The organism is Limosilactobacillus galli (assembly GCF_947381495.1).
Classification (GTDB): Bacteria; Bacillota; Bacilli; order Lactobacillales; family Lactobacillaceae; genus Limosilactobacillus; species Limosilactobacillus galli.
Map to the genome: position 1 here is coordinate 1 of NZ_CANCWK010000007.1, position 54,916 is coordinate 54,916.

Annotated in this window: 54 protein-coding genes, 1 pseudogene and 1 riboswitch; of the genes and pseudogenes, 8 read left to right on the forward strand and 47 right to left on the reverse strand. The window is 53.9% G+C overall.

The genetic code is table 11. The annotated features are described in order from the left end of the window. Nucleotides 1-78: 78 nt before the first annotated feature. The 10 genes from QOS10_RS02710 to lysA form a co-directional block, all read right to left on the reverse strand. A complete protein-coding gene (locus QOS10_RS02710; RefSeq protein WP_283593541.1) occupies nucleotides 79-285 on the reverse strand; it encodes a hypothetical protein in 207 nt (68 codons plus the stop codon). Nucleotides 286-425: 140 nt separating this feature from the next. After that, complete coding sequence (locus QOS10_RS02715) at nucleotides 426-1,952, reverse strand: LysM peptidoglycan-binding domain-containing protein (RefSeq protein ID WP_283593542.1); 1,527 nt, start codon at nucleotides 1,950-1,952, stop codon at nucleotides 426-428. A 149-nt stretch (nucleotides 1,953-2,101) separates the two neighbouring features. Continuing rightward, entirely contained in the window at nucleotides 2,102-3,424 is a 1,323-nt protein-coding gene (gene gtfB, locus QOS10_RS02720) for an accessory Sec system glycosylation chaperone GtfB (RefSeq protein ID WP_283593544.1), read from the reverse strand. Nucleotides 3,425-3,575: 151 nt separating this feature from the next. Continuing rightward, nucleotides 3,576-5,036, reverse strand: coding sequence for a glycosyltransferase (locus tag QOS10_RS02725; protein WP_283593545.1), 1,461 nt, complete (start codon nucleotides 5,034-5,036; stop codon nucleotides 3,576-3,578). A gap of 120 nt (nucleotides 5,037-5,156) precedes the next feature. Continuing rightward, complete coding sequence (locus QOS10_RS02730; protein WP_283593546.1) at nucleotides 5,157-6,215, reverse strand: aspartate-semialdehyde dehydrogenase; 1,059 nt, start codon at nucleotides 6,213-6,215, stop codon at nucleotides 5,157-5,159. Nucleotides 6,216-6,240: 25 nt separating this feature from the next. Further along, the gene (gene dapB, locus QOS10_RS02735; RefSeq protein ID WP_283593547.1) at nucleotides 6,241-7,020 is read right to left on the reverse strand and encodes a 4-hydroxy-tetrahydrodipicolinate reductase; all 780 of its coding nucleotides are present in this window, start codon (nucleotides 7,018-7,020) and stop codon (nucleotides 6,241-6,243) included. 16 nt (nucleotides 7,021-7,036) lie between these two features. After that, nucleotides 7,037-7,954, reverse strand: a complete 918-nt coding sequence (gene dapA, locus QOS10_RS02740; protein WP_283593548.1) for a 4-hydroxy-tetrahydrodipicolinate synthase — start codon at nucleotides 7,952-7,954, stop codon at nucleotides 7,037-7,039. A 16-nt stretch (nucleotides 7,955-7,970) separates the two neighbouring features. Next, nucleotides 7,971-9,119, reverse strand: a complete 1,149-nt coding sequence (locus QOS10_RS02745; protein ID WP_283593550.1) for an N-acetyldiaminopimelate deacetylase — start codon at nucleotides 9,117-9,119, stop codon at nucleotides 7,971-7,973. A gap of 9 nt (nucleotides 9,120-9,128) precedes the next feature. Further along, nucleotides 9,129-9,839: a 2,3,4,5-tetrahydropyridine-2,6-dicarboxylate N-acetyltransferase gene (gene dapD / locus QOS10_RS02750; protein ID WP_283593552.1), complete on the reverse strand. Its 711-nt coding sequence runs from the start codon at nucleotides 9,837-9,839 to the stop codon at nucleotides 9,129-9,131. Nucleotides 9,840-9,880: 41 nt separating this feature from the next. Then, entirely contained in the window at nucleotides 9,881-11,194 is a 1,314-nt protein-coding gene (gene lysA / locus QOS10_RS02755) for a diaminopimelate decarboxylase (RefSeq protein WP_283593554.1), read from the reverse strand. A gap of 99 nt (nucleotides 11,195-11,293) precedes the next feature. Continuing rightward, a riboswitch (Lysine riboswitch) is annotated at nucleotides 11,294-11,475 on the reverse strand. 210 nt (nucleotides 11,476-11,685) lie between these two features. Between lysA and QOS10_RS02760 the strand changes: the two genes are divergently transcribed. The 4 genes and pseudogenes from QOS10_RS02760 to QOS10_RS02775 form a co-directional block, all read left to right on the forward strand. After that, nucleotides 11,686-13,044, forward strand: a complete 1,359-nt coding sequence (locus QOS10_RS02760; RefSeq protein WP_283593555.1) for an aspartate kinase — start codon at nucleotides 11,686-11,688, stop codon at nucleotides 13,042-13,044. Between the two features lie 13 nt (nucleotides 13,045-13,057). Beyond that, the gene (gene dapF / locus QOS10_RS02765; protein ID WP_283593556.1) at nucleotides 13,058-14,059 is read left to right on the forward strand and encodes a diaminopimelate epimerase; all 1,002 of its coding nucleotides are present in this window, start codon (nucleotides 13,058-13,060) and stop codon (nucleotides 14,057-14,059) included. Nucleotides 14,060-14,247: 188 nt separating this feature from the next. After that, nucleotides 14,248-14,538 carry a type II toxin-antitoxin system RelB/DinJ family antitoxin gene (locus tag QOS10_RS02770; RefSeq protein ID WP_283593557.1) on the forward strand — a complete coding sequence of 97 codons (291 nt, stop codon included), beginning with the start codon at nucleotides 14,248-14,250 and terminating at the stop codon, nucleotides 14,536-14,538. Between the two features lie 17 nt (nucleotides 14,539-14,555). Next, nucleotides 14,556-14,795 (forward strand): annotated as a pseudogene (locus QOS10_RS02775) (type II toxin-antitoxin system YafQ family toxin); the annotation flags it as partial. A 93-nt stretch (nucleotides 14,796-14,888) separates the two neighbouring features. Here the strand turns inward: QOS10_RS02775 and QOS10_RS02780 are convergent. The 27 genes from QOS10_RS02780 to QOS10_RS02910 all read right to left on the reverse strand — a co-directional run bounded on the left by QOS10_RS02780 (nucleotide 14,889) and on the right by QOS10_RS02910 (nucleotide 41,711). Further along, a complete protein-coding gene (locus QOS10_RS02780; protein WP_283593558.1) occupies nucleotides 14,889-15,866 on the reverse strand; it encodes a ribose-phosphate diphosphokinase in 978 nt (325 codons plus the stop codon). An 86-nt stretch (nucleotides 15,867-15,952) separates the two neighbouring features. Beyond that, on the reverse strand, nucleotides 15,953-18,451 hold the full coding sequence (recD2, locus tag QOS10_RS02785; RefSeq protein ID WP_283593559.1) for an SF1B family DNA helicase RecD2: 2,499 nt from the start codon (nucleotides 18,449-18,451) through the stop codon (nucleotides 15,953-15,955). 24 nt (nucleotides 18,452-18,475) lie between these two features. Then, nucleotides 18,476-19,162, reverse strand: a complete 687-nt coding sequence (locus tag QOS10_RS02790) for a tetratricopeptide repeat protein (RefSeq protein ID WP_408621530.1) — start codon at nucleotides 19,160-19,162, stop codon at nucleotides 18,476-18,478. Nucleotides 19,163-19,171: 9 nt separating this feature from the next. Further along, on the reverse strand, nucleotides 19,172-19,828 hold the full coding sequence (locus QOS10_RS02795; RefSeq protein WP_283593561.1) for a histidine phosphatase family protein: 657 nt from the start codon (nucleotides 19,826-19,828) through the stop codon (nucleotides 19,172-19,174). A 113-nt stretch (nucleotides 19,829-19,941) separates the two neighbouring features. Next, nucleotides 19,942-21,075: a tRNA 2-thiouridine(34) synthase MnmA gene (gene mnmA, locus QOS10_RS02800; protein WP_283593562.1), complete on the reverse strand. Its 1,134-nt coding sequence runs from the start codon at nucleotides 21,073-21,075 to the stop codon at nucleotides 19,942-19,944. A gap of 107 nt (nucleotides 21,076-21,182) precedes the next feature. Then, nucleotides 21,183-21,524, reverse strand: coding sequence for a DUF1831 domain-containing protein (locus tag QOS10_RS02805; RefSeq protein ID WP_283593563.1), 342 nt, complete (start codon nucleotides 21,522-21,524; stop codon nucleotides 21,183-21,185). Continuing rightward, nucleotides 21,524-22,696 (reverse strand): cysteine desulfurase family protein, encoded by a 1,173-nt coding sequence (locus tag QOS10_RS02810; RefSeq protein WP_283593564.1) that lies wholly within the window; start codon nucleotides 22,694-22,696, stop codon nucleotides 21,524-21,526. Before QOS10_RS02810 ends, QOS10_RS02805 begins: the two co-directional genes overlap by 1 nt. 21 nt (nucleotides 22,697-22,717) lie before the next feature. Continuing rightward, on the reverse strand, nucleotides 22,718-23,413 hold the full coding sequence (locus QOS10_RS02815; RefSeq protein ID WP_283593565.1) for a 5'-methylthioadenosine/adenosylhomocysteine nucleosidase: 696 nt from the start codon (nucleotides 23,411-23,413) through the stop codon (nucleotides 22,718-22,720). Between the two features lie 17 nt (nucleotides 23,414-23,430). Next, nucleotides 23,431-23,748 carry a hypothetical protein gene (locus QOS10_RS02820; RefSeq protein WP_283593566.1) on the reverse strand — a complete coding sequence of 106 codons (318 nt, stop codon included), beginning with the start codon at nucleotides 23,746-23,748 and terminating at the stop codon, nucleotides 23,431-23,433. Beyond that, on the reverse strand, nucleotides 23,741-24,292 hold the full coding sequence (locus tag QOS10_RS02825; RefSeq protein WP_283593567.1) for an NUDIX hydrolase: 552 nt from the start codon (nucleotides 24,290-24,292) through the stop codon (nucleotides 23,741-23,743). The genes QOS10_RS02820 and QOS10_RS02825 overlap by 8 nt, the downstream gene beginning before the upstream one ends. Continuing rightward, nucleotides 24,292-24,507: a cold-shock protein gene (locus QOS10_RS02830; protein WP_283593570.1), complete on the reverse strand. Its 216-nt coding sequence runs from the start codon at nucleotides 24,505-24,507 to the stop codon at nucleotides 24,292-24,294. The genes QOS10_RS02825 and QOS10_RS02830 overlap by 1 nt, the downstream gene beginning before the upstream one ends. 247 nt (nucleotides 24,508-24,754) lie before the next feature. Then, nucleotides 24,755-27,550, reverse strand: a complete 2,796-nt coding sequence (ileS, locus tag QOS10_RS02835) for an isoleucine--tRNA ligase (protein WP_283593571.1) — start codon at nucleotides 27,548-27,550, stop codon at nucleotides 24,755-24,757. A gap of 297 nt (nucleotides 27,551-27,847) precedes the next feature. Then, complete coding sequence (locus QOS10_RS02840) at nucleotides 27,848-28,579, reverse strand: DivIVA domain-containing protein (protein ID WP_283593572.1); 732 nt, start codon at nucleotides 28,577-28,579, stop codon at nucleotides 27,848-27,850. 21 nt (nucleotides 28,580-28,600) lie between these two features. Further along, complete coding sequence (locus QOS10_RS02845; RefSeq protein WP_283593574.1) at nucleotides 28,601-29,386, reverse strand: YlmH family RNA-binding protein; 786 nt, start codon at nucleotides 29,384-29,386, stop codon at nucleotides 28,601-28,603. 15 nt (nucleotides 29,387-29,401) lie between these two features. Beyond that, complete coding sequence (locus QOS10_RS02850; RefSeq protein WP_283593576.1) at nucleotides 29,402-29,662, reverse strand: YggT family protein; 261 nt, start codon at nucleotides 29,660-29,662, stop codon at nucleotides 29,402-29,404. 10 nt (nucleotides 29,663-29,672) lie between these two features. Then, nucleotides 29,673-30,101, reverse strand: coding sequence for a cell division protein SepF (locus tag QOS10_RS02855; protein WP_283593577.1), 429 nt, complete (start codon nucleotides 30,099-30,101; stop codon nucleotides 29,673-29,675). 65 nt (nucleotides 30,102-30,166) lie between these two features. Beyond that, a complete protein-coding gene (gene ftsZ, locus QOS10_RS02860; protein ID WP_283593578.1) occupies nucleotides 30,167-31,435 on the reverse strand; it encodes a cell division protein FtsZ in 1,269 nt (422 codons plus the stop codon). Nucleotides 31,436-31,456: 21 nt separating this feature from the next. Next, the gene (ftsA, locus tag QOS10_RS02865; protein ID WP_283593579.1) at nucleotides 31,457-32,827 is read right to left on the reverse strand and encodes a cell division protein FtsA; all 1,371 of its coding nucleotides are present in this window, start codon (nucleotides 32,825-32,827) and stop codon (nucleotides 31,457-31,459) included. Nucleotides 32,828-32,951: 124 nt separating this feature from the next. Further along, nucleotides 32,952-33,797, reverse strand: a complete 846-nt coding sequence (locus tag QOS10_RS02870; RefSeq protein ID WP_283593580.1) for a cell division protein FtsQ/DivIB — start codon at nucleotides 33,795-33,797, stop codon at nucleotides 32,952-32,954. A 22-nt stretch (nucleotides 33,798-33,819) separates the two neighbouring features. After that, a complete protein-coding gene (gene murG / locus QOS10_RS02875) occupies nucleotides 33,820-34,923 on the reverse strand; it encodes an undecaprenyldiphospho-muramoylpentapeptide beta-N-acetylglucosaminyltransferase (protein WP_283593582.1) in 1,104 nt (367 codons plus the stop codon). Nucleotides 34,924-34,927: 4 nt separating this feature from the next. Then, nucleotides 34,928-36,301, reverse strand: a complete 1,374-nt coding sequence (murD, locus tag QOS10_RS02880; RefSeq protein ID WP_283593585.1) for a UDP-N-acetylmuramoyl-L-alanine--D-glutamate ligase — start codon at nucleotides 36,299-36,301, stop codon at nucleotides 34,928-34,930. Nucleotides 36,302-36,328: 27 nt separating this feature from the next. Beyond that, nucleotides 36,329-37,300, reverse strand: a complete 972-nt coding sequence (mraY, locus tag QOS10_RS02885; RefSeq protein WP_283593588.1) for a phospho-N-acetylmuramoyl-pentapeptide-transferase — start codon at nucleotides 37,298-37,300, stop codon at nucleotides 36,329-36,331. A 12-nt stretch (nucleotides 37,301-37,312) separates the two neighbouring features. Beyond that, entirely contained in the window at nucleotides 37,313-39,466 is a 2,154-nt protein-coding gene (locus QOS10_RS02890) for a penicillin-binding transpeptidase domain-containing protein (protein ID WP_283593590.1), read from the reverse strand. Beyond that, on the reverse strand, nucleotides 39,466-39,834 hold the full coding sequence (locus QOS10_RS02895; RefSeq protein ID WP_283593591.1) for a cell division protein FtsL: 369 nt from the start codon (nucleotides 39,832-39,834) through the stop codon (nucleotides 39,466-39,468). The genes QOS10_RS02890 and QOS10_RS02895 overlap by 1 nt, the downstream gene beginning before the upstream one ends. Nucleotides 39,835-39,842: 8 nt before the next feature. Continuing rightward, the gene (rsmH, locus tag QOS10_RS02900) at nucleotides 39,843-40,790 is read right to left on the reverse strand and encodes a 16S rRNA (cytosine(1402)-N(4))-methyltransferase RsmH (RefSeq protein ID WP_283593592.1); all 948 of its coding nucleotides are present in this window, start codon (nucleotides 40,788-40,790) and stop codon (nucleotides 39,843-39,845) included. A gap of 15 nt (nucleotides 40,791-40,805) precedes the next feature. Next, nucleotides 40,806-41,234: a division/cell wall cluster transcriptional repressor MraZ gene (mraZ, locus tag QOS10_RS02905; protein ID WP_283593593.1), complete on the reverse strand. Its 429-nt coding sequence runs from the start codon at nucleotides 41,232-41,234 to the stop codon at nucleotides 40,806-40,808. Between the two features lie 150 nt (nucleotides 41,235-41,384). Beyond that, the gene (locus tag QOS10_RS02910) at nucleotides 41,385-41,711 is read right to left on the reverse strand and encodes a hypothetical protein (RefSeq protein WP_283593594.1); all 327 of its coding nucleotides are present in this window, start codon (nucleotides 41,709-41,711) and stop codon (nucleotides 41,385-41,387) included. 149 nt (nucleotides 41,712-41,860) lie between these two features. Here QOS10_RS02910 and QOS10_RS02915 point away from each other — a divergent pair, with 149 nt between their 5' ends. Further along, on the forward strand, nucleotides 41,861-41,980 hold the full coding sequence (locus QOS10_RS02915; protein ID WP_083479927.1) for a DUF4044 domain-containing protein: 120 nt from the start codon (nucleotides 41,861-41,863) through the stop codon (nucleotides 41,978-41,980). 48 nt (nucleotides 41,981-42,028) lie between these two features. Here QOS10_RS02915 and QOS10_RS02920 read toward each other — a convergent pair whose 3' ends face one another. The 3 genes from QOS10_RS02920 to QOS10_RS02930 all read right to left on the reverse strand — a co-directional run bounded on the left by QOS10_RS02920 (nucleotide 42,029) and on the right by QOS10_RS02930 (nucleotide 45,915). Beyond that, the gene (locus tag QOS10_RS02920) at nucleotides 42,029-44,362 is read right to left on the reverse strand and encodes an FtsK/SpoIIIE family DNA translocase (protein ID WP_283593596.1); all 2,334 of its coding nucleotides are present in this window, start codon (nucleotides 44,360-44,362) and stop codon (nucleotides 42,029-42,031) included. A gap of 14 nt (nucleotides 44,363-44,376) precedes the next feature. Next, nucleotides 44,377-44,886: a tRNA (uridine(34)/cytosine(34)/5-carboxymethylaminomethyluridine(34)-2'-O)-methyltransferase TrmL gene (trmL, locus tag QOS10_RS02925; RefSeq protein ID WP_283593598.1), complete on the reverse strand. Its 510-nt coding sequence runs from the start codon at nucleotides 44,884-44,886 to the stop codon at nucleotides 44,377-44,379. A 174-nt stretch (nucleotides 44,887-45,060) separates the two neighbouring features. After that, nucleotides 45,061-45,915 carry a methyltransferase domain-containing protein gene (locus QOS10_RS02930; RefSeq protein ID WP_283593599.1) on the reverse strand — a complete coding sequence of 285 codons (855 nt, stop codon included), beginning with the start codon at nucleotides 45,913-45,915 and terminating at the stop codon, nucleotides 45,061-45,063. 98 nt (nucleotides 45,916-46,013) lie between these two features. On the opposite strand from QOS10_RS02930, the gene QOS10_RS02935 reads away from it, so the two are divergent. Then, nucleotides 46,014-47,042 carry a lactonase family protein gene (locus QOS10_RS02935; protein WP_283593601.1) on the forward strand — a complete coding sequence of 343 codons (1,029 nt, stop codon included), beginning with the start codon at nucleotides 46,014-46,016 and terminating at the stop codon, nucleotides 47,040-47,042. Between the two features lie 98 nt (nucleotides 47,043-47,140). Here QOS10_RS02935 and QOS10_RS02940 read toward each other — a convergent pair whose 3' ends face one another. The 3 genes from QOS10_RS02940 to QOS10_RS02950 are packed head-to-tail and all read right to left on the reverse strand — an operon-like array spanning nucleotide 47,141 to nucleotide 49,525. After that, nucleotides 47,141-48,043, reverse strand: a complete 903-nt coding sequence (locus tag QOS10_RS02940) for an RluA family pseudouridine synthase (RefSeq protein ID WP_283593604.1) — start codon at nucleotides 48,041-48,043, stop codon at nucleotides 47,141-47,143. Further along, the gene (locus tag QOS10_RS02945; RefSeq protein WP_283593606.1) at nucleotides 48,043-48,858 is read right to left on the reverse strand and encodes an NAD kinase; all 816 of its coding nucleotides are present in this window, start codon (nucleotides 48,856-48,858) and stop codon (nucleotides 48,043-48,045) included. Before QOS10_RS02945 ends, QOS10_RS02940 begins: the two co-directional genes overlap by 1 nt. After that, nucleotides 48,839-49,525, reverse strand: coding sequence for a GTP pyrophosphokinase (locus tag QOS10_RS02950; protein WP_283593608.1), 687 nt, complete (start codon nucleotides 49,523-49,525; stop codon nucleotides 48,839-48,841). Before QOS10_RS02950 ends, QOS10_RS02945 begins: the two co-directional genes overlap by 20 nt. 155 nt (nucleotides 49,526-49,680) lie before the next feature. Here QOS10_RS02950 and QOS10_RS02955 point away from each other — a divergent pair, with 155 nt between their 5' ends. Then, nucleotides 49,681-50,313 (forward strand): DsbA family protein, encoded by a 633-nt coding sequence (locus QOS10_RS02955; RefSeq protein WP_283593609.1) that lies wholly within the window; start codon nucleotides 49,681-49,683, stop codon nucleotides 50,311-50,313. Nucleotides 50,314-50,355: 42 nt separating this feature from the next. Here QOS10_RS02955 and QOS10_RS02960 read toward each other — a convergent pair whose 3' ends face one another. The 4 genes from QOS10_RS02960 to spxA form a co-directional block, all read right to left on the reverse strand. Continuing rightward, complete coding sequence (locus QOS10_RS02960; RefSeq protein ID WP_408621527.1) at nucleotides 50,356-51,732, reverse strand: C69 family dipeptidase; 1,377 nt, start codon at nucleotides 51,730-51,732, stop codon at nucleotides 50,356-50,358. Between the two features lie 39 nt (nucleotides 51,733-51,771). After that, a complete protein-coding gene (locus QOS10_RS02965) occupies nucleotides 51,772-52,827 on the reverse strand; it encodes a competence protein CoiA (protein WP_283593612.1) in 1,056 nt (351 codons plus the stop codon). 66 nt (nucleotides 52,828-52,893) lie between these two features. Then, on the reverse strand, nucleotides 52,894-53,583 hold the full coding sequence (locus QOS10_RS02970) for an adaptor protein MecA (protein WP_283593614.1): 690 nt from the start codon (nucleotides 53,581-53,583) through the stop codon (nucleotides 52,894-52,896). Between the two features lie 110 nt (nucleotides 53,584-53,693). Further along, entirely contained in the window at nucleotides 53,694-54,095 is a 402-nt protein-coding gene (gene spxA, locus QOS10_RS02975; RefSeq protein ID WP_283593615.1) for a transcriptional regulator SpxA, read from the reverse strand. 216 nt (nucleotides 54,096-54,311) lie between these two features. Here spxA and QOS10_RS02980 point away from each other — a divergent pair, with 216 nt between their 5' ends. Continuing rightward, nucleotides 54,312-54,806 carry a hypothetical protein gene (locus tag QOS10_RS02980; protein WP_283593616.1) on the forward strand — a complete coding sequence of 165 codons (495 nt, stop codon included), beginning with the start codon at nucleotides 54,312-54,314 and terminating at the stop codon, nucleotides 54,804-54,806. Nucleotides 54,807-54,916 lie beyond the last annotated feature (110 nt).

Genomic DNA, 54,916 nt, shown 5'->3' on the forward strand with positions numbered 1-54,916 from the left:
GAAGAACCATTCAGAATTTCTTTGGAAATTCCGAATGGTTCTTTTATTTCAAGGGACTTTTGTCACAGCCCCTTTTTATTAGTCTTCAGAAGCTTCCATCGCTTCAAGGATGATCTCCAGGTAGCTGCATTCCTCACGCAAGGACTGCATCTCATCACCGCAGGTCGGCTGAACAGTCACCGTCTGCCCGTTGTGATCATCGGCCGTTGCCTCATTCTGGCAGAGGGCATCCAACCGGGCCTGGGCTTGATTTAATTCTTCTTCGATCTCATGTTTATTACTCACTTTAAACACTCCAAAATCAACTTAGTAAATATTTAAAGCAATTAACAAATTGCAATACAAATACGGTATCATGCTTTATCGAAAAAGTTAACCCTTAAAACGTTACACTTCTGTTACTTTCTGGTGATAATTCTTTAATTTTACTTAACCGTCCCGGCAAAGCTTGGTTCGAAGTACGGGCTGATCGTGTAGGAAGCCACGTTGGTTCCCGGGTGAGCAGCAGCAACGAACTGGTTGTTACCGGTGTAGATTGCACAGTGGTAGGTTGAACCGTGCTGACCCCAGAAGAGGATGTCACCAGGCTGAGCCTCGCTAACCGCGTGCTGGTTGACCTGGCTCTCCAGTGCAACCGTGTTATGCGGCAACTGCTTGCCTTCAGCGTTGGCGTAAACGTAGTCAACCAGACCGGAGCAGTCCATCCCGCTCAGTGAAGAACCGCCCCAAACGTAAGGAACACTGTTGGTGTTGGCAATCTTCACTGCCAGGCTGACAACGGAGCCGGATTGAAGGTCCTGGCTGGCGCTGCTTTGCGGCTGAGCAGGCGCTGGAGTTGCCGCCTGACTAGACTGGGCTGGAGCTTGGCTAGTTGCCTGAGCTTGGGAAGCCGGCGTCTGGGTAGCACTTGAGACAGCCTGAGAAGCAACCGGTTGTGGAGTTGCGGAAGCTGTAGCAGATGCAGGTGTCGTCGGTGCTGGAGCAACAGAAGCCGAAGCAGCAGGTGCTACTGATGATACCGGCGTGGCTAAAGCAACCGGTGCGGTGGTATCTGCTGTTGACGTCCTTGATGCTGAGGAAGTTGATTCTGACGTTGCAAATGCAGCGGCATCTGAGGCGACGGTTGAAGCTGAAACCGTATTTGCCTGACTGGCTGCAGGTGCGTCTGAGGCAACCGCACTAGCACTGTTAGTGGCAGCAGCTTCCGTCATTTGGGTAGCAACAGAGGCACTGGCTGGCGGTGCAGAAACAGCACTGGTGTTAGTGGTATCTACGGTGCTGCTTACGGTATTACCGTTGGCGCTGGCGGTGTCGGTTGCGTCAGATTGTTGGTCCGCATTAGCTGATTGAACGGCACCAGCAGGTTGAACCGGCGTCTGCGTTGCGGCAGCATCCGTCGTCATTTGCTGAGCGTCCTCTGGTGCGGCACTAACTGCTGGCGCAACGCTAGCAGCAGAAGCAGCATTGACCGCTGGAACTGGTGAGCTGACAACCGGTGCAGCTGGGGCAACCACGGCACCTTGACCATTAACAATCAATTGCTGGCCGATGTAAAGCTGGTCACTGGTCAGACCGTTCCATGCCATCAACGTAGCAACAGAAACATGGAAGTTTTGCGCGATTTTGCTTAAGGTATCACCGGGCTTGACGGTGTAGCGGCCATTCTCGTCCGCCTGCATCGTCGTATCGTTGCCTGGAAGTGTCAGCTGTTGGCCAGCGTAGATCAGGTCGACACTATCGCTGACCTTCTTGATAGTGTTAGCATTAGCATTTTCTAAATCGGAGACGGTGGCGTGATGCTCTTGGGCGATCTTCCAGACAGTATCCCCCGCCTTAACAATAACGTGGTTGGCACTAGCAACCTGGGTTGATACCGCAAGTGCTCCTAAGGTACCAATTGTCCCTGCCAACACGTGACGAACAGCTGAACGATGGTGTGCTCGTTTTACCATAAGCAAAACTTCCTTCCTAAGAATCATTTTATACAAAAATTAATAAATTAGTTAATCATACAGTATTAACTGTAGCATCATTTGGATCAATAGTATAGCGAACATCTGGTCAAATTTTGAAACTAGCTGGACAGATTCACTGATAACGGCTATTTTGTCAGGAGTTCAAATACACGGCGATAGTCATCCGGTGTCACCATTCCCGCTTCAAGGCGCTGTTTTTGAACCATCTCATTGATGACCGCTGGATCAGTCAGGGCCTGCTGAATCCGGTGGACCAGCGACTGGCCAGCCCCCTTGGAGAAGGTATTCTGCAGGGCAACGTACTGGTCCTGATGGATGGTCGAGTCAAACCCCAGAATCAGCATATCCTGTTCAAAGGCCCGCCGCACCGTGTCCAGCACCTCGTCACCATAGTTGATGTCGAGCAGGATGTCGTCGTCACCGAAGAGTGCCTCGAGACGGGACAGGCTGATATTAGGATAGATCGTCACGTTGTCGTGCTCCCCGAACGCCAGCAGCTTAGCCGACATGGCCATCAGGACGGCGATATCGAAATGGACCTTTGGCAGGACCGTCACAATCGTCTGGAGCTGCTCAAGCTGGTCCGAATTGGTGACAATCAGGGCCCGTGCCCGCCCCAGATTCTGCCGCCGCTCTGGGTAGATCATTCCCAGGTAGTGAAAATCAACATTGTCGCTGGATAGCTGTACCGCCCGCTGGTGCCAATCCCGGTAGTGCTGAAAGACGATGTGCTTAGTGCGGGTCGCTGCTGTCATTAAATACCGCATGTTCCCCGGCACCTCACCAGTCAGCGGTTCGTGCCAGAACAGGGTATCCGCCCCTGCCCCGGCCAGGCTCAATGATACCTGGTAAGACTGGTTCAGAGTATTGTACAGTACCCGATCCAGGTCGTAGCGCTGCCGCTCCAGGTAGAAGCGCCAGAAATCCGTTGCCGTACTAAAGCAGTAGCACTGGTCACGGTCATCCAGAATCAGGAAGCCGTTGAGCAGGTTGCGGAAGGCATACTGGTGCCCATCGCCTGCAAAGTACTTCCGGAGCACCGCCTGCCCATGGTCATAGATGGTCTGGGCAAAGCGGTAGCCCCAATGATTGTAGTGGTCGACCCACTGGTAGCCCCCAGCTGTGTCCAACCACTGGACCGCCTTGACGATCCGCCGGTTATCCTGATGCCAATACTCAATGTTGGCCTGCTTCCTGCTCTGGTGATAAACGCCGGCCTGGTACTGATCACCGATAACGCGCCAGTACCGCGGAACCGGCAGGTGGTCGAAATACAGTCCCGGCCGGCCCTCGTCAAAGTGGCCCAACGTCCGCCACGGTGAATCAATATCGGCAGGCAGGAAGCCATCATCGGCCCTCACCACGGCAGGAAGCTCGATTCCAGCCCGTCGTTGAGACGCCAGCAGGTCCGCGGACGCCTGGTCAAACTTTTCAAATAAATTAATCATTACTCAGCCCCCTTAGGAACTGCTGCCACTGCTTGCCAACATTGCTGTCCAGGTAGGATTCCGCCAGCTGGTAGGAGTGTTGCCGGAACGGCGCCAGCGACTCCTGGCTGAAGAGGCGGATGATCCCCTGGGCCAGCTGGTGTACCTTTTACTAATCGGTCCAGCCACCCTTGTAGTCCAGGAGGTAGCCATTACGACCATCGTCGATCATGGTTTGGTTGCCATATGGCACGTCGAAGCCCACCAGCGGTAAGCCCGCACCGATCGCCTCCAGAAGGCTCAGCCCAAAGCCCTCCCCCGTCGAGGCCGAGGCGTAGGCCGCGTACTGCGGATAGATCGTGGTCAGGTCCTGCTGTCCCTTCAGGTGAATATAATCTGCGGCGTGCGCGTCCGCAATGATCTTCTGCAGCTTCGCGTAGTCCACCCCCTGACCATAGATGTCCAGGGTCAACTCCGGCAGCGTCTGCCGCGCCTCAATCACCGCCCGGACAAGCCAATCGAGGTGCTTCTCCGGGGCCAGGCGGGAGGCCGTGATCAGCGAGAATGGCCGCCGCGGCTCGGCCGGATGGCGCAGCTGCTTAGGGCTGCCCACCGGGATCACCGCACTCTGCGGCCGGCAGTGATTAAACGCCACCTGCTGCTGCACAAACAGGTCGCGCTGCTTAGCCGTCGAAAACAGGAAGCAATCGATATCCTCCGCGTGGCTAAACTGATACTCGTAGTACTCGTTCCACAGGACATTATTCCCGCTGGTCGGAACATAGTGGTCGGCGTGGATCGGCACGACCAGCTTGGCCGGGCCGTGATTCTCCATGATCAGCTCCCCGTTCGCCAGTTGCTTGTCCTCATCCAGGCGGTCCATCATGATGACGTCGCCCGGCTTAAAGTCCAGTCGCCGCAACATCTCCCGGTAGAGGGCATCCTTGGACGGCAGAATCCGGTGATCAGCAAATTCAAATGTCTCCTGACCATTATTGAAGTGTTGCGTGTAGGCCAGACTGCCATCCTCATTGTAGAAGTCCCGGGCCACGATGAGATTCTGCTCAGAACGACCATAGTAGTAGGTGCTGGCATAGCGAACGTAGGAGTAGGAGTCATCCTGGATCAGGTGACCCTGGTGGAAATAGAGTACCCGGTCAATCGTCTGCTGCTTGGGGTTCACCACTCGGGCCTCAGCCATCACTTCCCCACAGGCGTACTGGACCCGCTGGCCGCCATCCAGAACCTTTTTGGTAAAGCCTGGGGCCAGTTGTTGCTCAAATTCCTGCAGGCGGTAGGTTGTCGGGGCGATCTTGACGTCGGTGAAGAAATTGTACAGCCAGATGATCTGGTCGTCATCCAGACCCAGGTTGCTCGCCAGGGCCTCAAGGTTATTAGCAGGGAGAATATTAGAAAAGATAAATTTGGCTGGAATCCCCAGACGTTTGAGGATCTTGGTGCGGTAGGCTTGGGCAATCGGCTGATTATTTTGTGTTAAACCAATCGATACATTCGTTGCTACATTACTTTGCGAATTATTCTTGACTGCTGAAGAAGCTGGTGATGAGACAGCCAAACTAGCCGCAGCTTGATCAGCAAGGGGTCCCGTTTGGCCCTCTATTGCCTTATACAATCAATAAGAAAAAATAATTTTGTTTAACATATGATTATTTCATCATTTGTGTATTCGAAAGTGCTTCCATTACGAAAAAATCGCCACTCTCTGTTAAGAAAGTGACGATTTTTTATGCATTTAGATGAGATTATCCTTAACCAGGCATTCAGCATTTTCAACCGTGTTCCAGGCGGCCCCCTTCAGGAGGTTATCAGCCACGACCCACATGTTGAAGGAGCCGGGGTTCTCCTCGTCAGCCCGCAGACGACCGACGAAGGTGTCGCGCTTGCCAACGGCGTTCAGTGGTTGCGGGTAGACCTGGTGAGCAGGGTTATCCTGCAGAACCACACCCGGAGCCCCCTTCAAAGCTTCCCGCAGCTGGTCCACGGTCACGCTTGGGTCATCGACCGTGAAGTAGACCGTTTCCCCATGGGCAATCGGCACAGGAACCCGGACACAGGTAGCGGTGACCTTGATGTCCTTGGCGTTCATATCGCCCAGCATGATCTTCTTGGTCTCGTGGATCATCTTCCATTCCTCATGGGTGTAGCCGTTGTCCTCAAAGACATCGATCTGCGGCAGGAGGTTGAAGGCCAGCGGATAGTGCTTCTTGTCCCCCTTGGTTGGCAGGATCTCGGCATCGTCTTGGATGTCCTTGCCGTCCAGGTAGTCCTGGGCTTCCTGCTTCAGTTCATTCAGGGCCGATTGACCGGCACCGGAAGCAGCCTGGTAGGTCGAGACGATGACCTGCTTGAGGCCGAACGCCTTGCGGATTGGTTCCAGGGCCACGACCATCTGAATGGTTGAGCAGTTCGGGTTGGCCACGATTCCGTGATGGTTCTTCAATGCCGCTTCGTTAACCTCAGGGACGACCAGCGGCACATCCGGTTCCATCCGGAAGGCACTGGTGTTATCGACACAGACGGCGCCGCGCTTGACCGCTTCCGGCAGCAGCTTCTTCGAGACGCTCCCACCAGCAGATGACAGGACCAGGTCGATCCCCGCAAAGGAATCCGGAGTGGCCTCCTCGACCGTGATCGGTTGGCCCTTGAACTGGAGCTGCTTACCGGCAGACCGGCTGGAGGCCAGAAGCTTCAGGCTCTTGACCGGGATGGTTGATTGTTCCAGCTGCTGAATCATGCGGGTACCAACCGCACCGGTGGCCCCTAAAATTGCGACATTATATTCCTTACTCATATGACAATTCTTCTTTCTCTCTGTGCTAAAGGATATTCTCCAGGCCAATCACCAGGTGGTCCAATTGGTCAATCTTCTCTAATGCAACCTTGACCCCGCTCATGAAGGACTGACGGTCAAAGGAGTCCTGCCGGATGGTCAGCGCCTCGCCGGCACCCCCGAAGAGGACTTGCTCATGGGCGATGTAGCCCGGCAGGCGGACGGCGTGGATCTTGATGCCGTGGTAGTCACCGCCGCGGGACCCTGGCAAGCTCTCCTGCTCATCGGGACTGGTCTCGTGTTCTTCACGCACCTGGTCGATCAGCTTGGCCGTGCTCAGGGCCGTCCCGGATGGGGCATCCTTCTTGTCGGCGTGGTGCATTTCAATAATCTCAACGTCCGGGAAGTAGACCGCGGCCTCCTTGGCAAACTTCATCAAGAGAACCGCGGACATCCCGAAGTTCGAGGCGATCAGGCCGCCCAGGTGCTGCTGGTCGCTGAGCTGGACCAGTTCCTCTTCCTGATCGTCAGTCAGCCCGGTCGTGCCGACGATCGGCCGCATCCCGTGCTGGATGGCAAACTTGACGTTTTCGTAGACGGCATCCGGCAGGGTAAAGTCGATCCAGACATCCGCAACGCCGTTTTCAATGTCAGCCAGCTGGTGGTAGACCTTCACCGTGGCGTCCAGGTGATACTGAGCAGCCTGGTCCGCGACCAGGTAGGGTGCCAGGACGGCCGTCAGTTGGACATCGGGCAGGGAGTTGACCAGCTCCACGGCCTTCTGTCCCATCGCACCGGCGGCACCGGCAATCAAAACTTTCTTCATGCTTATCACCGTCCTTTTACAAGTCCTGTGGCAGGTCTTGGGTGCTCAGGGAGCCGGCTGGCAGATCCAGGGCGCTTTCCAGGGCGTGCTTCTCCTCGTTATTTAAGGAGAGGATTGGTAGCCGGCAGCCGCCAACGTTGAAGCCTTGGGCGTTCAGTACGGCCTTGACCGGTGATGGTGATGGGTACATGAAGAGAGCGGCCATCTTCGGGGTCAGGAGACGTTGCAGTTGACCGGCCTTCTGGTAGTTGCCGACGTACAGCTGGTCGTACATCTGCCGCATTTCCTTGGTGTAGCAGTGGGAAGCCACGGAGATAACCCCGTTGGCCCCGAGGACACGAGCCGTCAATGCCTGGGCGTCCTCACCGGAGAAGATTGCGAAGTTATCAGCAGCGTGTTCAATGATGTATTCCATCTCTTCGAGGGAGGCACACTGCTTGACCCCGGCGATGTTCGGGTGCTGAGACAGTTCCACGACGGTTTCGGCGTCCATCTTGACCCCAGTCCGGCCCGGAATGTTGTAGATAATAATTGGAATCTTGACTTGGTCAGCCACGGCGGTGAAGTGGGCGATCATCCCCCGCTGGTTCGGCTTATTGTACGGCGGCACAACGACCAGGGCGTAATCGATGCCACCAATAGCGGCAACCTCGTTCGTGAAGTCGATCGTCTCCTGGGTGTTGTTGGAACCCGTCCCCGCAATGACCGGAACGCGGCCGTCGACAATCTTGCCGAAGCCTTGGTAGAGCTGGATCTTCTCATCATGAGAGAGGGTTGGGGTTTCACCCGTGGTCCCCCCGATGACGAAGCCGTTGCTGCCGGATTCGATCAGGTGGTTGGTCAAATTCTTCAGGCTGTCAAAGTTGATATGGTTGTCGCCGTCAAATGGCGTTACGATTGCGGTCAGTAAATCTGCGTCTTGTAAAGTTGTCATAATTATTATCCTCCAATTAATTCTCTTGCATCCGGTAGTTCAGAAAACCGGTAATCGCATCGACACCCTTCTGGATGGCGTCCTCGTTAGGCGTCAGGGTTGCCGAGTGGAGTTGTGAATCATCCTCGACCCCAAGCCAGAACATCGTCCCGGGGAACTGGGCCAGCAGATAGCCGAAGTCCTCACCGGTCATCGCCGGCGCAGTCTCGATGAAGTTAACGTCCGGAGCCTGCTGCATGTAGTCGATGAAGCGACGGGTCAGTTCGGGATTATTTTCAACCGGCCAGTAGCCGCCCTGGTTGAGCCCCAGCTTGACTTCCAGTCCAAAGCTGGCGGCGACCCCGTCACAGACGGCCTGCAGGCGGTGGTCGATGTGCTCGATCATCTTCTGGGTCAGGCCGCGGATCGTCCCCTCAATGCGGGTGTGGCCCGCAATGACGTTTCGGATCGTGCCCCCGCGGACCTTGCCCAGGGTGATCACCCCGCTGGCGATCGGGTCGATATTCCGGGAGATGATCGTCTGGACCTGCATGATCAGGCTGGCCGCGGCGACCACGGTGTCGTTGGCATCCTGCGGGTAGGCGGCGTGACCGCCCTTCCCGTTGATGTCGACGTTGACCTCGGTGGTCCCGGCAAACAGGGTCCCCATCCGGCAGCCGATCGCACCGGCGGGCAGGTCGGGGTTATCGTGCAGGCCATAGAATTCATCGGGCCGCCACTTGCCGGCGAAGACTCCGGCCTCGTAGGCCCGCTTGCCGCCATAGTCACTCTCTTCCGCCGGTTGGAAGAAGAAGAGCAGGTTGTCCTTGGGCTGGTGGTCGCTGAAGTAGCTCAGCACCCCCAGAGCCACGGTCATGTGAATATCATGCCCGCAGGCGTGCATGACGCCGGGATGGTGGGAGGCATACGGCAGGCCCGTCTGCTCCGTCACCGGCAGGGCGTCGATATCGGTTCGATAACCGATCGTCCGCTGCGGGGCGCTCCCGTGAACCAGGACCAGGATCGCGGTCGGCAGTTCTTCCGGCACTCGGATCTCTAGGTTATCCTGGTTGAATTCTTTGATTACCTTTAATAGGTAGTCATGCGTTTGCGTTTCGTGCAACGCCAGCTCTGGAATCTCGTGGAGGTGGCGCCGCACTTGAATCAGTTGTTCTTCCGTTAACATCTGCTCATCCTACAGCTTTCTGAGGTCGTCTTCGAGCGCCGTCTTGCTCTCGGTCTGCTGGTCAACGTTCTTGATGAACTTGGCAGGAACCCCAGCTACCATGGTGTGCGGGGCAACGTCATGGGTGACGATGGCCCCGGCGGCAACCACGGCCCCTTCGCCGACGTGGACCCCTTCAATCACCACGGCGTTGGCGCCAATCAGGACGTTGTCATCGATCCGGACCGGCTGAGCAGAAGCAGGTTCGACCACCCCGGCCAGGACGGTGCCAGCACCGATGTGGCAGTGCTTGCCGACGATGGCCCGGCCACCGAGGATAGCCCCCATGTCGATCATGGAGTCGGCGCCGATCTCCGCCCCGATGTTGATCGTGGCCCCCATCATGATGACGGCATTGTCACCGATCAGGACCTTGTCACGGATGATGGCCCCCGGTTCGATCCGGGCGTTGATCCCCTTCAGGTCCAGCAACGGAACGGCGGAGTTGCGGGCGTCGTTTTCAATGTGGTAATCTGCGATCTTGTCTTTGGCCTGGCCAAGGAAAGGCTTGACAACGGACCAATCACCGAAGATTACCCCGCTGTGGCCCTCGGTGAAGTGCTGAACCCCAGCCGGGAACTCCAACCCCGCCAGGTCCCCGCGTAGGTAAACCTTAACGGGTGTTTTCTTGGGAGCGTTGCCGATGTAGTTAATAATTGCTTGTGCGTCTAATTCTGCCATGTGGATAACCTCTTTCTACATATTAAATAAGGAATAAATAATTACTGTTGTTGGTATGGCCGGTCCAGACGAACCAGATCGGCGTAGCTCTCACGCTCAATTACCAGCTGATCGTGCCCGTTCTCGACAAAGACCACTGCCGGCCGCGGGTTGCGGTTGTAATTGGAGGCCATTGAGTAGCCATAAGCCCCGGTGTCCAGCATTGCCAGGACGTCGCCCGGCTTGGTAGCCGGCAGCCCCTGGTCCTGACTCAGAATGTCACCGGACTCGCAATACTTGCCGGCCAGGCGAACGTGTTCCTTGATTGGGGTCTGGGGATCGTTAGCCAGGACCGTTTCATATTTAGCCTGGTAGAGGGCTGGCCGGATGTTGTCGCCCATCCCCCCGTCAACGGTCACGTACGGTTTCAGTCCCGGAACGTCCTTGCGGGAACCAACCGTGTAGAGGTTGTAACCCGCGGGACCAACGATCGACCGGCCCGGCTCAATCCAAATCGCCGGCATTGCCAGGTTCGTCTTGGCAATCGTCTGCTTGATCGCCTTGATAATCGCGTCCACAAAGTCTTCCGGCATGAGTGGGTGGTCGGCGCTGACGTAGCGGATCCCAAAGCCCCCGCCCACGTTGATGACCAGGGCCTGGTAGCCGTACTTGGTCTGCCAGTGAGCGGCTACCTCAACCAGCTTATCGGCAACCCCTTCAAAGCCGGCCAGTTCAAAGATCTGCGAACCGATGTGGGCATGCAACCCGAGCATTTCTATCCGCGGGTTGGCCAGCACCTTCTCCAGTGCTTCATCCGCCTGACCGGACTGCAGGTCAAAGCCAAACTTGCTATCAACCTGACCGGTCTGGATGTACTTATTGGTGTGGGCCGAGATCCCCGGGGTGATCCGAAGCATGACCTTGATCTGGGCATCGTTTTCTTCCAACAGGTCGGCCAAGAGGTCAATCTCGTGGAAGTTGTCCAGGATGATCACGCCGACGTGATGACGGATAGCCATCTCGAGCTCTTCGCGTGACTTGTTGTTGCCGTGGAAGCTGACCCGGTCCATCGGAAAGCCGGCCTTGATCGCCGTGTAGAGTTCCCCGTCGGAGACCACGTCGGTGTGCGCGCCCTCCGCTGCGGCCACCTGGTACATGGCGATTGCTGCGAAGGCCTTGCTGGCGTAGCTGACCGCGTAGTCGACGTGGTTGGCGGCGAAGACCTTCTCAAATCGGCGGATCTGGTCGCGGATCTTGCTGACGTCATAAACGACCAGCGGGGTTCCGTACTTGTGGGCCAGTTCGACGGCATCGCAGCCGCCAATTGTCAGGTGCCCAGCAGCGTTAATCTGGTTCTCAGTTAATTGCTCATTCATCTGTCATTCCTCCTAATGCTTTTGCGGCGGGGAATCGACTTATTAAAAAAATCCACTGTTTGCGCGAACAAACAGTGGATCCCATTTATTATCCATTTAATCTGTCGATAGCGCAACGCAGGCTCTTATTGTCCTGCGACAGTCCGTAGCTTATTCAACCACGCCCCAGCAAACTCAGCCGTGCCTGACTGAGCGCTTCGGCAACCGCCCTGTTCACTAACCATCCATACTTGGCATCGCTCCAGTTAGCTACTAGTGTTGGCTGCGCCTCTTCGATTTATGATTCTAGCTTATACCAAATTATGAGAAAGTCAATAGACTAAATTAATTTTTATGGGTTTTATTTAATTTATTAGATGTAGTAAAACGTTAATATTAAAAGGTCGCTGGATAATTACACTTGCTTATTTTAAGTTCCATGTTAGAATTCGATTAAAATACGTTCGCAATAATGTGATTTATTAATTATTGCTCAAAGGAGTTTTGAGAAGATGAAAGTAGTTAAGTTCGGTGGCAGTTCCCTAGCTGATGGCGAGGGATTTGCCCAAGCAATCAAGATTATTACGGCCGATCCCGAGCGTCGGGTGATCGTCACCTCCGCGCCCGGCAAGCGGAATCCCGACGATATTAAGGTGACCGATCTGCTGATCGAATATGCCCAGCGGGTGATCGAACAGAAGCCGTATGACGACGTGCTCCACCAGATCGTGGTCCGTTACCAGGCAATTGCCAACCACTTCAATCTGCCCGATGACCAATTGGAGCCGATTATCGACCGTCTGCGCAACCTGCCCAATGGCAAGTACCCTAACGATAATTACCTCCTGGCTGCTTTCAAGGCCCACGGGGAACGTTCCAACGCTCAATTGATGTCCCTGGTCCTCAAGCACCTGGGCTACGAGGTCCGCTTCGTCACCCCGACGATGGCCGGAATTCGGGTCACCGGGACGCCTAACAACGCCACGGTGATCCCCGAAACCTACAGCCTCCTCGACCAGTTCACGGCCAAGCAGAGCGAGCTCCTGGTCTTTCCTGGTTTCTACGGCATCACCCTGGCCGGCCACATTGCGACCTTCTCCCGCGGGGGTTCCGACATCACCGGGGCGATCCTGGCCCGGGGCCTGCACGCCGACCTGTACGAGAACTTCACCGACGTCGACGCGATCTATGCGGCTAACCCGAACGTTGTCGACAACCCGCAGCCGATCAGCCGGATGACCTACCGGGAGATGCGGGAACTCTCCTACGCCGGCTTCTCGGTCTTCCATGACGAGGCCCTGATCCCCGCGATCGAAGGCAACGTCCCGATCAACGTCAAGAACACCCAGCACCCGGAGAAACCCGGCACCCTGATCGTTCCCGATAAGGGCTTCCAGCCGAGCGACATTGTCACCGGGATTGTCAGCGGCAAGCACTTCGCGGCCCTCTACCTCCACAAGTACCTGCTGAACAAGCAGACCGGGTTTACCCTTCGCATCCTGCAGATCCTTGCTGAACACAACATCCCCTATGAACACATGCCATCCGGGATCGATGACATCACCATCATCCTCGACCGCAACCTGGTTAACGACCAGCTGATCGATACCATCTCCAATGAAATCCAGGAAGCCGTCAACCCGGACCGGCTCGAATGGATCGATAACTACGCCGTCACCATGGTTGTCGGCGAGGGGATGCGCAACCGGATCGGCGTCATCAACGATATTCTCTCCCCACTGGCCCAGCACCACATCGCCGTGCCGATGATCAACCAGGGGGCCTCCCGGATCTCCATCATGATCGGGACCTACGATGACGACGCCGACGATGCGGTTCGCGCCATCTACCACCGCTTCTTCGTCAACTAAGGAGGAATTTCATATGCCAACCCTTCTCAAAGTCCATGGTTCCCAGAACCAATTTTTCATCCTGGACCAGACCCGACTCGCACAGCCGCTGACGGATCCCGAACTCCGCCAGCTTACCCAGCGCATCACCGACCCCAAGACCGGACTGCTGGGCGGTGCTGACGGCGTCCTCGTGGTCGACAAGCCGTTCCGTGAGGGTTCCCAGGCCCAGATGCGGGTAATCAACGCTGACGGGAGCGAGGCCGCCATGTGCGGTAACGGTCTGCGGACGGTGGCCCGTTACGTCGCCGGTCGGGACCACCGCGACCAGTTCAAGGTCGATACTATCGATGCCAGCCTCCGTGTCCGCAAGCAGGACGACCTGGCTGCCGTGGTCCCCGCCTTTGCCGTCGAGATCTCCCCGGTCCGTTTCAACCGTGAGGCCCTGCCTTTTGATAACCTGGGGTACGACCGCCTGCTCGACACCCCCGCACCAGAGCTCTGGCCCCAGCTACGTTTCAGCGCCATCGCCGTGCCGAACCCGCACCTGATCAGTTTCGTCGACCGTCCCGCACTCCAGGATGACGTCCTCGGCGTGATCGGCCGCCGCCTGAACGGGGAGAACCCCTACTTCAGCGACGGGGTGAACGTTAATTTTGCCCATATTCTCGGGCAAAACCAGCTCTTCGTGCGGACCTATGAGCGGGGCGTGGGCTTCACCAATGCTTGCGGGACCGGAATGTCTGCCACCAGCCTGGCCTTTGTCCTCCTCCACCCCGACCAGGCCAGTTTCGACCAGCCAATCGACGTCTTCAACCCTGGCGGCAAGGTCCGGACCATTGTCCACTACCAGGATCAGGAGTACTGGATTGAGCTGATCGGGAACGCCACCTTCACCCACCGGATCGCGGTCGATGAAGCGGTCCTCCACCAGGGTAACGTTCAGGCCGCTGATTGCCAGATCACTGAGACTGGCGAGCAGAAAGCCTACCAGGCCTTCGTTGACCAGCTGCCCACGCTGGGTCTTGTCGACTAACTACGAATAATAGACGAAATGAAACAGCCGCTTCTAAAGTGAAGCTAGCTACTGGGAGCCTCTGTGAGCACAAATAGCCTCAAACGTCAAAAAATTACGGACGTTTGAGGCTATTTGCATACCGCACTGTAAAATTCTAATTTATTTCAATAGTATGTTATAGTGATATACATATGGAGGTGAATCATATGAAAACAACACCAACAACTATTCGTCTTGATGATGATCTAAAAAAAGAACTAACCAAGGAGTTAAGTTCCATGGGGTTAAGCATTAACGGATACTTCAACTTGGCTGCTCGTCAATTGGTTATTCAAAAAAAAGTTCCATTTGAAGTGCTGGCTGAATCAAATGAGCCAACGGAAGCTACTAAGAAAGCCTTAGTAGCAGCCCAAGCAAAAGAATTAGGTATCATTCCCGATGACTCCCCAAGCTTCGATAATATGAATGAACTTAAGAATTATTTGGATAAAGATTAAAGTATCGTCACCCCAAATTAATTAATGATCTCATGAATACTTTGAATCAGTTGCACCTCAACGGGATTGTTAATGCGGAATATCGACCACATATTTTAAACAATCGTGGTGGAAACTATAATGGCAGCTACGAATATCATTTATCCGCTGGGAAGATTGATGTGCTGGTGATCTATATGCCTCATAAAACTAACCCATCAATTCGCTTAATTCGGGTGGGAAGTCATAATGAGCTGTTTCATAGCACGTTGAAATAGAAAAAGATTGGATTAGTCTCACGAGAAATAAGTCTTAATTATAAGCAAAAGCGCCCGTCGCTATTCTGTGACAGGCGCTTTTGTGCTTTAAATTTATTTACGGTTAAACAGGGTATCGATGGACTGGTGGTTGTGGATCCGCACCATCGCTTCGGCCAGCAGGTCAGCCACGGACAGCCGAACCAGTTTGCTGAAGCACTTCTCCTCTGGCAGGTTGATCGTATCCGTGACGATCATCTTCTCCAGGCCAGAATTTTCCAGGGTATTGACCGCATCACCGGAGAGGACGGCGTGGGTGGCAATCCCGTAGATCTTCTTAGCGCCGAACTTCTCCAGGGCCGCGGCGGACAGCTTCATCCGGATACCAGTATCGACAATGTCATCGACCACGATCGCTGTCCGGTCCTTAACGTCCCCAATGACGTATTCCGGAACTTCCTGCTTGGTCCGTTCCCGGACCTCATCAACCCGGTTGTCGACAATGGCGATTGGGGCCTTGATGTGTTCGGCGAACTTCCGGGCCAGGCTCACTCCGGCGTGGTCAGGTGAAACAACGACCACGTCATCACCGGTCAGGCCATGCTGCTCGCAATAGCTGGCGAACAGACTGGTGGCCTGCAGGTGGTCCACTGGAATATCAAAGAAGCCCTGAACCTGGGCGGCGTGCAGGTCGATCGTAACCAACCGGTCGATCTGGTCCATCTCCAGCAGGTTGGCGATCAGCTTAGCGGTGATTGGTTCCCGGCTCCGCGCCTTCCGATCCTGACGGGCATAGCCGTAGTACGGCATTACCACGTTGATCTTGGCGGCACTGGCCCGACGGAGAGCATCAACCATGATCAATAATTCCATCAGGTTGGTGTTGACCGGGTCGGAAACGGACTGAACTACGTAAACCTCGCAACCACGGACACTCTCGTCAATCGTGATCTTGATTTCCCCGTCAGCGAAGTGGCTGATGGAGGCCTTGCTCAATGGCAGGCCAATCCGACTGGCAATGCTCTCGGCCAGTGGGCGGTTTGAATTTAAGGCAAACAGGCGGACGTTCTCAGCGTTTTTAATCTGCGTCATGTTTCTTGCTCCTTTGTAAAGTCAATACAAAAATCCACCTTCATTATCGCAACAAATGAATGATCGATCAAGTTAAATTTGCGTTACTAGCAGTCATACGGCGTGATACCCGCCATCCCGATCAGCGGATCGATCTCGTGGTTGTTAATCATCGCAGCCGTCAGTATCGTGGACGCAGGGGTTGCGGACGGCTGCTCAACAGGCGTGGAGGGTGCTGGAGCAGCGGGCTTTTCCGGTGCCGGTGAAGTCTCCACAGCTGCTGAAGTCGGCATCTGGGGCTCGCCCGGCCGGTCCAGCGGTGACTTCAGCTGGTCGTGGCGTTGCCAAACCGTCGTCAGACGCTGCAACAGCGATGTCTGCCGGTTCTCACCGGTGTGCTGGGTGGCCATCATCATCGCGGCCGGCTCCCCGATCAGGACGAGCTTCTCGGCCGCCCGGGTGACTGCCGTGTAGACCAGGTTCCGTTGCAACATCCGGCTGAACTGGCGGACCAGGGGTAGGAGGACCATCTTGAACTGGCTCCCCTGCGACTTGTGAATCGAGATACAGTAGGCCAGGCGGATCTGTGTCCACTCCTGACGGCCGTAGTTGACCTCGTTGCCATCGAAGTCGATGATGATAGTGTCGGTCCGCTTGCCGCCCTTCTTGGCCCCGGTCTCCACGGCCGTGATCCGACCGATATCACCGTTAAAGACGTTGTTCTCGGGGCTGTTCACCAGCTGGAGGACCTTATCCCCCACCCGGAAGACTTGGCCGCGGAACTCAATCTCCTGCTTGTCCTTGCTCGGCGGGTTATAAGCCTGCTGGGCCAGCTGGTTGAGGTTGTCGACGCCGGCCTGGCCGCGGTACATCGGCGCCAGAATCTGAACGTCGGCGGCGGTGTAGCCCCGCTTGGCTGACAGGTCGATGATCTGGCGGATAATGCTGGGTACCTGAGCGGCGTGGCACTTGACGAAGGACCGGTCCGGCAGCTTGTTGGTCAAATCCGGCGGCAAGTGGCCCTCCTTGATCGCGTGGGCCAGGGGGATGATGGTTGAATCAGCTGACTGCCGGTGGATGTTGGTCAGCTCTACCCGCGGAATCTCCGGGAAGCTGAGCAGGTCATGGAAAACCTGACCGGGACTGACTGATGGCAGCTGGTCCTTATCGCCGACCAGAACCACGTGCATCGCGGTCGGAATGGCCTGGACCAGGGTCTTGAAGAGGAGGGTGTCGACCATCGACATTTCATCGATGATCAATAGCGACCCCTTGATGTCGCGGGCGTTCATGTCGGTCGGCATCTCCCGGCCATTCAAGCCGAGCATCCGGTGAATGGTGCTGGCAGGCAGGTCGGTAGCTTCGCTCATCCGCTTGGCCGCCCGGCCGGTCGGGGCCGCCAGCAGGACCGGGAAGGAGTTGTCCTTATACTCATCCAGGTCTAAAGAGATCTGGTGAAGCCGGGCGAAGGCCTCCACAATCCCCTTGATAATGGTGGTCTTGCCAGTCCCCGGTCCCCCGGTCAGCAGCATCACCTTGTTATTCAGCGCCGTCTTGATGGCTCTTTCCTGGACCGGGTCGTACTTGATCCCCGTCTGCACACTGACCTTGCGGACGGTCTCGTCAACCGTCTCCTGGTCGAGGCGGTCTTTGGGGGCGTTCATCAACCGGTGCAGGTGGTCGGCAATCTGCCATTCCGCCTTGTAGAGGGCTGCGGGGTAGATCCGCTGGTCTTCGTAGTTGATGGCGTCCTTCTTCTCCAGGGATACGATCTGGTCCGAGATGGTCGGAACGGCGATCTGCCGCTGCCCGCCATCATTCAGTAGCCGGGCGGTCTGCTGGAGCAGGGGGCCAGTCGTGGTGTAGGTATCACCGGTCTCCATGGTCAGGTCATCGAGGCTTTGGAAGATGGCCGCCGTAATCCGCCGCGGGTCGTCCGGGGTAATCCCCAGATGGTCGGCAACCTGATCGGCCCGCTTAAAGCTAATCCCGTCGATGTCCTGGACCAGCTTGTACGGGTTCTCCCGGATCACGTGGAGGGTCTCATCCCCATACTTATCAAAGATGGCACTGCTGAGGTTGCTGCCAAAACCCAGGTCGTTCAAGCCGATGATGATCTGGTCCATCCCCTGACTGGCCTGGAGATTCTCAATGATTGATTGCTTAACTCCGTGGCGCAGGGTAATGGCATCCAGCACGTGCGGGTCCTGATTGATCTTGGCGATGGCGTCCGTCCCCAGCGTATCGACGATCTTCTCGGCAGTTTTCTTGCCGACCCCGCTGAATTGCTTACCAGATAGGAAGTCGATCAGCCCCTCCCGGCTGGTCGGCTGGTTGACGTGGTAAGACTGGGCCTGGAACTGGCGACCGTAGCGGGGATGGTCGACTAATTGCCCCTCGAAACGGTAGGTCTGGTCGTCGCTGAGGTCGCCGAAACTCCCGGTAACCGTAATCTCCGGCGCATCCCAGTCAAAGTTGGCCTCCTCGACCGAGACGATCAGGACCTTATAGAAGGAGTCCGGACTCGTGAAAATTTCCGACTGCACCTGGCCAATAAAAAAAGACGGCTCCGCGGGCGTCTTAAATAAATCCATTTCAGCTGCCATTGAAGTCATCCTTTCCAAACAGTATTAATTATTTTTTCCCTGGGTTTCCTGCAGGGCCTTTTCGATGTCAGACAGGCGCTGTTCACTCTTCTGGTAGTAGTTGAGGTCCAGCTGCTTAGCCTGGGCAAGGTAGTCCTTGTACGGCTCGCCGAGTACCATGGCCACGATTCCCCGGTTGAACTGGGTATCGGCCCGGCCGGGGTGCCGCTTCAGGATTGCGTCATAGTATTCCTTGGCCTTGGCAAATTCACCGAGGGCCAGAAGGGAATCACCGATCACCTGGTTAATGGCCGGGTCTTCCTTGCGCAGTTCGTGGGCGGTCAGGCCATATGCCACCGCCTGCTTGTGCTGCCCTTTCTTCATGTAGCTCTGGGCCAGCATCAGGTAGGAGTCCGCCTTGCGCTTGTCATCTTTGATCTTGTTGTAGAGTTCGATGGCGCGGTCGACCTTGCCAACCTCGTAGTAGAGGTTCCCCAGCCCGTAGTTCAACAGGTCCTGGGCATCCTGGTCGCCCTTCGCTTCGAAGATCCCCAGCGCCTTCATAAACAGTTCTTCAGCCTGGGTGTAATCATTCAGCCGGGTCAGCAGGGACCCCAGATCATAGTAGTTATTAACCTTGTCTGGGTGTTCGTCAATCGCCTGGATCAGCTTGTGAACCAGCTTTTCTGTTTCCTTCTTCTTTTCTTCACGAAAATCTTTTTCTGCCATTATGTTCACCCCTTAAATTGTGTCCGTTGGATCAACTTTGGTCTTGTGCAGGTATGAAGTGTCATTCCACCGTTCGAGCGTAAAGTGCTCAGCATCATTGGTTTGCAGGATGGTGGTCGAGGTATTGCTCAACCCGCCACGGTCCTTCAAATGCGCCAGTGGGGTTCCCACCAGCGCATTGATGGTAGCATTCAAAGCTGCCCCGTGGGAGACAACCACGATGTTCTTGTCTGGATTGAGCTGGCAAAATTCCTTAATGGCGGAACCAACCCGCGTGATAACTTCCTGGAAGCTCTCACTCTCAATCAGCTTAGCATCGTACTTGTCGGGATGATGGCGGAAGTTGTGCAATGCTTCCGGCCACTTGGCCTCAACATCGGCGAAGTGCATCCCCTCCATCTTCCCCAGGTTGAATTCCCGGAGTCGACTGTCGATGGTCAGCGGGATGGGCCGGTTGAGGTGTTCGATCAGCTTCTGCGCTGTCACCCGGGCCCGTTTCAGCGGACTCGCGTAGACGTGCGCGATCGGCACATCAGCCAGGGACTTGGCGAGCATTTCAATCTCGTGATAGCTGCTGTCCAATAGCGGCGAGTCACCGTGTGCCCCCTGATAGCGGGATTCCAGATTCCATTGAGTTTTTCCATGACGGATTAGATAAACTTTTGTCATTACTTATCGCAGACCTTTTTGATTACTATTTTACCAAAAAATCGGGCGATTGTTCATCTGGACTTAAAAAATAAATGAAGCCAGCCGCAACTGACTCCATTTACTTTACTTAATTAAACGTATTGCAATTGACGTTCGTGGTTGTAGGCCCGGTCAATGATCGCACTACCCAGGCATTCCTCACCGTCGTAGAAGACAACGGCCTGGCCCGGCGTGATGGCACGGGCAGGATCATCGAATTCCACCGTGACCTGCTGACCGTCCTCGGAGATGTGGGCAGTCACGCCGACATCCTTTTGACGGTAACGGAACTTGGCTGTACAGTGGAAGTCGCGACCGTAGCGGCTGACAACGTCGTCAACCCAGTGAATATCACTGGCTTCGAGGTGGGTTGCGTAGAGGTGCGGGTTGTGGTAGCCCTGGCCGACGTAGAGGACGTTCTTGTCGATGTCCTTGCCGATCACAAACCATGGCTCGTTGCTCTCCTTGTTACCACCAAGGCCAAGGCCCCGGCGTTGACCGATCGTGTAGTACATCAGCCCCATGTGCTGGCCAACGACCTTACCGTCGATCGTCTCCATGTTACCGGGCTGAGCCGGGATGTACTGGCTGAGGAATTCACGGAAGTGACCGTCCTCACCAATAAAGCAGATGCCGACAGAGTCCTTCTTGTCGGCCGTGGCGAGACCTGCCTCCTTGGCAATCTTCCGGATCTCCGGCTTCGTGTAGTGGGCCAGTGGGAAGAGGACCTTGTCCAGCTGGTGGTAGTCGAGCTGGCTCAAGAAGTAGGTCTGGTCCTTGTGCTGGTCGGCAGCCCGCATCAGGTGCATCCGGCCGTCTTCATCCCGCTTGAGGTCGGCGTAGTGACCAGTGGCCACGTAGTCCGCCCCGAGCTGGTTGGCGTACTCAATGAAGGCCTTGAACTTAATTTCCTTGTTGCAGATCACGTCCGGGTTTGGCGTCCGGCCCTTCTTGTACTCCGCGATGAAGTACTTGAAGACCCGGTCCCAATATTCCTTCTCGAAGTTAACCGAGTAGTATGGAATCCCGATCTTAGCGGCCACCTTGGCTACATCTTTGTAGTCCTCGGTAGCGGTGCAGACCCCGTTCTCATCGGTATCGTCCCAGTTCTTCATGAAGACCCCGACGACATCGTAGCCCTGCCGCTTTAACAACAGGGCGGTCACGGAGGAGTCGACCCCGCCGCTCATTCCTACAACAACACGTGTATGACTGTGATCAGTCATCTTTACATCACCATCATTTCAAATAGATTCTGGAATAATCTACGATTGAAGGTCGCATGCATCCAGTATGAACCATTGTACCAAATGATCCCGGCCCATGCACTGATTTAATTCTTCACCAGAACGTGGCGGTCAATCATCTCGTCTAAGATGTAGTGGTACTGCTCGACGAACTCAGCTGCCCGCTGGTGCTTGAAGATGTTGACCTTCCGCATCCCGTTACCGGAGAGGGTCTCCATCTTGAAACCGTCGAGGTCGGCATTGATCAGGATCCGAAGGCGGGCAACCGGGTTGAAGGGGTTGTCGGTGTCCAGGCTCCCCTTGTACTCGAAGTTGCCCCGCTTGGTCTGCTCGAAGCCGAGGTCTAACAGAGCATACTTCTTAATGTCGTCACTGATGGCATAGGTATCGGAATCGCCAGGAATCTGCACCTGTTTCGTAAATTCCATTACTCTTCCCCCTCATCCTGCTTAATCTGCTTGAGCTTATCGACCGTCTGGACGATGGTAGCGATCAGCTTGCCGATGTCTTCTTCCGTATTTACCTTCCCGAAGCTGATCCGGATGGACTCGCTGATCCGCGGACTGTCTGCCCCGTACATTGCGGTCAGGACGTGGGAAGGCTCAATGCTCCCCGCCGTGCAAGCAGAACCGCCGGAAACTGCAATCCCGGCCAGATCCAGGTCGGTCTGCATAACGTAGGTGGAAATACCCTTGAACCAGAGATTCAGGACGTGGTTCAGGCCATTTGGATCAATCTTACCGTTGACCTCAAAGTCCACGCCATGGCCGTGCAGACCCTGCACGATCTTCTGCTTGAAGTGGTAGTAGCGCTCACGCAGTTTTTGCTTTTCCTCCGGGGAGTCCAGTTCCACCGCCTTGGCAAAAGCGGCGATGGCAGGAACGTTTTCGGTACCAGCCCGCCGCTTGGTTTCCTGGTCACCGCCCTTGATGAAGCTTGGGAAGCTGATGCCATCGCGCCGGTACAGGAAACCGATCATCTTCGGGCCATTGAGCTTGTGAGCCGACGTCGACAGCATGTCGATGTGGTCGCGCTTGACGTCGATCGGCAGGAGACCATAGGTTTGAACCGCGTCGGTGTGGAACCAGGCCTGGTGGTCCTTCAGAATTTCGCCGATCTCATGAATCGGCATTCGGCTACCGACCTCATTGTTCCCCATCATGATCGTGACCAGGATCGTGTCGTCCCGCAGCGCCTTCTTGAAATCGTCTAAGGAAATCTCTCCGTATTCGTCGACCGGCAGGTAGGTGACCTCAAAGCCGTGCTCTTCCAGGAAGTGGAGGGGCTTTAAGACGGCCTCGTGTTCAATGGCAGTCGTGATGATGTGCTTACCAAGGTTTTGCCGAGTGAGGGCCGTTTGAATAATTGCCGTGTTGTCACTTTCAGTTCCCCCACTGGTGAAGACGATTTCGTTATCATCGGCATTGATGCTCTGGGCGATCAGGTGCCGGCTGTTTTCCATTACCAGCTTAGAATGGCGCCCGTAAGAGTACCCGGTCGAGGCGTTCCCCCAGGACTCCTTCATCTCCTTATTCATCGTGGCGAGGACTTCCGGTGCCATCGGGGTGGTGGCGGCATTGTCCAAATAGATTTCACTCATTTTAATAATTCATCCTTTCAATTACTTGTTCAGGTCGGCAAACAGCTGCAGTAACATGTTTGCGGACCGTTTTCCAGCATCAATGATGAATTCATCGAAGCTGACGCCGGCATCTTCATCCCCGGTATCCGACATGGCGCGGACAACCACGTATGGGACGTCATGGTCAGTGGCTACTTGGCCCACTGCGGCCCCTTCCATTTCGCTGGAAAGGGCTTCTGGGAAGTAGTGGAGGATCTTGGCGATGGCATCCTTGCTGGCGATGAACTGGTCACCGGAGACAATCAGGCCCCGCTTAACGTTCCGGCCAGTCTGTTTACCAGCCTTTTCGAGGGCCTTCCCCCACTTTTCAGAAGCCTTGAAGCGGGGTTTCTTGCCTGGCAGTTGACCATAGACATAGTCAAAGGCCCGGGCGTCAACGTCGTGGTAGGCCGTCTCGCTGGAGATCACCACATCCCCAACGTGCAGGCCTTGGCCGATTCCACCAGCAGAGCCAGAGTTGATGACCACATCGACGTTGAAGTCAGTGATCAGGTGTTCCGTGGTGATTCCGGCTTCAACCTTGCCGATTCCGGATTCGACCAGGACCACCTCCTGGTTGCTGATCTTTCCTTGGAGGTAGTCCTTCTCGCCGATTGTTTCGACCTGCTTGTCTGACAGGCGGGCGGTCAGTTCCTTGATTTCTTCGGGCATTGCACAAATAATTCCAAATTTCATTTTTTCATTCTCCTTAATTATCCAACGTAAAAGAGGATTAAATACACGATGATGATGGCGACAACAAGGGCCACGATGGCAATGTTTAAGCGGCGTTTCAGCCGACTAACCTTTTCTTCCTGCTCCTGGCTGGCCCGGTCATCCGCAAAGGCCCGCCGGTGCAGCTCACCATTCCCACCAGCAACCGGAGTTCCCTGATCAGGATTTAGTTGATCATCCGGGTCTGGCTCCGGATGGCGGCGCTGCTTTTCCTGCTGCTGACGGTACTGCTGACGGGACAGGAAGGGCTCGGCTTCAGTCCGGTCGTCTTGCGGCGCATTCAGTTGGTTATTCATGATCCTTCATTCCTCGCCAGTAGTAGATTGCCATGATCGTCTTGGCGTCTTCAATTTCACCACGATCGATCATCGCTAACGCCTCGTCCAGGCTGACCGTCTGCAGGGTCAATTGTTCATCCTGGTCCTGGGGCAGCTCATGGTCGACCCGCTGCAGTCCGCGGGCCAGGTAAAGGGTCATGTACTCATCCATGCAGCCGACCGAGGTGTAGAAGGAAGAGATCTTCTCCAGGTCCGTGGCCTGGTAGCGGGTCTCCTCATTCAGCTCCCGCTTGGCGGCGTGGACCGCGCTGGCGTCGTCCCGTTGGTCGAGCTTGCCGGCTGGGATTTCCAGGGTAGTCTTGGCGATTGGGGAACGCCACTGCTTCTCCAGGATCATCTTGTTGTCCGCCGTCAGTGCCAGGATGGCGATGGCCGGTGCATGGTGGACAATCTCACGCTGGGCGATGTTGCCCTGGGGCGTCTTGACCTGTTGAACCTCCACGTCAATCAGGTGGCCGTGAAAGACGATCTTGCTTTCAATTGGTTTCTCTTCAAAGTCCATTATTTTGCCTCCTTACGCAAGATGCGCACGTGCGCCGCCTGGGGGCCCTTCTTCCCCTGGACAATGACCAGGGAGACCCGCTGGCCCGGACGCAGGATCCGGCGGTGGGTGCCCTCGATTCCGCTGTAGTGGACGAAGATTTCACCCTCGTGGGGAACCGTGATGAATCCCCAGCCCTTTTGCTCATCAAAACTCTTTACTTTGCCTTCAAGCATTTTTTCACCTACTAATTATTAAACTAAAATTGGGGTTGCAACTTAAGTCTATTATATAGATCAAAAGTCAACAGCGCGGTACACAAATGGCCTCAAACATTCGGGAGACCCGAACGCTTGAGGCCTATTTGTGCTCGCGGGGGCTCGAAGACGAAGTCGTAAACGACTTCTGTCTCGCTCCCATTTTACACCGCTCATAAATAATTGTCATGAATCGGCAATTGGCGGCTGAATTTTTGACGTTTCTTTACTTTTCCAGGCCTTCCTCGACGGTTTCAGGGAAGTTGTCCCGCACGATCTTGGCACACCGAGCACAGAGAGTTGGGTATGCACTGTCGCTGCCGACATCTTCCTTGACCATCCGGCAACGAGCACAAGTCTCGCCGGCCGCTGGACTAACCTTGACTGCGACCCCGTTGTTGAACTTGTCAGCGTCTTCCGGAGCATCATCCAATGGGTGAATGTGCAGGGCGGAAACCCCGAGCAGGAGGGCCACGTTAGCGTTCAAGCTGTCCAAAAGCTCCTTCTGGTGGTCATTGACGTAGAGATCGACCTGGGCTTCGAGGGACTTCCCGATCATCTTAGCGTTCCGGGCTTCTTCCAGACTCTTCAGAACGTGGGACCGAACTTTCATGAAGTCGCTCCACTTAGCCAGGAGGTCATCCTCGTTGTCAAAGGTCTCAACATCCGGAATCTCGGTCAGTTGAACGAAGTCTTCTGGTTCGTCCATGTATTCCCAAACTTCTTCCGTGGTGTGCGGCAGGATTGGGGTTAAGAGCTTAACCAGGGTTACCAGGATCTGGTAGAAGACCGTCTGCATGGACCGGCGAACGTGGGAGTCAGCTGGTTCAATGTAGAGGACGTCCTTGGCTACGTTCATGTAGAAGGCGGACAGGTCGTTGTTGACGAAGTTGATCAACAGCTTGTAGGCATCCAGGAAGTCGTACTGGTCGAAGTCGTCCCGCATCTCCTTCAGGAAGTGGTTCAATTTAACCAGCATGTACTGGTCGACAGCCTCCAGCTTCTCGTAGGAAACCGTATCTTCAGCCGGCTTGAAGTCCGCGGTGTTGGCCAGCAGGAAGCGGAAGGTGTTCCGCAGCTTCCGGTAGGCTTCGGAGATCTGTTGGAAGGTCCCCATTGATACCCGGACATCGGCAGAGGTGTCGGCACTCATTACCCAGAGCCGAATAATTTCGGCCCCCATCTGCTTGATGACCTTTTCCGGATCGATGACGTTCCCCATCGACTTACTCATCTTCTTACCCTTCTTGTCCAGGGTAAATCCTTGGGAGATGATGCTCCTGTATGGGGCGTGGCCGGAGCAGACAACACTGGTGATCAGACTGGAGTTGAACCAACCACGGTACTGGTCAGAACCTTCCAGGTACATGTCAGCTGGGTAGGTCAGGTAGTCCCGCTCAGCTAAGACACCTTGGTGAGAGGAACCAGAGTCGAACCAAACGTCCATGATGTCGGTTTCCTTGGTGAACTTCCCGTGTGGTGAATGTTCGTTCGTGTAGCCTTCTGGCAGGAGGTCCTTGGCGTCCCGGTCGAACCAAACGTTAGAGCCGTACTTGGCAAAGAGGTCGGCAACGTGGTTAATCGTCTCTTCTTCCATGATCGGCGTACCATCTTCGGCGTAGAAGATTGGCAATGGCACACCCCAGACCCGCTGCCGGGAGATAACCCAGTCGCCACGGTCCTTGATCATGTTGCGCAGCCGAACCTTCCCCCAAGATGGGTGGTACTCAACGTCTTCTAAGGCGTCGAGGATGTTTTGCCGCATCTTTTCGATGGAAACGAACCATTGGTCGGTGGCCCGGAAGATGATTGGCTTCTTGGTCCGCCAGTCAAATGGGTAGGAGTGCTTGAGTGGTTCTTCCAGCAGGAGGGCGTGGTTATCTTCCAGCTTTTGCAGGGAGATGTCATCAGCCTTTTGGTAGAAGACACCATCGAAGTCCGCACCGTTGTCCTTGGTCAGGACACCTTGGTCGTTGATTGGGGCAAAGATTGGCAGGTCGTACTTCTTACCGAAGTTGTAGTCATCATCACCATAACCAGGGGCGGTGTGAACCAAACCAGTACCGGTATCGGCAGTAACGTAGTCGGCGTTCCCAACCAGCAGTTCTCGATCGATGTATGGGTGCTGGGTCGTCATGCCTTCCATGTCCGCGCCGGAAAGGTGGTCAACGACTTCGTAATCGTCCCAGCCCAGTTTCTCCGCCAGGTTAGCCAGCAGTTCAGTGCCGACAACGTATTGACGGTCGTCCCCGGCCGGCTTAACAACGGAGTAGTCGAACTTCGGGTTAACGGCAACGGCTTCAGAAGCGGGGATCGTCCATGGGGTCGTTGTCCAGACAACCAGGTAGGTGCTGTTATCTAAGCGGCCCTTGCCATCCTTGATCTGCTCAACGAAGAAGGCCGTCTTGGCAACCACGTCATGGTACTCAACTTCGGCTTCCGCCAGGGCAGATTCGGATGACCATGACCAGTAAACCGGCTTCTTAGCTTGGTAGAGCAGGCCCTTCTTGGCGAATTCGCCGAAGACCCGGATCTGGGCAGCTTCGAATTCCTTGTCCAGGGTCAGGTAAGGGTGATCCCATTCACCGCTGACGCCTAAACGCTTGAAGTCTGTCCGCTGCTTGTCAACCTGCTCCAGAGCGTACTTCCGGCAGAGGTCCCGGAACTCGGAGGTGGTCATCTTCTTCCGGTCGTAACCGGACTTGGTCAGTTGGTGTTCAATTGGCAGACCGTGAGTATCCCAGCCGGGAACGTATGGTGCCCGGTAACCGGTCATGGACTTGTAGCGGATGATGAAGTCCTTGGAAATCTTGTTCATGGCGTGACCAATGTGAATGTTCCCGTTGGCGTATGGAGGGCCATCGTGGAGAACAAAGGTTGGTTTGCCCTCATTTAACTTTTGCCGTAATTGATAAACCTTATTTTCTTCCCAAAGCTGTTCACGTTGGGCTTCAGTAACCGGCAGCTTCCCGCGCATTGGGAACTTGGTCCGGCCGATGTTCAGTGTGTCTTTCACACGCATCGCAATTACCCCTTTCTGTTATGCAAATTGGTCGCTTTAATAAAAAAGCTCCATCCCAATTGGGACGAAGCTAAACGTGGTACCACCCAGATTCAAGGCCAAAACTGGCCTCCTCAAGTCATTGGGTAACGGTAATGAACCGAACGAGGCTACTGCTTTCACCCCATTACTCGGAGACGATCAGCCACCGCCGTCAAGTGCCAATCTTTCACCACCCATTGGCTCGCTGAACTTAACATCGCGATGGCAATTCTCCTCAACGTTTTTTATTAAAGCGCCTTGGATTCAAACGCCGGCTTACTTGTCAGCTGAACTGTCATCATCCGGGAAGACAACCACTGTCTGTCCGGAATCAGCCGTGCTGTCATCGGCTACTGGTGCCGCATTCGGGTCAACAGCCGGCTGATCAGCTGCCTCGCTGGCAACTTCCGCAGCGTCTGAACTAATTGTTGATGATTCTACACTGTCGTCGGAATGCTTGTCAAGCGATGCTCCCAAGATCTTTTGAATTTCATCATACTTGTCCGTGCTGTCGGTGGCGAGCAGCTTATCCCACTCGTCACTCTTAACAACTTCCAGCTGGGATTCCAGCATTACCTGCAGCCGTTGCCGGAAGATCCGGGTCTGCTTCTTCAGGTCGTTGGTTTCCGTGGTCAGCTTGCGGGTATCTTCCGCACTCGTCTCAATGACCTGGTTAGACTTTTCGTTGGCTTCGGAGACGATGTCAGTGGCCTGCTTTTGGGCCTCGCGGATCATGATGTCCGCCTCACGCTTAGCATTCGTCTTAACTTTATCAGCGGCTTCCTGGGCAACCAGGATTGACTTGTTCAGGGAGTCCTTCAGTTCGGTAAAGTACTTCAGCTTTTCCTCATCGGCCTTGACCGTTTCCTGAAGAGCATTGTTCTTCTCGGTCAATTCCTGGACGGTCTGTGAAACCTCTTGAATAAAGGCCTTGACCTCATCCTGATTATATCCCCGCATCTTAGTCGAGAAATCCTGATTGTTAATTTGATCAATTGTTAACCCCATTTTATTTCCTCCAAATTCAAATTATGCCCGGACAATGGACATGCTTATCCTGTCCTTCTGTTTCCTTGTCTTGCCGCCAATGGCATCGATCCGCAACCGGCCGGCATGCCGGACTGATAACAGGTCATGCTCAACAATCGGGTAGTCGGGCCGATCCATTACTTCCCAGTTGAGCCGGATGAGTCCCCGCTCGATCAGCTGTTTGGCCCGGTTACGAGAATAATTAAAGCCGGCTGCCACGACGGTATCGAGCCGACACGAGGAAACGGTCGTCGTCATCGTCTCCCACTCCTCGATCGGTGTAAGAGCCGCCGCCAGATCCGTCGGCAGCCACTTGACCTTGACCCGGCCGACATGCTGGACCTCACGCCGCAAGAACTGGGCCATCTCATTGGTCACCACGACCTGCCAGCGCTGGCCATCGGTAATGATGTCACCGAACGACTCCCGACTGAGTCCCTCACCGATCAGGGTTCCCATAATCTGCCGGTGGTGCAGCTCGGCAAACTTAGTCGGATAATCAATTGTCAGTAGCGCCAGGTCAAAGTCAGCTGCGGTGGGCTGGTAGTAGGTCGGGTAAAAGAGCAGTCGCTGCATCTCCGCAGCTGGCCAGCCGCCCGAACTTTCAACCTTGATCTCATCATTCCGGTTGGCAATGGTCTGGGCGATGTAACGCTGCCGGGGATTCAAGAAGGACGTCAGCACGGGACGGTACTGACCGGCCGCAGTCGCTACCCAGTCATTGATCTGGTCAATCAGCGGCGCCTCTTCTGGGCGAAAATGCTGTTTAATATTTTCATTATCCACGATTACAATTACCTGCTAGATCAAATGTGCCAAAAAGGTGAGCCCGTCTTGCATCAGGTACAAGACAATGATCGCAACCACCGGTGAGAAGCTGATGCCGCCCAACGGCGGAATGAAGTCAAACCAGTGCATGTAGGGCTCGACCAGGCGATTAATAATCTCGCTCAGCCGGGTCTCACGGGCCATTGGGAACCACGAAAGAAGACACCAAACCACAATCAGCAGGATGTAGGCGTTGATCAGCCAGTTCAGACACCAAATTAAATATGCAAACATGAATCTCTCCTTAATTTGGCAGGTTGCTGTTATCCATCTTCAAACCGTCGGACAGGTCGCCAGAAACCTCGTAATTTTTCGGCGTACAAAGGAAGATTTCCTTGCCGATCCGTCTGATACCGCCATCGATTGCATAAGTTGCTCCATTTAAGAAGTCAACAACCCGCTTGGCGTTTTTGTCGTCCATCTGCGTGAAATTAACGATCACTGCCTGCCCTTTGAGCAATTGTTGTGCGATCTGGCGAACATCAGCATATAAGCGCGGCTCATACAGGGCAATCTGACTGAGCTGATTTCCCCGCTTAGCCTGCTGCTTGGCTTGATCCATGGAAACAACGTTGTTGCGCCGTCCAGGCTGCTGGACAGGCATGTCATCGTAATACTCGTCTTGCGCAACGTCGTCATCACCAAACAGATTCTTAAAGATGTTTGATGCCATCCTAATTCCTCCTTTAATCCACAGAATACACTAAAACGGGTGCAATTAAATCGCCCCCGTTAAGCTTATTTACGCCGGTTCTTAAAGAAAGGTGGGGTCGACAGGTTGTCGTCGTCACTATCATCAGAACTAGCAGTATCATCATTGAAAACATTGAATTCCGGCTTAGAAACGTGTGAGAAATCGTTGTCGGCTGCTGAATTTTCTGGTTGGGCTGCCGTATTGCCTGCCGTCGGGTCGCTCCAGTTGTCAAACGGATCCTTAGCCTTGGCCGGTTCCGTCGGCTGGGTTTGGGCCGTGCTCTGTGGTGCATTGCTCTGAAGCGTGTTTACCCGCGGCTGTGGTTGAGGCTGGTTAGTGTTGGCTGACTTCTTCTTGTCAATTCCCGTGGCGATCACGGTTACCCGAACCTCATCACCCATCTTTTCGTTGAGGGACATCCCGAATGCAATGTCAACATCAGTTCCAGCAGCTTGGCGAATCACGTCAGAAGCTTCCTGGGCTTCAAACATGGACAGATCCTTGCCACCGGTGATATCCATCAGGACATGCTGAGCACCATTGATGGAGACTTCCAGCAGTGGTGAAGAGATGGCCTTCTTAGTAGCCTCAGTGGCCCGGTTTTCGCCAGTGGAGTTACCAACCCCCATCAGGGCAGCCCCTTGATTGGACATCAAAGTCTTAATGTCGGCAAAGTCAAGGTTGATGTACCCTGGTGTAACGATCAGGTCTGAGATCCCCTGAACACCCTGACGCAGAACATTGTCGGCTTCCTTGAAGGCTTCCATCATTGGGGTCTTCTTATCGATCATTTCCAGCAGACGGTTGTTGGCAACAATGATCAGCGTATCAACGTTTGACTTAAGTTCTTCGAGCCCTTCGGTGGCAAACTTTGCCCGCCGGGGACCTTCAAATGAGAATGGCCGGGTGACCACACCGACAGTCAGCGCACCGCTGTCCTTAGCAATCTTAGCGATTACTGGTGCGGCACCGGTCCCGGTTCCACCGCCCATGCCGGCAGTGATGAAGACCATGTCAGCACCTTCAAGGGCCTTTTGGATCTGTTCTTCACTTTCCTGGGCGGCCTTGTCCCCAACCTCAGGATTGGAACCAGCACCCAGTCCCTTGGTCAGCTTAGGGCCAAGCTGGATCTTAGTTGGTGCCTGGGAAGCGTTCAGGGCCTGCAGGTCAGTGTTGGCGACGATGAAGTCAACCCCTTGAACCTTTTCATTGATCATCCGGTTGACGGCGTTACCACCACCGCCACCGACACCAATTACCTTGATCTTTGCGCCAGCGAATTCATTTTCCATTGTGTTTGTTTCGTTGTCCATACAGCTGTTCCTCCGTGAAAATTAATCGAATAAGTTGTTAAACATACTCTTAAAGCGATTGCCAATCGAGTGGCTCTTATCCTTTTTTGCGCGTGCCGGTTTCTTCTCTGCCGGCTGTTGATTATTTCTCTTAGCCTGTGTAGGAGCGCTTGTCCACTGCTCTTGACGAGGCTGTACCTGACGAGTTGCTGCTTTCGTCTCATGAGGACTACTGATCAAATCCGTCTGTTGCAACGTTTGCTTAATCAAACGATCAACATCACTCAGCCGGCTCTCGTACATTGTCAATGCCAGTGCCAGCGAGTAACGCGGATAACGAACACCCATCTGGTCAGATTGGTAGACACTGACACTCTCCTTAAAGTACTGCTGGGCTACCTGGACGATCCCCGGCAGGGACGCGCCGCCGCCGACTAGGACTACACCGCCAGGCAGGTGCGGTGCATGAATGGCTTCCAAGCGCTGCCAGCTTCGTTGGAAGATCTGCCGAACCCGCGCCTCGATAATCTCAGCAAGGTACTCCTCGGCGATCTGCTGAGGGGTATTTTCACCAACAACGGGAACATCAACCTGAGCCCCCGCCTTGGTCAGCGATGCCATGGCATACCCATGATCGAGCTTCAGCTGTTCGGCATTCCGCAACGAGGTATTGAGGACCGTGGAGATGTCCTTGGTGATGTATTGACCGCCCTCAGGATCAACAAAGGTGTACTTGAGCTGGTGGTCATGGATAATACTGGTCGTTGTCTGGCCACCGCCAAGATCAATCATTACCGTTCCAAAGTCCTGTTCACCATCATTGAGAAGGGTAAAGCCGGTGGCAATCGGGGCAATCACAAAGTCGCGAATGCCATAGCCGGCCTGCTGAATAGCCTTCTTCGTATTATGAATAATAGTTTTAGGACCGGTGTACAGTGTTCCCTTCATCTCAAGGCGTACACCGACCATTCCACGGGGATCCTTGATTCCATCAAAGCCATCCACCGTGAATTCTGTTGGGATCAGGTCGAGAACTGCCATTTCTGGCGAGATGCTCTGAGTCAATGTCTCCTTGGCGACATCAATGACATCTCGATCGGTAATCTCACGCGACTGTCCCTGGGATGCAATGGTGATTGAGCCATGGACCCGTTGCATCTGCAGGTAATTTGCCGGCAGTCCCACGACAACATTCTTAATATTGATATTAGACTTTGCCTCGGCCTGCTTAATAGCTTGAGAAATTGCACGAGCGGTCTTATCAATATCAACAATCACGCCACGATTTAGACCTGCAGAAGGTACAACGCCAACGCCGATAACCTTCAGTTGCCCCTTTACATTTTCACAGACCATTGCCTTGATCGAGGTGGTTCCAATATCTAATCCAACGTAAATTTCTGAATTATTCATCTGGTCGGAACCCTCCTAAAACTATTATCCGAAATTTTTTCGTAATTTAATATTGACCTAATAAAGATTTTACCACAGTTAAACCCACGCTCAAATGGATTATCATAAGCTTTTTCAAAATTTGTCACTTATCTTTCGAGCCGTAATCATAGGAGAAGGCCCCCACCTGCAAATCAACGACACCATTTTTCTTCATGTTAGCCGCGATTCCAGGGTAATAGGCCATCTTCTCCCCTACGGTAGCCTTATTAGCTAGAACAGTGTTGCCATCACGCATGTACAAAACGATCCGGTCAGGCATCTGTTTGGTCGGCTGATAGACAACTGCCGAAATCCCCGTACGGATGGCCGGCTTCAGCTTGCCGATCTGCCGGGCCACCAGTTTAAGGTCGCTGCGATGGCCAGTAAACTGGCGGTAGTCCGTCCCGCTGTCCTTGGCAGTGGTCTCCTGCAGGTGGCCGTCAGCCAGAACGGCGTACTCGTGCTTGCCGAGCGTCGCAGTCCCGATCAGGGGATTCTCCCGTACCATGACCCGCATGCTCCGCGGACCGGTGACCTTGATCTTAGCACTGGTAATCCGCGGCTGGGCAACCCGGGCCTCTTTGCAGAGCTGCTGACGAGTGAAGTAGACGCCCCAGATGAAACGGCCTGGATAAACCCTGACCGCCCGTTCCACCTTTTCCGCCGTCAGTTCCTTATTGCCGTTAACAGTGACCGACTGCAGTTTGCTCAGTGGTGAAATAACGTATAGCATCAAAAGCAGGACGAGCCCGAAGAGCAGGACCAATTTGAATACCCGCTCCCCGTTCTTGCGATAGTGGTGGTGCCGCATCCGGGGAAGCTTTTTGCCGATTGGCCGTTTAGTCTGCTTCTGTTGGGCCTGCTGGTGGGCTTGACGGCTTCTTTCTTCCAGCTCCGCCAACCGCTTGGCGTAGCGCTGGTGTTCAGAGACATAGTGATCCCTCGTCATCTTCAGCCGTCCTCCTTACTCTTTAGTGGTGTTCATCAATTGCCGTATGCAGAACCTTGATCAGCCGATCAGCGGCGTCCGGCCGGCCCATCTTCTTGGATGCTGCCGACATCTTAGCCCGCAGGTCATCGTTTTCCATAATCCGGTCGGCCTGCAGCAGGAGTGACTTGGCATCCAGCTTATCTTCGGTAATCATAGCAGCCGCATTGTTCTTGACCAGGGCCTGGGCATTCTTTACCTGGTGGTTAGCCGTGACGTACGGACTCGGAATCAGGATAGTCGGTACCCCCAGAGCGGTCACTTCCGCAATGGTCGTGGCCCCTGCCCGGGAAACCAGAGCTGCAACCCGTGGCATCTTGGCCGGCATGTCCTTGATATATGGAACAACCTTGACGTTATCGCCGATCTTGGTGTTGGCCAGCTGGTCCTTGACGTGATCATAACGTTTCTGGCCCGTGGCAAAGATCACCTGGTAAGGCCGCTTATTAAATTCAGGAATGGCATCCACGACCGCCTGGTTGATCTTCGGCGCTCCCTGACTTCCACCAAAGATCATCAGCGTCGGCACATCGTTCTTCAACTGGTAGCTGGTCCAGGAGAAGTCGCTGTCAGCCTGGGCCGCGACTTGCTGGGCCCGCGGATTGCCCACCATCGTTACCTTATCAGCCGGGAACTGACTCCGCGCTGCTTCAAAGGCAATCGCAATCTGATCAACGTAGCGGCTGAGAAACTTGTTGGTAACCCCAACCACACTGTTCTGCTCATGAATCACCGTTGGGATGTGGTGCTTGGCAGCGGCGTACAGGACCGCCCCGCTGACGTAGCCCCCCGTTCCCAAGACCACGTCCGGCTTGAAGTCCTTAATGATCTTCTTAGCGTGATGAACAGAGTGCAGGAATAGGTAGATGGTCTTGAGGTTGTCCAGGGAAAGGGACCGCTTGAAGCCCTGCATGTGCATGGTTTCGAGCTTAATGCCCGCATCCGGGACAATCTTGTTTTCCAGACCCCGGGTAGTCCCCACGTACAGAACCTCCGTGTCGGGTTCAACCTGCTTCAAACGTTCAATCAAGGCCAGGGCTGGGTAGATGTGACCACCGGTGCCCCCGCCGGATACAAGTAACCGCATTGTTTTACTTCTCCTTTTGATTCGTTAACTTCTCAACTGCTTCGATAAACTTGTCCCCACGTACCTCAAAGCTTGGGAATTGGTCCCAGCTGGCATTGGCTGGGGACAGGAGGATCACGTCACCGGGTTCGCTGACCTTCCAGGCCTCTGGAACCGCTGTGACGGCATTTTCGCTCTCCAGGATGGTTGGGATCCCGGCCTGGACAGCGGCGTCCTTCATCTTGTCCTTGCATTGACCAAAGACGATGATGGCCTTGACATGCTTCTTGAAGTATGGCACCAGCCGCTCAAAGGTGTAGCCCCGGTCCAGGCCCCCGGCGAGGAGGATCACTGGCTGGTCAAAGCCTTGCAGAGCAACCTCAGTGGCCTCAATATCGGTTGACTTGGAGTCGTTGTAGAAGCGCCGGCCATCGTAGTCCATGACGTATTGGAGACGGTGGCGAACCCCGCCAAAGGTTGTCAGGACACTGATAATATCCTCGTTGGAAACGCCGCTCAATTTAGCCGCCGCAATGGCAGCCAGGGCGTTTTCAACGTTTTGCGGGCCGATCAGCCGGATATCTTCGGCCTTCATGATCTTTTCACCCCGCCAGCAAATCATGCCGTCTTCCTCGTAGGCCCCTTCGTGACTCTTGTTGAGCCGGGAGAATGGAACAATGGTGGCTTGGGAACGCTGGGCAATCTCTTGCCATTCATCACGATCCCAGTTCATGATCAGGAAATCATCCTTGGTCTGGTTGCGGGTAATGTTGAGCTTAGCGTTGATGTAGTTTTCCCGCGTCTTGTGGTAATCCAGGTGGTTAGAGAAGATGTTCGTAATGATGGCGATGTGGGGGTGAATCGTCGGGCAGCCGAGCAGCTGGAAGCTGGACAGTTCAGTGACCAGGGTGTCATCAGGCCCCAGGTCTTCGGCCACCTTGCTGAAGGAAACCCCGATGTTCCCCGCGTACTTGACGTTGTGAGTGGAACTCTTGGCGAGCATCAGCTGGGTCAGGGTCGTCGTCGTGGTCTTCCCGTTACTCCCGGTGACACTGACCAGGTGGCCTTCGAAGATTTCCCAGCCGAGTTCGGCTTCAGTGATAATCGGAGTCTTCTTGGCCACAAACTTGGCAACCAGCGGGTTATCGTAAGGAATCCCCGGGTTCTTGACAACCACGTCGAAACCTTCATCGGCCAGGCTCAGCGGGTTGGAACCGGTGATCACCCTAATGCCGTCCTTTTCCAAGTCTTCAACAACCTGCGGATCCTTCGGCGTCTTCATATCATTGGCCGTCACTTTTGCCCCCAGCTTAACCAGGAGGTGGGCAGCGTTGAGGCCGCTGATTCCGAAACCAATTACGAGAACCTTTTTGCCTTGATACTTACTAATCTTCTTCATTGGATGTTTCCCTCTCTCAATCTGAAATTATCCTGCAATCAAAATCCAACTAACGGCGATAATGGCACCGATCAGACCGACAATCCAGAAGACAATATCGATCTTCCATTCACTCCAGCCGCTCAGTTCAAAGTGGTGGTGAATCGGCGTCATCTTGAAGATCCGCTTCCCCGTCAGCTTAAATGAAGCCACCTGCATCATGACACTGGCCGTCTCGCAGACGTACACAATCCCGATGATCAAAAGCGACCATTCATGGTGAAGCAGCAGAGAAACTGCCGCCAGCGAAGCCCCGATGGCCAGGGATCCCATGTCACCCATGAAGATCTTAGCGGGCTTGTGATTGTACGGGAAGAAACCAATCATGGTCCCGATCATGGCCAGGCAGAACAGGGCAATTTCCGGATAGCCGGGCTGGTTTAAGTTGACCAAGGCGATGATCAGGTAGGCGATAAACGAAATGATTGACAAACCGCTGACCAGGCCATCGAGGCCATCGGTCAGGTTAACGGCATTGGAGAAGCCGACGATCCAGAAGATGATGAACAGGCCGTACCACCAGCCGACAGAGGTGGTGCCGAAGCCCATCTGGAAGCCTTCGTGCTGGTAGATGACCGTGAAGATCATCGCTGCCACCACCTGGCAGAGGGCCTTTTGCCAAGCCTTGAACCCTTCGTTCTGGTGATGGAAGATCTTAATGCTGTCGTCCCACATCCCGATCAGGCCGTAGACGACCAAGATAAAGAGCAAAGCCCACAGGGTATTGGAGATCAATCCCCGCCAAGCGGCCACCCAGAGAATGGTGATTACCGCTGAAACGATGAACAGCAGGCCCCCCATTGTCGGGGTCCCAGCCTTCTTAGCATGCCAGGTTGGTCCTTCTTTACGGATCTGCTGGCCTTCCTTCTTAGAGCGGAAATAGCGAATCAACGATGGCATCAGTAGAAAGGTAATCAGGAACGCACTGATTACCGTCAGAATAGCTGTCAAAAAGTTCATAGTGTCCTCCAATTAATCTTTAGATTTATATTTAACAACCAGTGTTTGGTTCTTGGTGATCGTCGTGTTGGCCTTGATACTCTGCGAGTCAACGTAGCCGTCTCCCTGCTCACTGAGCTGCAGGTGCAGGAACTGGGCTAATTCATTGACGTCGGCAGAACTCCAACCGGTCAGGTCCGGCATCTGAACACGGCCACCAGTATACAGAATGACCCGCTGGTTGGCCAGTACCTGCTGGCCCGCCGGAATTGACTGCTGCTTGACCTTCTTACCGCTGCCGACCACAACGGCCTGTAGGTGACGGCTGCCCAGTGCATTGCCGGCCGCCTGACTAGTTTGGCCAGTCAGTGCCGGAACCTTAACCATGCTATGGGTTGCCTTCTTCGTCGCACTCTGACGATTAAGCAACATCTTCATTGTCGGGTTGAAGACCTCCGCAATCTGGTCAGACGGTTGCGGATTAACGTTTTGCGGCTGCCGCATGGTAATGTAGATGATGTACTGCGGATTCTTGGCCGGCGCCATCCCCACCACGGAATACAGGTAGTTAGTATCGCCGTTGCTGTAACCATTGGCACCGCCGATCTGGGCGGTCCCGGTCTTGGCAGCAATGCGGTGCCCCTTGATCTGGTAGGACTTACCGAGCCCTTTTTGGTCGTAGACAACCCCCTGCATCAGGCCCAGGACCTTGTGCGCGGTCTTGGCCTTAATCGGGTGACCCACGACCTGAGGCTTGTACTGCTTGACCACTTTGCCATCACTGTTAGTAATCTTAGAGACAAAGTAAGGGTGCATCATCTTACCATGATTGGCAACCGCCGTGAAGGCCTGCATCATCTGCATCACGTTCACCGTGATCCCCTGCCCAAAGGCCGTATTAGCCTGCTCAAGGATTCCCTTAAACTGGGTAAAGCCAGTTACCCCGTTCCCCATCCCAGGTACGTTGACCCGCTTCAGCAGCCCAAAGCGTTTGATGTACTTGTACCAGGTATCGGCACCCATGTTCTGTTCCAGGTGGGCAAAACCGACGTTACTCGATAGGTCAAAGGCATCTTTATAGGTAATGACTCCCCAGCCGCCAGCTGACCAGTCGGTAATCTTGCCGCCGCCCATCGACCAGGTACCAGAGTTAAAGGTCCCGTTCGGGTCGAAATGGCCAGAATCGATGGCCGCACTCAGGGCGAGAACCTTCATCGTCGAACCAGGTTCATAGGCATCCTGGACCAGCATGTTCCGCCAAACCGGGTTCTTCTTGGAACGCAGGGTTGACCGTTGCGTTGCCGCAATGATCTTCCCGGTCTTGGCCTCCATCACAACGGCCGTCATCGAATTAGCCCGGGAGTGTTCATAGACCTTGCTGACTTTGTTTTCCAGGAGGTGCTGTGTCTGCGGATCCAGGGTGGTCTGAATATCATCCCCATTCACCGCCTTCTTGGTCGTCGTCTTGGAGTTGGCCAATTGATATCCATAAACGTCCTGCTTGTCCTGACGAATCCCGTTGACCCCGGTCAGCTGCTTATTGAAGTAGCTCTCCAGACCGAGCTGACCGACCAGGGTTGTTCCCCCCGGTGCCTTGGGATCGGTCTTCGGATTGGCAATCCCAATCAATTGGGAGGCAAATTCGCCCTCCGGATACTGCCGCGCCGGCGTAGCGATAAAGTTAATTCCCGGCAGGTGCTGACTCTTAATCTTCTGCATCGTTGCAACGGAAAGGCCGCTCCCGGCTGTCCCGAACTCGACCTGGTAGGTCTGGCGGTTCGTGGTCAGGATCTTCTTGATCTTGGCCGGCGACAGGTTAATGTAGCGTGACAGCACTTTCGCCGTCTTTTCCTTATTGGTAACGTAGAGCGGCTTCCCGCTATTGGACCGCTGGTTATGATCCACAATTGCATAGAGGGTATACTTGCTGGTATCACTAGCCAGCGGATTATTCTGCGCATCATAGATGGTTCCGCGCCGCGCCTGAATCACCTGGCGCTGAGTATAAATCTGCTCGGCCTTTGATTGCAGGTTGACGTGTTGAACATCCTTATTAATTGCAATATACGCAAAACGAACGATAAACAAAGCAAATAATGCAACCGTGATCACAAACAGCCATTTACCAAATGTTCCGCGGTTTTCATTGTTCGACTTGTCTTTCGTTCGTCGTGGCATCTTATCCATTATTTATTAATGTTCCTTACATTCGAGATTTTATCAGACAAGCCATACTTATGGGCCGCCGCCTTAAGGTTGGACTGGCTTGTCAGTTCGGCAATTTCTTGATGAGTGCTTGTATTAGCATTTTTTACCCGTGTAATCTGATTCTGCAGATCCTGCAGGCGGTGCTGACGGCTATTCATCGTCACTTTCGTTGATAATAAGGTAATAATCAAAAAAAGGGTCACAATACTGCCGACAATCATTAACGAGCGTTCAAATGGTGACCACGCCACCTTAGACACACTGACAGGCCGCGGTTGTTGGACCGGTTGCGGTGCTTCTTGCTCATTTGATAATTCTCGTGCAGTATTTGAAACCACTTTAATCACTCTTTCCTTTATTTGATTTTTTCAATAATCCGCAATTTTGCGCTGTGTGCTCGATGATTGTTGGCTAATTCGTGAGCACTAGGAAGAATTGGCTTCTTGTTTACTAACTTGAAATGCGGCTCCATGCCGGCTGGAATCACGGGCAGGCCCTGTGGCAGGTCGGCACTCAATGATGTCTTTTCACGAAACATCGTCTTTACCAGACGGTCTTCTAAGGACTGGAAGGTAATCACGCTGATCCGGCCGTGAACATTCAGGAGGTCAAGGGCCTGTTCGAGCGACTCCTCCAGGGCTCCCAGCTCATCATTGACGGCGATCCGAATAGCCTGAAAGCTTTTCTTCGCCGGGTGACCGCCATGCCGCCGGGCCGCTGCCGGAATAGCCTCCTTGATAACATCCACCAGTTCAAAGGTGGTGCGAATCGGCTGATGCTGGCGGCGTTGCTCAATCTTGCGGGCGATCTGCTTGGCAAAGCGTTCCTCGCCATAGCGGTAGAGGATCTTAACCAGACGCTCGTACGGCCATTCATTGACCACTTCCATTGCCGATAACGACTGTTCCTGGTTCATCCGCATGTCTAGCAGAGCATCGTGCTGATAACTGAACCCGCGGGCCCCGTCGTCGAATTGGGGCGATGAAACCCCCAGGTCATACACAATCCCATCAATGGCATTTACCCCTCGTTCGTTCAAGGCCGCCTTAAGATGGCGGAAATTGTCCTCCACCAGAGTCAGCCTACCCGCTGCAAGTGCCGAAGCCAGGTGTTGTTTGTTATAGTCAATGGCCGTCTTATCCTGGTCAAACGAATAAAGGTGGCCGATGGTCAATTGTTTGAGGATTTCACCAGAATGACCACCACCACCAAGGGTTGCATCAACATAAGTACCAGCTGGCTGCAGATTTAATCCTGCTACGGCCTCATGTAATAAAACCGTTACGTGCTTAAATTCTGCCATCAACTTGCACTCCTTTTAAAAATCAATATTCAGGTCCTCAGCAATCTCATCGAAGTTATCCGCGGTATCGGCATTGTAGGCGTCCCACCGGTCGCTGTCCCAAATCTCTAAACGATTGGAAACTCCCACCACCATGCACTTCTTGCTCAAATCAGCGTACTTAACAAGCGGGTCCGGAATGTTGATCCGACCCTGCTTGTCAAGCGTGCAGACCGTGGCGGCAGAGTAGAGAAAGCGGACGAATGCCCGCGCATCACGCTTGGTCAACGGCAAGGCCTTCAGTTTTTGCTCTAAAAGCTGCCATTCACTCATCGGATAGCCGAAAAGGCACCCATCCAGACCCCTGGTAACCACAAATTGGCTACCCAACTGGTCACGAAACTTTGCCGGGATGATCAGCCGTTGTTTGGTGTCAAGCGTATGCTGATATTCACCCATCAACAAGCCAGTCATCCCCTCTAACCACTTTATAGGATAAGTCTACCACAATCCCCCACTTCTCACCACGATATTTCCAAATTTTATTATAATAAAAAGCGGCGGAATCTGTTCAATTTCCGTCGCTTTATTTAATGAATATTAATTATTATTTTATCAAACTAATGGCAGGTTCCCGCTGAATAGCGAGGCAATGAACACAATTCCCGCATAAAGCAGCGACCAGTTCCAAAATACTGGCCAATACCGCCGATAGATGAACTCATGGTTGTGAATCAATTGAATGAAGATCAGGCCCAGGGCCAGCACCATCCACAGGGCAATCGGGTAGGCCGCCCAGTACATCCCCAGATTGATAAAACTCATTATCCAGAAGACGAACACCCAAATATAGCGACAGACCCGCCGCACCCGCGCTCCGGGGTTAATCCGCCGTACTAGACGAGTCAAAGCCCACAGCAGCAAAACAATCACCAGCTGCATTATGATACGATGATAGTCGACCAACACTTTTCTAGCCACCTTAAAATTAATTGTTCTTAGTCTACCATAAATTTAGTATTCTGTTTGAAAGCTGGTAGTAAAATGCGGTACACTACTAGGAGTTAAATCGTGAAAGGCGGTTAGAGGTTATGCAACGGAAAAAGAAAACACGTTTTCAAAAGATCACCATGGTCGCCATCTGGTTAATGCTGATTGCGATGCTGGGATCACTGATCTTCAGTGCGGTCGCCGCATTGAACCTTATTTAATAGTAAAGAAGCGGTAGCGTACTTAACTGCGCTACCGCTTCTTTTTATTTACTTTGGCTGATCGGGCTTTTTATAGACCTCACGCGGCTTCGAACCATTAGCTGGGCTAATGTAGCCCCGCTGCGCCATGTCGTCAATGATCCGGGCCGCCCGATTGTAACCAATCCGGAAACGGCGCTGGATCAGGGAGGTCGAGGCCCGCTGTTCCTGAACCACGAAGTCTAAGGCCTCCTTGAAGAGGGGATCCTCATCCTCCTTCACGGCTTCTTCAGCCATCTCCTGGTCGCTGACCACCATCTGCTTGTCGTACTCAGCTGGCTGCTCCTGCTTGATGAAGTCGATCACGGCCTCCACGTCCTGGTCGGAAATGAACGCCCCTTGAACCCGGACCGGCTTGTTTTGGTCGATCGGTTCAAAGAGCATGTCACCACGGCCGAGCAACTTTTCTGCCCCGTTAGAATCCAGAATGGTCCGGGAATCAACCCCGCTGGAGACCGCAAAGGCAATCCGCGATGGGACATTGGCCTTGATCAAGCCGGTGATGACATCCACGGACGGGCGCTGGGTTGCCAGAATCATATGAATGCCGGCGGCCCGCCCCATCTGGGCAATCCGAACGATGGCGTCTTCGACATCATTAGAAACCGTCATCATCAGGTCCGCCAGCTCATCGACCACGACCAGGACCAGCGGCAATGATGGCTGCTGATCATCGGGATGGGCATTATTCTGCTGCTGAACCAGGTGGTTGTAGCCCTTGAGGTTGCGGACCCCAAACTTGGCGAACAGCTCATAGCGGCGTTCCATCTCTGAAACGACCTTGCCCAGCGCCCGGGCCGCCTTCTTCGGCTCTGATACTACCGGGCTGAGGAGGTGGGGAATGTCATTGTAGATACTCAGCTCGACCTTCTTCGGATCGATTAAGAGCATCTTAACCTGGTGCGGCTTGGCCTTAAACAGGATACTGGTCAGGATGACGTTGATGGCCACCGACTTCCCGCTCCCGGTTGCCCCGGCAATCAGGAGGTGCGGCATCTTGGTCAGGTCGGCCATCTCGACGTCTCCGGTGACGGTCCGGCCGAGGGGAACATCCATCGGGTTATCATCCTGCGGGGCCGCCTCAAACATGTCGCGGAAGCCCACGGTCGCTACCTGCTGGTTCGGCACTTCGATCCCAATCAGAGACTTGCCGGGGATCGGCGCCTCAATCCGAATATCCTTGGCGGCCAGGGCCAGGGCCAGGTCATCGGCCAAGTGGGTGATCCGGCTGACCTTAACCCCAACGGCCGGCCGCAGTTCGTATTTAGTGACGGATGGTCCCAGGCTGACGTTCTCAACCGTCGCGTCGACGTTGAAGGACTTCAGGGTTTCCTGGAGGATCTTGGTGTTCTTCTTGATGTTCTTCAGGTCTGCCTGCTGGTCCGTTGACTTGACCTTGCTCAACAGGTTCAGCGGCGGCAACTGGTAGTCCTTATCTGCCTGGGCCGATGCTCCCGCCAGGGCAAGTTCCGGCTGTTCGTCGTTCGTACTCTCTGCGGCGTCGTTCTCCTGATGGTCGCTGGCCACCGTAATCTTAGGCTCGCTCACCGGCGTCGTCGGCTTAGGAGCTGGTTGCGCCTGCTTGACGGGCGGCGTGGTTGGCTGTTCATCAGGTTCATCATCGTCGTCACCCTTGAAGAAGTCCTGAACTTTCCGGCCAATTGATGGTCCGGATGCTGGCGTGGCCGGAGCCGTCACCCCGGGCTGCTTCACCTTGGCTGATAGCTGCTGGCCGCCGGCATGCAGGGCCGCCAATATTCGTTGTACTAAATGGCCGCAGAGCCGCAGAAAATCCCGCCATGGCAGGGCAAAGAAGATTACCACCCCGCTGATCATCAGCAGCCAGGCAAAGATGGCGGTGCCGACCCGGTCGACCAAGACGTCACAGGCCGCATAGAGGTAGGCGCCCAGCATTCCCCCACCGATCGGCAGGGTGCTGTCGCCGTTGAGCAGGGCCTTGCTCAGGTTGCTCCAGGTAACCGCCGGGATCTTAGCATGGACGTTTAACTGGTTCATCATTAAGACGTGCAGCCAGATCAATAGTCCCAGGTAGCAGATTATGGCCCCAGCAATTCGCCGGGGACTGAAATGCAGCCAACGGGCATAGAGGGCAAAGCCAAACCCATAGAGCAGGACAATCAGCATCAGAACCGGGTAGCTCGCCCCAACCAGGAGCTTAAAGGCCCCCTGAATGACGGCTCCTAAGACACCAAGGTTGAACAGCCCCACCAGCATCAATAGGACCACGATTATCCCCACTAAGTTGTTGATGAGCCGGTGCTGTTTGGCCGCGGAACCGCGTCGTGAGCGGCGCCGTTTTGTTGTTTTCTTTCGCTGTGCCATACGCCCTCCTCAAACTATTTCAACTTGTCAAAGTGATAGGTGTGTACCCGCGCCAGGCCCGGGAAACTCTGCTGACGCAGGGCCTCATAGATGACAATGGCAGCACTGTTGGAGAGGTTGAGGGCCCGGATGTTGTTGTCGTTTTGCGGGATCCGGATAGCATTCTCCGGATAGCGCCGCATGAATTGCTCGGGCAAGCCAGTCGTCTCCTTGCCGAATAGGAAGTAATGGTCCCCCTTACTGGTGTAATCCACATCGGTGTAGTCGCGGCTGGCAAACTTAGAAACCAGGTACAGCTTGCTGATGTCAGGCACGCTTTCCACAAACTGCTGGAGGTCATCATGGTAGGTGATCTTGACCTTGTCCCAGTAGTCCAGGCCGGCCCGCTTCATATGCTTGTCATCGGTCGAGAAGCCCAGCGGTTTGATCAGGTGCAGTTCCGTGTTGGTTCCCGCGCAGGTCCGGGCAATGTTACCCGTGTTGGCAGGAAACAGCGGTTCAAACAATACAATATGGTTGGTCATAACTAAAAACTCCTCAGAAAAATAAAAAAAGCAGGGTCTCGGTGTGGGCACGGCGAAACGCTGCTTTAATGAAGTACTCTTTAGCAGTTACCAACGAATCTGTTCGATGTCAACTGCTAAACGATTTCTCATATGATACTTTAGCACTATTTTGTCGTTTATGCAAACATTTTATTAAGATTTTCTAGTAATTAATAAACTGACGTCAACCGTCACTTGGTGGAACGCCGCAAGCTCCGCCGGGGTCAGCTGCTTGGCACCCCGGCCCCAGTGCAATGGTGTCATCTCAACCAGGGCCGCTTGCAACCCGTCCGGGATCGAAAACTGGTAGCGAACCCGCTGCGTCTGGCAATTCGGGTAATGCTTGGCAAACAACTCCTTAACCCGGGAATTATCATAACTGGCATGTTGGTCTTCATCGTCGTACAACAGCTGACGCAGCTCCCCTAGGTAGTCGGCATTGGGAATCACCTTGACCAGTGTCCCACCCGGAGCCAGCACCCGGTTGAATTCCGCGTAGTCCGACGGCGAGAATAGCTCGACGATGGCGTCAAACGAGTGATCGTTAAACGGCAGCTGCCGCAGGTCCGCCACACAGAAGAAGGCCTCCATTGCCAGTTGCGTCGCCAGCGTCACCCCCGCCTTGGAGATATCAAAACCCACCAGGCAGTCGTCCAGGCCCGGTCGCAATGATGCCAGCTGGTAAAGCGGCGTTCCCTCACCCGTCCCCACGTCCAGAATCTTCAGCGGCCGGTTCGGCAAAGCCTTCGCAATCGCTTGGATGATCGGTTGAAACAGACCGGCCGTCAGGAGCTGGCGCCGGGCCAGGAACATCTCCCGACCGTATTCCGTGTCGGCCGCCCCATTCAGGAAGTGCAGGTAGCCGTGCTTGTTGAAATCGATCCGGTGACCCTGCCGGCAGATGATGCTGTTCCCCTGCAGTTCAGTAAATGGTTCATGGCAGGTCGGGCACCGAAAGAGGTCCAGGTGTCGACTGACAAACTGCCGCTGTTTTTCTATCTTCTTCACATCGATCCGTCCTTTTTAATTTTTCTTAACATTAATAGTTTACCATAGTCATAATTTTGCTATTATATAAGTAAGCATTTTCAAAGGAGGCTCTTACAGTGGAAGAGAATTTTTTAATTGGAACTTATACTAAGAAGGACAGTAAGGGAATCTATGCCGTCACCTTAGACGATGATGCCGGCAAGCTCTCCAACGTCCGGCTGGCCATCCCATCACAGAAGCCGGCCTACCTGCAAGTTGGCAGCAACGACCGGGTTTACGCTATCAAGCAGATCGATGACCAGGGTGGGGTTGCATCCTACTCCCTTAAGGACGACAACGCCAAGATGCTCAGCAAGATCCTGGCCGCTGGTGCCCCACCGGCATACGTTGGTCTCGACCGTGAACGCCACCTGCTCTACAGTGCCAACTACCACACGGCCAAGGTGGACGTCTTCCGGATCAACGAAGACGGCACCCTGACGCAGACCGATTCCGTTACCCACCAAGGGGCTACCGGTCCCCGGCCAGAACAGGAAGCACCACACGTTCACTTTGCTGACCTGACCCCTGACAAGCGGCTGGTTGTTTGTGATCTCGGAATGGACCTGATCGTGGTCTACGACGTTTCTGCTGATGGCAAGCTGACGGCTGTTTCCCGTTACAAGTGTGAAGACGGCTTTGGCACTCGACACATCGCCTTCCACCCGAATGGCAAGTACGCTTACGTGCTCGGTGAACTGAGCAGCAAGCTGGAAGTCCTGAAGTACAACGCCAACGACGCCAGCTTCAACCACGTCCAGACAATCAAGACCATCCCGGATGACTGGACGGCTCACAACGGGGCTGCTGCCATTCGCTTCTCCAGCGATGGTAAGTTCATCTACACTTCTAACCGGGGTGAGAACACGATCGCAGTCTTCGCTGTTCAACCAGACTTCACCGTCAAGCACATTCAGTCCATCTCCACTGAGGGTGACTTTCCACGGGACTTCAACCTCAGTAAGGAAGAGTCCTACCTGTTGGCCTCCAACCAGAATTCTGACAACCTGACCCTCTACAAGCGCGATGCTAACACTGGTAAGCTGGAACTTCTCCAAAAGGATGTTGCCTGCCCAGAACCAGTCTGCGTTATGAAGTGGAAGTAATTTAGAAATTATCTGACGTTCTCTCAAACATCATTACACCCATTATGGTGATGGGCAAACTAAAAGGTCGATGGCAAATGCCACCGACCTTTTTCTATCTATTGTTCTCTCAAGTTAAGTGCCGTAATAGCCGCTCTTATATCTTCCGGCAAAGGCGCCGTCACGGTGATGTAGTCCTGCATAAACGGACTGTAGAACTGCAGCCAGTAGCAATGAAGGGCCTGGCGGGCAATCAGTGCTGAGGGCTGATTATACATTTCATCCCCAAACAGGGGGTGGCCCAGGTAGGTAAAGTGCACTCGGATCTGGTGGGTCCGTCCCGTATGCAGACGGATCTTCACCAGGCTTCCCTGCTCATTGGTGTCCTGGGTCCAATACTCAGTCACCGAGGGCTTGCCGGCCCGGCCAACCATCCGCTGAACGAACGATTCCGGATCCCGCATAATTGACGCATCGATGTAGCCGTGCTGGGCTGCAAGCCGTCCTTGCACCAAGGCTAGGTAGTTCTTCTTAACCAGGTGGCGTTTCAATTGCCGGTCCAGGACGGCGTGGGCAAAGCGGTGCTTGGGGAAGATTACCAGGCCGCTGGTATCCTTATCCAGCCGAGTCGCCACATGGATCACCTGGTTCTCGTACCCCTGCTGTTGGTAGTAGTACTTAACCCGGTTGACCAGGCTATCGGGTACCGCCACATGGTGGGCCGGCACAGTGGCTACCCCCGCCGGTTTGTTTAAAACCAGGAAGTCACGGTCCTCATAGACGATCTGGATGGGTGCCGGGTAGGCTTCCACATGTTCGTTCCCGGTTTCGGCTGGCAGCACCAGGGTGAAGGTATCACCGGGGTGGACCATATCAACTGCCCACTTTTCCTCACCGTTGATCAGCATTTTACCGCCGTGGTAGATCGCTACCTTCAGCAGGGAGCTGGTTACCCCTTCCATCCTGAGAGCCGAGCGCAGGCGCCGGGGCACCTGGTGCTGGTATTTCCACGTAAACTCCATTACCGGGTCCCACCGATGAAGGAATCCTTGACCCGGTTCCAGAAATTATTGTGCCGGTAACGGGCGAAGTTGATCTTCTTATCCGAAACCTGGTAGGCCAGCTCCATCAGATAGCGCTGGCCCTTCTTGTTCTTCAGCATAACCTGGTCACGATCGCAGGTCATCACGTGCCCGTTAACGTCCCGCAGGCGCAGCATCAGCTTGGTATCAGCACCGAAGATGATTGGAGAACCCAGGGTCCGGAAAACCCGGTTGTTGAGCGAGGCCATTTCGGCCAGCTGAAAGCCGACACTGTGCGGGTCCATGATTGCACCGCCAACTGACTTGTTGTAGGCCGTCGAGCCGGTCGGCGTTGAGATGCATAGACCATCGCCTCGGAAGTTTTCGAACAGCTGGTTATTGATGTAGACATCACACACCATCGTCTTGGTGATGTTGCGGATCGTCGACTCGTTCAGGGCCACGAAACTGTCGACCACCCCATCTGAGTAGACGGCCTTCATGTCAAGCAGGGGGTAGGAAACCGACTGCCCGCTGTCCTTGACCAGGCTGTCGACCAGGTCATCGATTTCAAAGTTCCGCCAGTCGGTGTAGAAACCGAGATGACCGGTATGGATCCCTACGAAGCGGACCCGATCCAACTGCTTTTGGTAGTGATGAAAGGCCGACAGGAGGGTTCCGTCGCCGCCAATGGTGACAACAACCTCAGGCTTCTCCTGATCATACACCAGCCCGGCCTTATCCATCTCGGCCCGCAGGAGCTTGGTAACCCGCTGGGATTCAGCCGTTTCGTTATTATAAATCGCTACTCTCATTGTTTGTGCTATCCTCCTTGTCCTGTCTATCATCTTTCTTCAGCGGCTGCGCGGTCCGCTGGGAGAAGAGGGTCTGTGCCTCTTTGATTTCTTCACGAATCTCTGACATTTCGTTGTCCAGCCGGAAAGCTGCCTCGGCCGCCCGCTGCAACCGGGCAGACAGCTCTTCTGGAAAAACTCCTTGGTACTTGTAATTCAGGGAGTGTTCGATCGTGGCCCAGAAATTCATGGCCAGGGTCCGCACCTGAATCTCGGCCAGGATCTTCTTTTCCCCAGTCACGAGTTGAACCGGGTATTCGATGACGATGTGGTAGGACCGGTAACCGCTGGGCTTAACGTTGGTTACATAGTCCCGTTCCTCCAGGATGGTCATATCGCTGCGCTGCCGCAACAGGTCAACCACCACGTAAATATCCTCGACGAACTGGCACATGATCCGCAGACCGGCGATGTCCTGCATATCCTGCTCCAGCCGGTCCTCTTGGACATGCCGGCGAACCATCTTTTCCTTGATGCTATCGACGGGCTTGACCCGCCCGGTGACGAATTCGATTGGCGAATGTTCACCCTGTTCCTGATACTGCTTGCGCATCCCCCGCAGTTTTACCTTTAATTCATTGACGGCCTGTTGATATGGCAATAGGAAGTGCTGCCAATTTTCAATCATTATCAAAGCCTCCTGTTAAATCTGAATATTATTTTAGCATACTTTAATGGCCTGGTGGGTCCAATGCAGTTTACTTTACAAGCGGCCCTTTTTTTGCCACAATTGAAAATGTTTACAAAAGAAATTAAAGTTACTATCAATTGGAGGAGCAGTCGATGCTTGAGATTCATTTGTTTGTCAACCCCTTGGGGATGCGTTGTTTCCGCTGTGAAAATGACGTTTTACGGGTAGATCATGAATTGAATACCAAAATTAATTACCAGTTTGTCCCGCTGTTCAACATGCAGACGATCACGGATACAATGCGGCTGTACGGCCTCAGCAGTTGTGATCTGAAGGTTCGCCAGCACGTTGCCGACACCATCTTCCAGGTGATCTTGGATTACAAGGCCGCCCTCTTCCAGGGACGCAAGCGGGGCCGGTGTTACTTGCTGCGGCTCCAAGACGCGATGGTCAGGGGCCAAGCCGATTACTCCCAGCAGCTCGTTGAACAAGTTGCCCAGCAGGCGAAGCTCGACCTGGAGATGTTCATGGAGGACCGCCGTTCCAAGCTCGCCCACCAGGCCTTTCAGGAGGACCAGCAGATGGCCGCCGAGTTGGGCGTTACCCAGACAGCGACCGCGGTGGTTTTCGATACCGACCAGACAGACTACGGGTACCTGATTGCGGATTTTGACTACGAAACCCTCATCCAGGCCTTCCGGGAAAACAAGCTCGACCACCAGCAGAGTGCGGCCCAGTTTGCGGCTCAATTCCACCGACCGTCTTTGAAAATCATTCAAAAATGAATAAAAAGTGACCAGGATTTTCCTGGTCACTTTTTTAATTTCTTAATATTGGAGCTTCGCCTTGCCAAACGCAATCTTGACGAGCTTGCCAAGCAGGGCCGTGGCCTCCTTCATCGCAATCTCCGCCATCTGGTTATTGGCCTGGGTCAATTGCACTTTCGGATCATCCCCACTCACTTGGTGGTCGGTGGTGCGTTGCAGCTGCCGCGTGGCTGCAACCACTTTTTGCTCATACGCTTCAACCAGCGGCCGGGCCTGTGCATAATGCTGATCACCGATTGCAGCGATGGTATGCGTCAGCCAGTACATGTTGCCAGAAGCGTAATCAGCCGGGGTGTCACGGTAGCTGGCCGGGGTATCGTTGACATTCGCATAAAACGGCACCACCGTGTTGAAGGCGTTGGGGCCAAATGCCAGCCAGTGAACACCGGCAATCGTAGCAGGAACGTTGTTACGGATCTGCAAGATGTGCAACTCCAGGTTCCGGTTGAGGGCAATTGAACGATAAGGAACACTGTCATGCTCGTAAGGATCAAACGGCGTGTTCTGGTAGTGCGAGCTCATCACCTGCTTGATCTCTTCGATCGCCAGTTTGTGCCGCGGGTGGCAGATGAACGGCAGGTCCTGGTCGGTCGGCTGGCCTGCCGGTGCATCACTGAGCTGCTGTTGAACGTACCAGGCCCGTGGATTATTGTAACGGGTGTCGGTAATCGTCTGGCTGCCAAAGATCTGCCGAAGGTTGTAGTGCCCATCGAAGGACGGGTTGAGCTGTTTTTGATCAATCAGTTCCTTCAGGTCGGCTGAACAGGCAGTATCGGCGGCCGCAAAGTCAAAGTCGGCAATGTTCAGCCGGTTCGGCGCAATCACGAAGGCATCATCCGGAATCCGCACCGCGGCCCAGTGGTGGCCGCCGATCGTTTCCAGGTACCAGACCTCATTATGGTCGCCAAACGAGATCGCATTGGACTCATAGGTACCATACTTTTCAAGCAGCTGGCCCAGCCGTTCAACCCCTTCCCGTGCGGTTTTAATGTATGGCAGAACCAGGGTTACGAAATCCTCTTCACCAATTCCGTCAGTAGAATTGAAGGGATCAATTCCCAAGATCCGCGAGTTGGTCGTAATTGTCTCGGTTCCGGTCATCGCTACATTATGCTCGTTGATCCCCCCGGCCGCAAAGACCCCCGCAGAGCTGTCCGCATCCGGGGTGGACGTATAGCCAACCGGGTCATCGGGCAGGTCGATCTTAAAGGCCGTTGTCTTGCTCTCGTAATGACGCGGCTGATCGGCCGCCTTGACGTAAACAAAACGCTGCGGATCAAAGGCGTTGCCGTAGTCCTCCTCACGACAGACGATTGTTGAACCGTCAAGCGTGGCCTTCTTCCCCACCAAGAGTGTCGTACAAGTATGCTTTTCCACTATTTTCATCCCCCTTTTCTTCTATTTTAATGCAATCGCTTACGAAAGCCCACCCCGATTAAGCAGGTTTAGCTTTTCCTGAACATTAGCAAACCACTGCGGATACTTGAAAAGGAGGTAGCCGCCGGGACAGGCAAGCAGGACCCGCCAGCTTAACAGGTCGGCAGTAAAGGCGGCGATCAAACGGCAGTGCATGCCGCTGGCATCAAGACAGCCATAGCCCAGCCAGTGAGCACCGGTAATTCCGCCTACCCAGGCTTGCCAATCTTCATCGGACCAGTAGTGAAAAAGCGGCTGGTTCATGAGGACCTTAACCACTTGAATTCGCCACAGGATTACTGGTTCATCGAGGGTCGGCCAGCTGGGCACGATGTCGTGACAAACCAGGGGACAGGCGGCAAGCGGACAATGCTTCGGCAGGTCGGCAACCAACTGCAGAATAGCTGTCGGATGTTGTCCCCGACCATACTGAAGCGCATTGAGCCGCTGCATTTGGTACCTGGCAATTGCCCTAGGTCCCAATATCGAATGGCGGATAAAGGAACAGCAGGCCAAGTCGCGTTTCACCAGCAACCGGCCTGCTCGTGTATCCCAAAAGAATAATGCGGGCGCACCGCCAACTTCCTGAGTGAACTGGGCCACCTTAGCCGCCTGCAGATGGCGCTTCTGGTAAGGTGCACCAAGCAGCCAGTGATAATGAATGCCGCAGCGGCGGTAACCCGCATTACGCTCCAACAGGCGTTGCAGGCTCAGGGGACTGCATTGAAATTCGATCGCCACCCGTCTGTTCCCGTCGGTCAGCAACAGGTCCGGACGCTGGTTGATCTGGGGCAGGTAGACCTCTAATTCTACCCGGCGCCCCTGCTGCTGATACCATTGCAATAGCTGGCGTTTACCAAGCAGGTGCTCCGGTGTTTCCCCCTCGCCCAGCTGACAGTGGCTGCCCGGACGGTGAGCAAAATGAGCGATCTTGTGCCGCCCCCGCCGCAGAATTACCGGCTCATGGCATCCGGGACACGAGTAGCCGTCCCTGCCGCAGGCTCTTTCAGCTAAAATCAGGTGACCGGCCTTCATCGCAACCAGCACTTTCTTCACCCCCCTACCCCATATATACGCGAGGCAAAAGAAAAAGCACGAGCCAAATTGGTCTCGTGCTTGATGCTAGTTGAAGTAGTGGCGAATAGTGTGCAAAGCTGATACGGCCATCAGCTTTTTGCCATGCTCACTCAGGTATACTGGCGTTACCGCGGTGGGATTCCCGTACTCATGAGCCAGTGCAAGGCTATCCTTGATCAGGCTATCACCATCGACCGGCTGAAAATACTGTAAGGCCAGATAATACTTGCCATTGTATTTATAAAGCTCGCTCACAACATCATCGTCTTCCGCAATCCGGGCAAAGTCAATCAGGTTTTCAAATGAATCGAAAACGACCACCCGCCAGCTGTTCGCCTGGTGCGGCTCCATTGAAGAAGCTTGCGGCGCCTCGACTGGCTGCGGCTGAGCGCTGTCTGCTGACTGTCTCTGCCGCGCTGCTGAGCGGGCCAGATTTTGCTTAATGTAATCAGCGATTTGTTTATTGTTGGCCGCCTGTTCGCTATCAGGATCATTGGGATCACTCTTACTGATAAACAGCTCAAGGCCATTTTCTGTCGGCATTACCTGAAACGTCACCGAATCGTTGTTTTGAAACTGATGATCGGTATCAACTTCACGTAAGATGCTGTAAAAAAAATCCTCGATTTGTTGATGATCACCCAGGAGGTCTAGGATAGTGATCCCACGGGCATTTAAATCATCGTTATTGATTAAGACGCGAATCGTGTTTTTATTAATGTGTTCCATTTCCATTGGCAGCACCCCCTAGATCCGCAATTTAAGTCATTAAATACTATTTTAAAGCCTTTCTCCTAAAAGTAAAGCAAAAGAAAAGAGAAGCAAGCGCTGCTTCTCTTTTTAGATTAAACGAGATTTGCCTTCCGCTGGGCTTCTGCCAATTCGATCGCCCGCACCTTCCGTGGCAAGAAGCGCCGAATTTCGTCTTCGTTGTAACCAACCTGCAGACGCTTATCGTCCATGATGATTGGCCGCCGCAGCAAGCCCGGATTTTCACTGATCAGTGCAAAGAGCTGTTTCATTGGCAACTCATTTAAGTCTAAGTTTAATTTTTTGTAAGCCTTGGATCGCTTAGAAATAATATCCTCAGTTCCATTTTCCGTCATTCGTAAGATATTCTTGATCTCATCAAGTGATAACGGTTCAGAAAAAATATTTCGTTCCTTAAATGGAATATTGTGTTCTTGCAGCCAAGCACGTGCTTTGCGGCAAGAGGTACAACTTGGAGACGTATAGAGAATAACCATTAAATAAAAGCCTCCTTAAACATTAGTAACGACAACATTCATTAATACAACTAATATTATACTATTTTCCAACAGGCGATAAAAGGGATTTTGACAAATTTATTAACTTTTTGTAAGTAAATTTACCTTTATCTGATTATTGCCTACTTAACCCCATCTTTTAAGCCAAACTGTACTATAATAAATAGCGTATACATTGAATTAGGAGGGATCTTCGTGTTAACTAAAGTAAGTTTTACATTTGGCTCACACCAAGTATTAGAAGATATCATTAAAAAGAACCCAGATCGCCAGTTTAAGTTGATGCAAGCATCCACGCACAGTAATAAGCTTGCCCTCTTCGACATCTCAGGACAGGATTCCATCTTCAAGTCACCAGTCGTCCTTACTATCCTGAACGCATCGCCGAATGCTAATATGAACGGGATTCTATATTACCAATCATTCCAGGTTAATGGGGACCGGCAGAACCTGCTTAACAATAGTCTTGATAAGATTGTGGAAGATGCACCAAGCATTGCCAACGGTGTCTTTTTGACCTCTGTCGCTAGTAAGAGCGAAGGGGCAACCCTTGTCCTGCTGACCTCCTGGAATGACTTTGAGGACCTGACTTCTTGGCGTGAAAGCGACTCCTTCAAGTCATTGACCAACTTCACTACCCTTGGATCCGATAACTACTATTATGATGAAATTTACCGGCCAACACGTTAATTCATCACTTTCATCTCTTATGATAAAAAACGGGGTTCTATGATATTCGGTAAGGATAAGATGAATTCTTATCTTTATCGTTTTTTGTTACTTGCTGTACCATTGATTTA

Excerpts from the sequence above, each read along its gene's own strand:
- QOS10_RS02830 (WP_283593570.1), bottom strand. The coding sequence starts at position 24,507 with ATGCTTGAAGGCAAAGTAAAGAGTTTTGATGAGCAAAAGGGCTGGGGA.
- rsmH (WP_283593592.1), bottom strand. The coding sequence starts at position 40,790 with ATGGCAGAATTTAAGCACGTAACGGTTTTATTACATGAGGCCGTAGCA.
- dapD (WP_283593552.1), bottom strand. The coding sequence starts at position 9,839 with ATGGCAGAATTAGACGCACAAGCAATTATTAACTACATCGGCAACGCT.
- lysA (WP_283593554.1), bottom strand. The coding sequence starts at position 11,194 with ATGAATGAGCAATTAACTGAGAACCAGATTAACGCTGCTGGGCACCTG.
- QOS10_RS02815 (WP_283593565.1), bottom strand. The coding sequence starts at position 23,413 with ATGAAATTTGGAATTATTTGTGCAATGCCCGAAGAAATCAAGGAACTG.
- QOS10_RS02780 (WP_283593558.1), bottom strand. The coding sequence starts at position 15,866 with ATGACGCAGATTAAAAACGCTGAGAACGTCCGCCTGTTTGCCTTAAAT.
- QOS10_RS02950 (WP_283593608.1), bottom strand. The coding sequence starts at position 49,525 with ATGATTGAAAATTGGCAGCACTTCCTATTGCCATATCAACAGGCCGTC.
- murG (WP_283593582.1), bottom strand. The coding sequence starts at position 34,923 with ATGCGGTTACTTGTATCCGGCGGGGGCACCGGTGGTCACATCTACCCA.
- QOS10_RS02825 (WP_283593567.1), bottom strand. The coding sequence starts at position 24,292 with ATGGACTTTGAAGAGAAACCAATTGAAAGCAAGATCGTCTTTCACGGC.
- QOS10_RS02920 (WP_283593596.1), bottom strand. The coding sequence starts at position 44,362 with ATGGCACAGCGAAAGAAAACAACAAAACGGCGCCGCTCACGACGCGGT.
- QOS10_RS02820 (WP_283593566.1), bottom strand. The coding sequence starts at position 23,748 with ATGAATAACCAACTGAATGCGCCGCAAGACGACCGGACTGAAGCCGAG.
- QOS10_RS02805 (WP_283593563.1), bottom strand. The coding sequence starts at position 21,524 with ATGGAATTTACGAAACAGGTGCAGATTCCTGGCGATTCCGATACCTAT.
- dapB (WP_283593547.1), bottom strand. The coding sequence starts at position 7,020 with ATGAAGAAAGTTTTGATTGCCGGTGCCGCCGGTGCGATGGGACAGAAG.
- QOS10_RS02955 (WP_283593609.1), top strand. The coding sequence starts at position 49,681 with ATGCTTGAGATTCATTTGTTTGTCAACCCCTTGGGGATGCGTTGTTTC.
- QOS10_RS02770 (WP_283593557.1), top strand. The coding sequence starts at position 14,248 with ATGAAAACAACACCAACAACTATTCGTCTTGATGATGATCTAAAAAAA.
- QOS10_RS02810 (WP_283593564.1), bottom strand. The coding sequence starts at position 22,696 with ATGAGTGAAATCTATTTGGACAATGCCGCCACCACCCCGATGGCACCG.
- trmL (WP_283593598.1), bottom strand. The coding sequence starts at position 44,886 with ATGACCAACCATATTGTATTGTTTGAACCGCTGTTTCCTGCCAACACG.
- murD (WP_283593585.1), bottom strand. The coding sequence starts at position 36,301 with ATGAAGAAGATTAGTAAGTATCAAGGCAAAAAGGTTCTCGTAATTGGT.
- QOS10_RS02745 (WP_283593550.1), bottom strand. The coding sequence starts at position 9,119 with ATGTTAACGGAAGAACAACTGATTCAAGTGCGGCGCCACCTCCACGAG.
- QOS10_RS02945 (WP_283593606.1), bottom strand. The coding sequence starts at position 48,858 with ATGAGAGTAGCGATTTATAATAACGAAACGGCTGAATCCCAGCGGGTT.
- recD2 (WP_283593559.1), bottom strand. The coding sequence starts at position 18,451 with ATGGCAGCTGAAATGGATTTATTTAAGACGCCCGCGGAGCCGTCTTTT.
- gtfB (WP_283593544.1), bottom strand. The coding sequence starts at position 3,424 with ATGATTAATTTATTTGAAAAGTTTGACCAGGCGTCCGCGGACCTGCTG.
- QOS10_RS02715 (WP_283593542.1), bottom strand. The coding sequence starts at position 1,952 with ATGGTAAAACGAGCACACCATCGTTCAGCTGTTCGTCACGTGTTGGCA.
- ileS (WP_283593571.1), bottom strand. The coding sequence starts at position 27,550 with ATGCGTGTGAAAGACACACTGAACATCGGCCGGACCAAGTTCCCAATG.
- spxA (WP_283593615.1), bottom strand. The coding sequence starts at position 54,095 with ATGGTTATTCTCTATACGTCTCCAAGTTGTACCTCTTGCCGCAAAGCA.
- mnmA (WP_283593562.1), bottom strand. The coding sequence starts at position 21,075 with ATGACTGATCACAGTCATACACGTGTTGTTGTAGGAATGAGCGGCGGG.
- dapA (WP_283593548.1), bottom strand. The coding sequence starts at position 7,954 with ATGACAACTTTACAAGACGCAGATTTACTGACCGCAATCGTAACGCCA.
- QOS10_RS02840 (WP_283593572.1), bottom strand. The coding sequence starts at position 28,579 with ATGGGGTTAACAATTGATCAAATTAACAATCAGGATTTCTCGACTAAG.
- QOS10_RS02940 (WP_283593604.1), bottom strand. The coding sequence starts at position 48,043 with ATGGAGTTTACGTGGAAATACCAGCACCAGGTGCCCCGGCGCCTGCGC.
- QOS10_RS02850 (WP_283593576.1), bottom strand. The coding sequence starts at position 29,662 with ATGTTTGCATATTTAATTTGGTGTCTGAACTGGCTGATCAACGCCTAC.
- QOS10_RS02890 (WP_283593590.1), bottom strand. The coding sequence starts at position 39,466 with ATGGATAAGATGCCACGACGAACGAAAGACAAGTCGAACAATGAAAAC.
- dapF (WP_283593556.1), top strand. The coding sequence starts at position 13,058 with ATGCCAACCCTTCTCAAAGTCCATGGTTCCCAGAACCAATTTTTCATC.
- QOS10_RS02970 (WP_283593614.1), bottom strand. The coding sequence starts at position 53,583 with ATGGAAATGGAACACATTAATAAAAACACGATTCGCGTCTTAATCAAT.
- QOS10_RS02915 (WP_083479927.1), top strand. The coding sequence starts at position 41,861 with ATGCAACGGAAAAAGAAAACACGTTTTCAAAAGATCACCATGGTCGCC.
- mraY (WP_283593588.1), bottom strand. The coding sequence starts at position 37,300 with ATGAACTTTTTGACAGCTATTCTGACGGTAATCAGTGCGTTCCTGATT.
- QOS10_RS02855 (WP_283593577.1), bottom strand. The coding sequence starts at position 30,101 with ATGGCATCAAACATCTTTAAGAATCTGTTTGGTGATGACGACGTTGCG.
- QOS10_RS02870 (WP_283593580.1), bottom strand. The coding sequence starts at position 33,797 with ATGACGAGGGATCACTATGTCTCTGAACACCAGCGCTACGCCAAGCGG.
- ftsA (WP_283593579.1), bottom strand. The coding sequence starts at position 32,827 with ATGAATAATTCAGAAATTTACGTTGGATTAGATATTGGAACCACCTCG.
- QOS10_RS02910 (WP_283593594.1), bottom strand. The coding sequence starts at position 41,711 with ATGCAGCTGGTGATTGTTTTGCTGCTGTGGGCTTTGACTCGTCTAGTA.
- ftsZ (WP_283593578.1), bottom strand. The coding sequence starts at position 31,435 with ATGGACAACGAAACAAACACAATGGAAAATGAATTCGCTGGCGCAAAG.
- QOS10_RS02730 (WP_283593546.1), bottom strand. The coding sequence starts at position 6,215 with ATGAGTAAGGAATATAATGTCGCAATTTTAGGGGCCACCGGTGCGGTT.
- QOS10_RS02760 (WP_283593555.1), top strand. The coding sequence starts at position 11,686 with ATGAAAGTAGTTAAGTTCGGTGGCAGTTCCCTAGCTGATGGCGAGGGA.
- QOS10_RS02795 (WP_283593561.1), bottom strand. The coding sequence starts at position 19,828 with ATGACAAAAGTTTATCTAATCCGTCATGGAAAAACTCAATGGAATCTG.